Genomic DNA, 41,863 nt, shown 5'->3' with positions numbered 1-41,863 from the left:
GTCCCGCGTCCCCTATGGAGCGGCCCAGCCGCGGGCCAAAAGAAGCTTCCCGCCATTCCGCGATGAACCTTTTTTGTCTGGTGTTTGCTCGCTTGCACGCAACACGCAACACGCAGCACGCTTGGTCGGTCTGAAGGCGCACAATTCAGTTCAAACATAAAAAACATTGATATCAAAAATCATAAAATAATATTTTTCAATGGCTCTTGTCTTGCCCATCCTTTCGTTCTCTATCGAAGCCGCGCGCGGGTGTGTCCGCGATGTTCGGCGACCTTATTTTAAGAAAAGAGAGCGAGGAGAATGCAGTGAATCTTGGTCGTCTCGTGAGTCGCAGTGCCTGCTATTGGCCTGATGCGATCGCCGCCGCCGACGCTCGTCGGCGGGTCAGCTACCGCCAGCTTGATGAACGCTCCAACCGCCTGGCCAACGCTTTGCTCGGTCTGGGGCTGGATGCCGGTGATCGGGTTGCGATGTACTCGCTCAATCGCAGTGAACTGGTGGAAGTGGAAGTGGCGCTTTACAAGGCGGGCCTGGTGAAAGCGCCTCTGAATGCGCGGCTGTCTCTGGAGGAAGCGTTGCACGTGCTGGCGGACGCGCGTGCGCGCGTGCTGGTGGTGGGTCCGGAGCACGCCCCGGCGGTGCTGGATCAAAGCGTGGATCTGCCCGAAGTGGAGCACATCGTGGTGATCGGCGAGGACAGCGACCGCGGCTACGAGAATCTGCTGGCCAAGGGCGCGCTTCAAGGACCGGACGTGGCCGTGGCGGACGATGCCCCGGCGGTGCTGCATTACACCTCGGGCTCGTCTGGCCGTTTGAAGGCAGCTGTGCAGACGTTCGGTAACCGCATGGCGTTGGTGCGCAAATCCCTGATGCTGCCGGAAGGGCGTTTCAGCCGTAACGAATGCGTGGGCCATGTCGGGCCGGTCACCCATGCGAGCGGCATGCAGATCATGCCGACGCTGGCCACCGGCGGCTGCAACTACCTGATCGACCGCTTCGACATCGAATCCCTGTTCGCCACCGTGGAGCGCGAAAAGCTGACTCGCTTTTTCGCCGTGCCGACCATGCTCTATCGGTTGTTGGACAGCGGCCTGACCGACAAATACGACCTTTCCAGCCTCAGCCGCATCACCTATGGCGCCGCGCCGATGGCGCCGCCGCGCCTGCGTGAGGCGATGGATGTGTTCGGGCCGATTTTTACCCAGGGCTATGGTGCTGGCGAGACCACATCGACGATTTCCATTCTCACCCTCGAGGACCATTTGCGTGCTCTGAAGGGGGATAAGCCCGAGCTGCTCGCTTCCTGTGGGCGTCCCTACGGAGAGTCCGAAGTGATTGTCGCCGACGACGACGGCAACCCGGTGGCCACCGGCGAAGCCGGCGAGATCCTGGTGCGCGGTCCGGATGTGATGCAGGGCTATTGGGGCGCCCCCGATCTGACCGCCGAGGTGATCAGTAACGGCTGGTATCACACTGGCGACGTGGCGCGGCAGGACGAAGAAGGCTTCTTTTTCATCATTGATCGCAAGAAAGACATGATCATTTCCGGTGGTTTCAACATTTACCCCGCTGAGATCGAGAAGGTGCTTTACCAACACGAAAGCGTGGCTGAGTGCTGCGTGGTGGGCGCGCCGGATCAGGAATGGGGCGAAAAGATCATTGCGTTCGTGGTGTGCCGGCCGGATCAGTCAATCACCGAACCCGCATTGATCGACTACTGCGCTCAGCATCTCGCCGGCTTTAAGAAGCCGCGCCATATCCGCTTCGTCGAAGAGCTGCCCAAGAACCCCAACGGTAAGGTGGCCCGGCGGTTGGTGCGTGACACCTTTTGGAAAGGGCAGGACCGGCAAGTGGGCTGAATGGTCAGCCAGACGCTAGCGGAAACCGAACAAGAAAGGAGAAGCGACCATGTTCGAACACTTTAGCGCCAGCGAAAACGGCGAACGCGTGCGTGCCGAAGCCCGCGATTTCATCGAAAGCTATCTCAAGCCATTGGAAGCTGAGCACCAGATCGGCTTTGAGAGTGAGCCGTCCATGGATCTGCTCCGTCAGGTCTGGAAGGCGTCCCGGGAGGCCGGGTTGTACGGTGCTCAACTGCCTGAACAGTTGGGCGGCCGTGGCCTGAGCGTGTACGACCAGTGCCTGCTCAAGGAAGACGTCACCGCGTCCGGGGCGAAGCTGTCCGCGCATGTGCTTGGTGAGCTCGGCGGCCCGGGTCGGGTCGGGCATCTGTTTCATATCGCCACCGAAGGTCAGATGAAAAGTCATCTGATGCCGGTGGTGCGCGCCGAACGCACCGTCTGCTTCGCGCTCACCGAACCGGAGGCGGGGTCCGACGCCAGCCGCCTCACCACCCGCGCGGTGCGCGATGGCGATCACTATGTGCTCAATGGCCTCAAGCGGTTTATTTCCGGTGCGCCTTACGCGGATTTCGCGATTCTGATGGCGGTCACCGACCCCGACGCCGGGCCCCGTGGGGTGACCGCGTTTCTGGTCGATTTCGATCGGCCGGGCGTCACCGTAAGCGCGGATTACACACCGATTTCCGGAAAGAACGTGCACGCGGATATCCGCCTCGAGGACGTGCGCATTCCGGCCACCCAGGTGCTCGGCGAAGAAGGCCAGGGGTTCCGTTTGGGTATGTCGCGGATCACCGTCAATCGTTTGTTGCACTGCCCGACCATGACCGGCCTGGCGATGCAGTCACTGGACGCGGCCGCCCGTTACGCCACCCGGCGTCAACAATTCGGACAGCCGATCGCCGGCTTCCAGGCGATCCAGCACATGCTCGCCGACATGGCCACCGATCTGCACGCGGCGCGTTCAATGATGCTGGATGTGGCCAGGCGCATCGACGCCGGCCAGGACACCCGCGAAGCCTCGGCGATGAGCAAGCTGTTTTGCTCGGAAAAGGCGTTCAACATCGCCGATCGGGCAATCCAGGTGCACGGCGGCGTCGGTCTGATGCAGGGCGCCACCGTTGAGTGGGTGTTCCGCATGCTGCGCATGTACCGGATCGTCACCGGCACCAGTGAGATTCAGCGCAATACCATCGCCAAGGGCTATCTGAAGGGTTACACCGCTGAGGGTTCGCAGGCATGAACGCCCGCTGGCCCCGAGTCGGCGCACCGGGAATCTTCTCGCCGAACTGAATCTGTGAATCGGCCCGGCGGCGCCGTCAAGCCGCCCTTCGTCACCTCGAACCGCTTTCCGTGCGACGTCGTCAGACGCCGCCCCGGGCAAGTTGTGTTCATAAAACCAAGAACGTGAAAAATCTGGAGTTGCACATGAAAACAAAAATCGCCCCGGCGTTGCCGGTACTGCTTGTCGGCTTGATGCCCGCCCTGGCCGGGGCCATTCCGCTGGCTGACGAAAAGCTGGAGATCTACGGCGCCCTGCGTTTGTCCGTGGATTACGCCGATTCCGACCTGGGAAATACGCCTGAAGATCCTTCCCTGGGTCTGGTGGACGGCGGCCACGGCTTGTCCACCAACACTTCGGTGCTGGGCCTGCGCGGGCGCTACACGATGGATGACCGTTACGGCCTGGTGTGGCAGGTGGAACAGAACATCGACCCGGATTCCCCCCGCGATCGCGGCATCGGTAACCGGGACACCTTCGCCGGTTTTGATACCCCGGCGGGTCTGATCCGTTTCGGTATCATGGATACGCCTTATAAGCGCAACGGTATCCGCATGACGCGCTTTACCACCACGGTGGCCGATCCGCAGGCGATCATCGGGCGAGGCGGTGGCGGCAACCCGCGCCTCAGCCTGCGCGCGGAGAACTCGATTCGCTGGGACCGCAAGTTCCTCGACAAGCGGCTGCAGCTGGCCCTGCAGTACGGCGCCGGCCAGCAGGACACCGACGGCGTGACCGACGACAACGACAGCAAGATGTGGAGCGGCGCGGCGATCTGGCGTCAGAGCGGTCTGGTGGCCAGTGTGGCCTACGCCGATTGGTCGGAGTTGTATGCCGGCGGTGATGTGAGTGGCCTGAATGGAGGCCTGAATTATCGCTTTGGAGCGGTCACCGTGGGCGCCATCTTCGACCGCCTTGAGGCCGATGAGGTGGCCTATCTGAAGCGCGATGCCTGGGGCGGCTTCGTGACCTGGGATCTGCGCCGCGATTTCACACTCGGTGCTCAGTGGCTGCACGCCGATGAATCCGACGCTGGCGATGACGAGGCCGACCAATACAGCCTGGTCGGGACCTGGCACGCGGCGCCGGCGTTGGATCTGTACGCCGCCGCCACCACCACCGTGAACCAGGGGCAGGGGCAGTATCGCACCGCCGATTACGCCCATGGTGATCGCATCAACACCGTGGCCGGTGGTGACCCACGGGCGCTGTCGTTGGGGATGGCCTTTAAGTTCTGATCGGAGCGAGGCCGGGCGTTGTGGCGGTGCGTCAGTCGTCCGTCACAACGTCATCAACGCTTTCCCGGGGCGTCACCCGCAGCAATCGGATGGTACGGCCGTCGGCACTGAGCACGGTGAACTGGAAGCGGCCCAGGAGCACCGATTCGTCGCGGTCGGGCAGGCGCCCGAATTTTTGCATCACCAGCCCGCCAATGGTGTCGAACTCTTCGTCACTGAACCCGGTTTTAAAGTGTTCGTTGAACTCGTCGATGGGCGTCAGCGCTTTGACCGTGTAATCGCCGCTTTCCAGATCCTTGATCAGGTAGTCGTCGTCTTCGATGTCGTGCTCGTCTTCGATTTCGCCGACGATCTGTTCCAGCACGTCTTCAATGGTCACCAGGCCGGCGATGCCGCCGTACTCGTTGACCACCAGCGCCATGTGATTCTTGGTGATGCGGAATTCACGCAGCAGTGAATCCAGCCGTTTCGATTCCGGCACCACCATCGCCGAGCGCACATGGTCCTTGATCGCGAAGCGCTCCATGCGCGCCGGCTCCAGAATCAGTGGCAGCAGGTCCTTGGCGAGCAGAATGCCAATCACTTCGTCCGGGTCGTCGCCGAGCACCGGGAAGCGGCTGTGGGCGCATTCGATAATGGTGGGCAGAAAGTCACGCGGGTCGCTGCTGGCGCGGATGCTGACCATTTGCGAGCGGGGAATAAGAATTTCGCGAACCTGCATTTCGCTAACGCCAACAGCGCCTTCGATAATGCCCAGGGTGTCGCCGTCGATGACATCGCTATCGCGCATGGAGCGCATCAGTTCCAGCAGCTCTTCCCGGGTGGCGGGGGTGGAGGAGAAAAACTGGCCGACGCGCTCCAGCCAACTTCGGCTGGTACCGCTATCGGAAAAATCGTCCGACATTAGAGATCAAGCTCCGTGCTCGAGGGTGAAAGGTCATAGGGGTCGGCGTAGCCGTGTTCCGCGAGCGCGCGGATTTCCAGCGATTCCATCAACGCCGCGTCGTCGTCTTCGATGTGATCGTAGCCCAGCAGATGCAGGACACCATGGGTCACCATGTGCGCCCAGTGGGCGTTCAGACTCTTGTTCTGTTCGCTGGCCTCGCGGCGCACCACCGGCGCGCTGATGACGATGTCGCCCAGCAAGGGAGCGATGGCGTCCTGGGGCAGCCCTTCGGGCATATCGAAGGGGAACGAGAGCACGTTGGTGGGTTTGTCCTTGCCGCGATACTGGTGATTGAGCGCCTGGATTTCCTCGTCATCGACGATTCTCAGGGTAATTTCGCCGACCACGCCACCGGCCACTTCGGCGGCGGTGCGGGCCCAGTGGCACAAGTCGCTTTCGTCGGGGGCGTCCGGGGCGTCGGTGGCCCACTGAACGTCAACGTTGGGTGTCGGTATCCCGCTCATATCGGTCGTAGGCCTCTACTATGCGTTGTACCAGCGGGTGGCGGACCACGTCGCGGCTGTCGAACCGGGTGACGCCGATTTTTTCTTCGCCGGCCAGCACTTCCAGGGCGTGCACCAGCCCGGAGCCCTGATGGCGGGGCAGATCCACCTGGGTGACGTCGCCGGTGATCACCGCCTTGGAGCCAAAACCGATGCGGGTCAGGAACATCTTCATCTGCTCCGGCGTGGTGTTCTGCGCCTCATCGAGAATCACGAAGCTGTTGTTCAGGGTGCGGCCGCGCATATAGGCAAGCGGCGCCACCTCGATCACCACGCGCTCCATCAGTTTGGCGACGGTCTCGAAACCGAGCATTTCGTAAAGAGCGTCGTAGAGTGGGCGCAGGTAGGGGTCGATTTTTTCCGCCAGGTCGCCGGGCAGAAAACCCAGTTTCTCGCCGGCTTCCACCGCCGGGCGCACCAGCAGAATACGCTGCACTTCGGCTTTTTCCAGGGCGTCCACGGCGCACGCCACCGCCAGCCAGGTTTTGCCGGTGCCGGCCGGGCCGATGCCGAAGTTGATGTCGAAACGGCGAATGCTCTTTACGTATTCGCGCTGATGGCCGCCGCGCGGTTTTACGCGCGTGCGCTTGGTGCGGATCACCACTTCGTCGCTGGGGAACGCCACCGTGTTGTCGAGCTTGTCGGCGATATCGGATTGCTGCAGATGCAGGTGCACCATCTCCGGGGTGATCTCGTCGCCCTGGCCGGTCTGCTCGTAGAGTTCGCTGAGCACCGTGGACGCGGCTTCCACCGCGTCGGAGCGGCCGGAGAGATGGAACAGGTTGCCGCGATTGCGAATTTCCACGCTCAGGCGCTGGGCGATCTGCTTGATATGCTCATCCAGACGGCCACAAAGATTGGCCAGGCGCCTGGAATCATAGGGCTCGAGACTGACTTTCTGGGAAGCGGTAGGTGTGTCCAAACTGGGTAAGGGAGGCCCCGGGGGCGGTTGAGGAGGTTTTTGCAGCATACCCCGATGCCGGGCCCGGGGAAAGCCGCGATTGGCGGCACTGTAAAGCGTTGCCCCGGGGGCTGGCAAGGGGCGTCCGGCGGGCTTCAGGCCGGGCGCACCCGGGGGCCCAGCTCGCCATCACAGGTGACCGTCTGCAGCAGCCGGGGCAATATATAGAGAGTGTCGTCGCGTTGCGCGTCGAGCTGGCGCCAACTGTCGCGGTCCAGTTCCACTTCGAGCATCCCCTCGCCCCATTCCGCGGGCTCCAGTTCCACCGTCACGGTGCCGCCGAACACGCTGCGCCCGGCCAGGGTGACCGGCAGGCGGGCCACCTCGGAGGGGCTTTTCGACAGGGCTGCTTCGTGGGGACGCAGGTACAGGGTCAGGGCGCCGTCGGGGCAGGCGCCCTCGGTATCCAGACGCAAAAACGCCTCGCCGGCACGCCAGGTCTGGCCGTCGTAATGACCTTCCAGGGCGTTGATGTGGCCGAGAAAGTCGAACACGAAGCGGCTGGCGGGTTGCTCATAGACCTGCAGCGGGGTACCGATCTGCTCGATGTGGCCCTGGCTCATCACCACCACCTGGTCGGACACCTCCATCGCCTCTTCCTGATCGTGGGTCACGAAGATGCTGGTCACCGAGATCTGCTCGTGCAGGTGCCGCAACCAACGCCGCAGCTCCTTGCGCACTTTCGCGTCGAGGGCGCCGAACGGCTCGTCCAGCAGCAGCACTTCCGGCTCCAGGGCCAGCGCCCGGGCCAGCGCCACGCGCTGCTTCTGGCCGCCGGAAAGCTGGGCCGGGTAGCGCCCGGCCATGGTGTCCATTTGCACCAGCTCCAGCAGTTCCCTGACGCGCGCGCGAATGCGATCACGGCCGGGGCGCTCGCCGCGCGGCAGCATGCGCAGCCCGAACGCGACGTTGTCGGCCACGGTGAGGTGGCGAAACAGGGCGTACTGCTGGAACACGAAGCCGACCTTGCGGCGGCGCACATCCAGGGTGGTGACGTCGCGGTCCTGGAAGAACACTTGGCCGTGATCCGGTTTTTCCAGGCCGGCGATGATGCGCAGCAGCGTGGTCTTGCCGGAACCGGACGGACCCAACAGGCCGACCAGCTCGCCATGGGGCACGTTCAGGGAAATATCGTCCAGGGCGGTGAAGGCCCCGAAGGTCTTGCGAATGTCGTCGACGCGGATGCTCACGCTGTCTCCCCTTGGGCCACGTTCAGTTTGCCGCGCTGACGCCATTCCAGCACGGTCTTGAGAAGCAGGGTCAGCAGCGCCATGGCGGCCAGCAGGCCGGCGGCGGTGAAGGCGCCCACGGTGTTGTAGTCCTCGTTGAGCATTTGCACCAGCAGTGGCAGGGTCAGGGTATCGCCGCGGATCAGCCCGGACACCACGCTCACCGCGCCGAACTCACCCACCGCCCGGGCGTTGGTCAACACCACGCCGTAGAGCAGCGCCCAGCGGATTTTCGGCAGGGTCACGTACCAGAATGTCTGCCAGCCGGACGCCCCCAGCAGCACCGCCGCTTCCTCTTCGTCCTGGCCCTGGGATTCCATCAGCGGGATCAGCACCCGCGCCACGTACGGGCAGGTCACGAACACCGTCACCATGACGATGCCGGGCAGAGCGAACATCAACTGCACGCCCAGGCCGTCCAGCCATTGACCGACCACGCCCTGGGTGCCGTACACCACCAGATAGCACAGCCCCGCCACCACCGGCGACATGGCGAAGGGAATGTCGATCAGGGTGATCAGCAGCTTGCGACCGCGAAACTCGTAGCGGGTGACGCACCAGGCCAGCAGCACCCCGAACACCAGATTCACCGGCACCGTGATCAGGGCCACCAGCAGGGTCAGTTTGATGGCGCTGATCATGTCGGCACTGGTCAGATTCCGCAGCACCATGGTGGCGCCCTGGGAAAAGGCCTGGGCGAAGATCAGAACCAGCGGCAGCACCAGCATCAGGGTCACCGCGGCGAAGGCGGCGATAACCAGCGCCCATTGGTGCCAGTGTCGGGGCATGAAACGGCTCCCAGCGGGGGTTGCGGTAAGGAGCCCCGATTCTATATTCCGAGGCGCCAAAATAAAGCGCTTATTTGCCGGCCAGGGCCACGGCCGGGCTGATCCGGCAACAAAAGGTTACATTTTGATACATCCGTACCCGTCCGGGCCGCGTACTCCCCGTTGGGAGCGCGGCTTCCGATCCGCATCGGCGTTTGTCGGTGCCACCTAAAACGGTAAAGGAGTGACGGGATGAAACCCGAAAACAAAGGGATGTTCTGGCTGACACCGCTGGCCATCGCGATAACCCTGGCCGGCTGCGGTAGCAGCAGCGACAACAACCGCGGCGACGGCACGCCGAATGTGGGCACGGCCCTGCTGGTGATGCACAACGGCGGCGGCAGCGTCGGGCAGGTGGATCGCCTGGACGACAACCTCAATCTGGTGGGCAGCTTCGACAGCGACGCCAACGAAGGCATCGCGCTGGATCTGCTCGGCAACCTGTACGCTGCCAACGACGCCGGCGGCGCCCCCGGCAATCTGCAAGTGCTGGCCGGGCTGGCCGATCGCACCGGCGACGCCAGCGATCCGACGCTCGACCGCGACTTGCGCGCCACCGGCGCCATGACCTTGAAAGGCATCGCCATTGCCCATCGCGCCGGTCTGGTGATGGCCGCCAACGTCGGCGGCAGCAGCGTCGAGGTGTTCGGCTCCGCCGCCGGCGCCAACGCCGACCCGCTGGCTTCCACGGCGTTGCCCGGTGACACCTGGGATCTGACCTACGACGAAGACGAAGATCGCCTGTTCCTGGCGATGACCAACGGCACCGTGCTGGTGGTGGACGACTATGTGGCCGGCGGTTTCGATGCCACTGGCGCGCGCACCATTACCCCCCATGACGGCAGCACCGTGGCCAACCTGCACGGCATCGCCTATCAGGCCGACAGCGACACCCTGGTGGTCACCGACGTGGGTGACGCGGCCATCGCCGACGACGGCAAAGTCTATGTGATCAGCGACGCCAGCAGCGCCAGCGGCACGGTAACGCCGGCACGCCGTCTGGCCGGCCCGGCCACCGGCCTGGGTAATCCGGTGGATCTGATTCTGGATGACGACACCGCCTACATCGCCGAGAAATCCAACGACGCGGTGCTGGTTTACGCGAACATCTTTTCCGGCGACTCCGGTGACGTGGCCCCGGACAGAACCGTGGACAGCGTTAAGCCGGAATCCCTGGCGCTGATCGTGGATTACCAGCCGCGCCCCGACCTTTCCGACATCGTTGACGCCGACGACGTCGACTTCAGCGCGGTGGCGGTAACCAGCAATCCGCCGCTGCCCGGTGACCCGGACGTGGTGTTGTTGACGCCGGAGTTGAACGCGCAGATCGGCGGTTTCACCGTGGGGCAATCCCTGGAGAGCATCAGCTTCAATCAGGTCGGCGACGCCTATCTGAGCACCGACGACGGCAGCAACATGAACGGCGGTCTGACCGTGGTGAACCGGTTGGATCAGCGCGATGGCGAAAGCTTCGATCTGGCCCGGGATCGCACGCTCACCGGCGCCGGCACCGGCCTGGTCAGCCCGAAAGGCTTCGACATCGCCGATCAGCTCGGCTGGGTTCTGGTCACCGACAACGGCGATCCGGCGGTTCGCGTGTTCGGCACCCAGGCCGGTGGCGACGCCGCGCCGCTGTTCACCACCACCCTCACCGTGGCCCCCTGGGATCTGGACTACGACGCCGCCGGCGACCGCCTGTATGTGGCGCTCACCGACGGCACCGTGGCGGTGTTCGATGACTACAGCAGCGCCCACGGCGCGGCCGGTCCGGATCGCGTGATCGTGCCCGCCATCAGCGGCGCGGCGGTGAGCGCGCCCACCAACCTGCACGGTATCGTTCATGTCGCCGATGGCGACCGCTTGATCGTCTCCGACGTGGGCAGTGGCGCCATCGGCACCGACGGCAAACTGTATGTGCTCGACGATGCCAGCAGTGCCGACGGTCTCACCGAGATCGCCATCCGTATCGACAACGGCGACAACAACACAGTGGGCAATACGCTGCTGGGCAACCCGGTGGACATCGCCTTCGATGGCGAGGACCTGTACGTGGCCGAGAAGTCTCAGAATCGCGTGCTGCGTTTCGACGACATTCTTGAATCCACCGGTGGCGATGTGGCGCCGTCGGCGATGCGGGCGCAGAACGCGCCGGAATCGCTGGTGCTGATCGCCGACTACCTGGCCCGCTCTCCGCGGTGACCCCGCGCGGCCCGGCGTTGACACGGCCTTCTCACGCCGGGCGCTTTACTGGGGAGTCTCTGAGCCACGCCTCGGAGGCTCCCTTATCCTTAATGACGCGCGGGCCCGCCATGGAAGACGCCGACAACGATCTTGAACTCGGAAACGACCTGTTGCTTGCCTGCGCGCGGGGCGAACGGCAGGCTTTTCAGCGTCTTTATCAAAGAGAGGCGCCGCGAATGTTCGCTCTCGCCCGCCGGTTGACCGGCGAACACGGCCTTGCCGAAGAGGCGTTACAGGATACTTTCGTGCAGGTATGGACCCAGTCGCACCGCTTCAAGCCGCAACGTGGCAGCGCCCGCGCCTGGTTGTACAGCCTGTTACGCAACCGGATCATCAGTTTGCATCGCCAGGCCCATGGACATCGCTTCGAGCCTCTGCCGGACCAGGACTGGCCCGACCCGGGCCCGTCACCGGAGCAATGTTCCTACGCGGAAAGCCAGCGCCTGGCCATGATCGAGTGCTTGCGTCGTCTTCAGGGCGACCGCCGCAGCCCGATTCTGATGGCCTTCTATCACGGGCTCAGTTACGAGCAGATCGCCGACCGTCTGGCGGTGCCCCTGGGCACCATTAAAAGTCGGATTCGCGCTGGCCTGAGCCGGCTTCAGGAGTGTCTGCGGCTATGATTCCCGACGATCCCCATGATCAACAGCTGCTGATCGCCGAGTATGTGCTCGGGCTGTGCCGCGGCGAACAGAACGACGAAGTGGAACGCTGGCTGGAGCGCGACCCGGACGCGGCCGCCATGGCGCGGCAGTGGCGCGAGCATTGGGTGGCGGCGGTGGAGCTGCTCGACCCGGAGCGGGTGCCGGCGCGAATCTGGCGTGAGATACGCCGGCGTACCGGCAACGATGAGCCATGGTGGCGGCGTGGTTGGGGCAGCGCGCCGTTGTGGCGCTCGGTCAGTGCCGCGCTGGCGGTGACGGTGCTGGTGCTGGCGCTGGTGCCGGCCGGGCCGGCACCCGTGACGTACACGGTGGTGTTGCAGGCGCCCGGGGAAGCGGCCAAGCCCGGCTGGCGGATCACGGTCTCCGCGGACGGCGATCTCAATCTGACGCCGCTGGTGGAAAGCCGTTATCAGCCGGACCGCAGTGTGCAGTTCTGGACTCTCGCCGACCCGGCGCAGGGGCCGCGCTCACTGGGCCTGATTCAGCCGGGCCATTCGATTACGATTCCCGCCAGCCGCATCGGCGACGTGCAGCCCGGCCAACTGTTTGAGCTGACCCTGGAACCGCGCGGCGGCTCCCCGGCCAGCCGGCCCACCGGCCCGGTGTTGTTCATCGGCCGAGCGGTGGAGATTTAGAGCACGGTTTTCAGTTTTCAGTTTTCAGTGTTCAGTTTTCAGTGTTCAGTTCGTTGCCCGGATCTCCGACCGTAACTGAAAACTGAACTAACCCCCCTGCCAACGGCGGGTCAGCCGCGACTGGATGATCTGGATGCCGAACAGCAGAATCAGAGAGGCGATCAGGATGATCGAGGCCAGCGCACTGGCGGCAGGGAAGTCGTATTCCTCCAGGCGAATGTTCACCAACAGTGAAATGATCTCGGTCTCGAAGGGCATATTGCCGGCGATAAAGATCACCGCGCCGTATTCGCCCAGGCTTCGGGTGAACGCCAGGGCGGTGCCGGTGAGCAGGGCCGGGGTGAGCTGTGCCATCACCACTTTGAGAAAGCTCGCCATCGGCGTGGCACCCAGGGTGGCGGCGGCTTCTTCCACGTCCGGGGTGAGGTCTTCCAGCACCGGTTGCACCGCGCGCACCACGAACGGCAGGCTGGTGAAGCTCATCGCGATCATGATACCCAGCGGCGCGTAGGCCACCTTGATACCAAATACCTCGAAGCCCTGGCCGAGCCAGCCGTTGGCGGCGAACAGCGCTGACAAGGTCAGGCCGGCCACCGCGGTGGGTAAGGCGAAGGGCAGGTCGACCAGCGCATCCATGATGCGCCGGCCGGGAAACCGGTAGCGCGTCAGCACCCAGGCCAGCAGCAGGCCGACCACCGCGTTGATCACGCTGGCGCCGGCGGCGGACAGCACCGTCACCTTGAAACTGGCCAGGCTGCGCGGGTTGGTGATGACCGACCAGTAGCGCTCCCAGGTCATGTCCGAGACGTGCAACGCCAGCCCGGACAGCGGCACCAGGATCACCAGGCTGATAAACAGCACGCTCAGCGCGAAGCTGAGCGTGAAGCCGGGCAGCACCGAATGGCGGGTGCGCAGAATGGCCATCAGGGCTGGCCCTCGCCCGGGCGGCTGGTGGTGGTACCGCGCGGGTCGTTCAACGCAGGCTCCGCGCCTTGACCTGAAGCTGGTCCAACACGCCGCCGGAGGCGAACTGCTGCTCTTGGGCTTTCTCCCAGGAACCGAAGAAATCCTCGACCTTGAGCAGTTTCACCGGCGGAAACTGGTCTTTGGTTTCTTCCACCACCTTCTTATTGTGCACCCGGTAATTAAAGGTGGTCAGCAGGCGCTGGGTGTCTTCGGCGTAGAGGTAATCCAGATAGGCGGTGGCCACTTCGCGGGTGCCTTTTTTGTCCACCACTTTGTCGACCACGGTGACCGGGAACTCGGCCAGCACCGAGGTTTTCGGCACCACCACTTCGTAGTCGTCTTCACCGTACTGCTTACGAATGTTGTTGACCTCGGATTCGAAGCTGATCAACACATCGCCGATGTTGCGCTCCACGAAGGTCACGGTGGCGCCGCGCCCGCCGGAGTCGAACACGCTCACGTTGGAGAGCATTTTCGCCATGTAATCGCGGATTTTCCCCTGGTCGTCGCCAACGCGATCCTGGGTGGCCATCCAGGCGGCCAGATAGGTATAACGGCCGTTGCCCGAGGTTTTCGGGTTGGGGAACACGATGCTTACGTCATCGCCGGCCAGATCCTCCCAGCCCTGGATGTTCTTCGGGTTGCCCTTGCGCACCAGAAAGGCGGTGGTGGAATAGTACGGGCTGGAATTGTTGGGCAGCCGTTTGTTCCAGTCCGCCGGGATCAGATTGGCTTTGTCGTGCAGCACGTTCACGTCGGTGACCTGGTTAAAGGTCACCACGTCCGCATCCAGGCCCTGCATGATCGCGCGCGCCTGCTTGGATGAGCCGGAGTGGGACTGCTTGATGGTCACCTCTTCGCCGGTCTGTTCTTTCCAGTGCGCCTGGAATTTCGGATTGATCGCCTGAAACAACTCGCGGGCGATGTCATAGGAACTGTTCAGCAAGGTCTGCTGAGCGGTGGCAAGCGACGCTACGGAGAGCAGCGCAATGGTCAGCCAGACACGCATATCGGGCTCCTTCTTATAAGAGACAAATGGGAAAACGCCAGTTTATATAACCATTGGGCTAAATAAAGCGCTGGCTTAGAGCGTTTTGGACAAAGCAAACAAGTAAAAGCAGTAACCGCGGCGGCACCGTCGCGCACCATCATGCGCTCACCAGCAGGCCGCCGCGCAGCGAGTTGGGCAGAGCCTCGAGAATCTCCACATCGACGAACTCGCCGATCAGGTCGATGTCGTCACAGGCGAAATTCACCACCCGGTTGTTCTCGGTGCGGCCTTTGAGCTGACCCGGGTCTTTCTTGGAGAAGCCGTCCACCAGAATGCTCTGAGTGGAGCCGGCCATGCGCCGGGAAATCGCCATGGCGTTCTGGGTAATGCGGGTTTGCAGGATGCGCAGGCGTTCCTTTTTCACCGCCAGCGGCACATCGTCGGGCAGGCTGGCGGCGGGGGTGCCCGGGCGGGCGCTGTAAATAAAGCTGAACGAGGTGTCGAAACCGATATCGGCGATCAGCTTCATGGTGGCTTCGAAGTCGGCCTCGGTTTCGCCGGGAAAACCGATGATGAAATCCGAGCTGAACGAGATGTCCGGGCGGATACGCTGCAAGCGGCGCAATTTGGATTTGTACTCCAGCACCGTGTGGTTGCGCTTCATCATCGCCAGAATGCGGTCGGAACCGGACTGCACCGGCAAATGCAGATGGCTGACCAGCTCCGGCACTTCTTCATAGACCTGGATCAGCGCATCGGAAAACTCCACCGGATGGCTGGTGGTGTAGCGGATGCGGTCAATGCCCTCGATGTCGCGGATCAGCAGAATCAGATCGGCCAGATCCAGGGTCTCGCCGCTGGCGCCGGTGCCGCGGTAAGCGTTCACATTCTGGCCGAGCAGATTGACTTCGCGCACGCCCAATTCCGCCAGGTGGCGGATTTCATCGAGCACCGGCTGCACCGGGCGGCTGATTTCCTCGCCACGGGTGTAGGGCACCACGCAGAAGGTGCAGTATTTGGAGCAGCCTTCCATGATCGATACGAACGCGCTGGGGCCGTCCACGCTGGGTTCGGGCAGGCGGTCGAATTTCTCCACTTCCGGGAAACTCACATCGATGGCCAGGGCGCGGCTGCTGGCGGCCTGCTGGATCAAGCCGGGCAGGCGGTGCAGGGTCTGTGGGCCGAACACCACGTCCACGTAAGGGGCGCGATCGCGGATCGCCGAGCCCTCCTGGCTGGCCACGCAGCCGCCCACGCCGATGATCAGCTCCGGGTTGCGGTCCTTAAGGCGTTTCCAGCGGCCCAGCTGATGGAACACCTTTTCCTGCGCCTTTTCGCGAATCGAGCAGGTGTTGAGCAGCAGCACATCGGCCTCTTCCGGGTTGTCCGTGGGCTCCAGGTCGTGGCTGCTTTCGAGCAGATCCTGCATGCGCGCGGAGTCGTACTCGTTCATCTGGCAGCCGTGGGTCTGGATAAACAGCTTGCGTGACATCGGTGACTGACCTCCGGGCCCGCCGGCGGGCCCGTGTGCTTCGAAGAAATGGGGCGCGAATTATAGCGCCGGCCCGCCGCGACTGCGACCATCGGCGGCCGGCTGGCGCGACAAAACGCCGCAACCGGGTTCATGTTGCTGGCGCCGGCGAGCCGCTATCATACGCCGCCTCACGCCCCGACACGGAGATCCGATGCAGCTTCTGGCGCGTTTCCTGACCTTGTGCTGGTTTGTTGGCCTGGCCGCTTGCGAACCGGCGCCACCAGACCTGCCGGTGAATGACCGGCTGGGCGGCGATTTCACGCTGACCGACCAGGATGGGCGGCCCTGGGGGTTGGGCGACGCCCGTGGCCGGGTGGTGATCCTGTTTTTTGGCTACACCCACTGCCCCGATATCTGCCCGGCGACGCTGGCGCGGGTCGCTCAGGTGCAACGGCATCTGCGCGAACAGGGCGCCGCCGGGGCGGTGCAGCCGGTGTTCATTACCTTCGACCCGCAGCGTGATACCGCGCAGCATCTCAAGGCATATCTGCCCTGGTTCAAAGCCGATATCATCGGCCTGACCGGCAGCGACGCCGATATTCGCGCGGTGGCGCAACGCTACGGCGTGGTGTTCCTGAAAAGCGGGGCGGCGGATCGCTACGACTTCACCCACAGCGACTTTATTTATCTGCTCGACGCGCAGGGCCGGGTGCGCAAACTTTACCCGGCGGATTTCAACATCGACGAGGTGGTCAATGATGTTCAAACACTTCTCTGAATCGCTGAGCGCGCTGGCCTTGCTGGCGCTGGCAAGCACCGCCCACGCCGGCGAGGTGACCGTCAGTGGTGCCTGGCTGCGCGCGGTGCCGCCGGTGTCGCCGACCATGGCCGGCTATTTTGAGCTGAACAACGACTCCGACAGCGCCGTTACCCTGAACGGCGCCAGCGCCGATTTCGCCGGCATGGCGATGCTGCACGGCACCGAAACCAAAGCCGACGGGCAACGCTCGATGACCCATGTCGACGCAGTGACGCTCAAGCCCGGCGAGTCGGTCACTTTCGCGCCCGGTGGCAAGCACCTGATGCTGATGAAACTGTCCACGGTGCCGCCGTCCGGTGAGGTCCGTGATATCTGTCTCACCTTCACCGACCACGACGACCTGTGCGTGCCGTTTCAAGTCCGCCACAACGATCCCAATCGTTAATGAAAACCTGCCGCGCGCTGGCTCTGCTGGCGTTGCTGCTGGCGCCGCTGGCCGGCGCCGATTGCCATGGCCTGGCACCACCGCGGGCGGTGCCCGTGGCGGCTGGGGATCAGTGGTCGCTGGCGACCTTGAATCTCTGGCGGTTGCGGGATGCCAGCAAGGACGCCCGCTTCGATGAGCCGCTCAGTGAACCGGTTTACCGCCGCCGGCTTGACGCCCTGGCCGGCTATCTGTTGGACACCTTGCGCGCGCCGCCACTGCTGGCACTGCAGGAAATAGAAAACCGCGCGATTCTGGATGCGCTGATCGAGCGCGTGGTCGCCGCCGGCGGTCCCCGGTATCAGGGTGTACTGATCGAAGGGCACGATCCGTCGGGCATGGATGTGGCCCTGCTTTACCGACCGCCGGTGGCGGTGGGGGCGGTGCGCGCGCTGTTCTCCTCCAGCCGTTATCGCGGCCAACCCTTGTTCAGCCGCCCGCCGCTGGCAGTAAGCCTGAAGCAGCCAGTGGAGGCCACCGTGGTGGTGGTGCATCTGCGTAGCGCACGGGATCTGGGGCGCAAAGCCTGGGTGGCGGAGAAAAGACGTCGCCAGGCTTCCGCTCTTGGTGACTGGATCGCCGCGCGGCGCGGCGCCTTGATCGTGGCCGGCGATTTCAACAGCGCCCCCGAGCCGGGACTGTTCGGCGAGCCCTGGCGGCTGATCGGCGCCAGCGGCCTGTACGACAGCTGGCAGCGGCTGGATCGCGACGAACGTTACAGCTTTCGCCACCGTTGCCAGCCCCAGGCGCTGGATCACATTCTGATGTCCAAAACCCTGCTGCCGAAGTTGCGGGCGGTGGCGGTAAGCCGGGGCAACGCCGGGCGTTACGACCGCCTGTACGGCAGCAACGGCACCGAGGTGGTGTCCGATCACGATGCGCTGGTGGTGTATTTTCAGAAATAAGCGGGGCGGGCGCTGAAGGGTTGTCCGGCTGCGCCGGTTCGTGATTAAGGATCGCTCCCACAGCGGCGTTGTTAAAGGCGCTGGCACGCAACACGCTTTGCGCTGCGCGCAACACGCAAGGTCAAAACCCGAGGCCAACGGTTTTGATTTTAATGTGGGAGCGGTCCTTGACCGCGAAGAGGGCTCTGTCGGATCAGCCTCGTCTTCGGCTCGGTTTCCGCTATTTCGCGAACAACCATGGAAGGCGTTGCCGGGTGACGAGGGAAAGTTAAAAAGCACCGCGGAGCCTGCTTGCGTTTTCCAGCGAGGACCAGGGAGGGCCCCACGGTGCGAAAGGGTCGGGCGGAGCGGGCTCCGCCCTGAATCAGCGTATAGGGTGTTACAGGTTGAAGGTGTAGCTGACGACGAACTGCAGGTCGTCTTCGTAGGTGTCATCGGTGTCCTGATCGACGATCTTGGAGATGCCGAACGCGAACTGATCGGTGAGCGCGTAGCTGAGATCAACGTGGGTGTACTGCAGCGACGTATCGTCGAAGTCGTAGTAGCCCACTGCACCGGTGATCTTGTCGTAGGTGTAGCTCAGCGCGTAGTAGTTGTCCTTGTTGTCGGACTGCGCGGCGCCGTGGCCGTAGTCGCCCACGCCGATGTAGGCGTCGGCGCCGAAGCCGGCGTAGCCCGCGCCAAGGTGAACTTCACCGAAGTCGCAATCGTCTTCGTCGTTACCGCCACACGCGGCGTTGCCGGGGCCGGAGTAGTTGTAGTCGATGTAGCTGATGTCGTAGCTGAAACCGCCATCGGTCTCGCCACCGAAACCGGCGTACAGGTCGTATTCGGTTTTGTCGTTTTCGGAGCTGGTCCAGGCGCCGGCGTAAAGACCGCTGGCGTGGGCGTAGTCCAGGCTGCCGAAGATGGTGCCGCCCTGAAACAGGGACTGACCACGCCACAGGTATTGGCTGGACATCCCCAGGCTGCCACTGATTTCCGCGGAAGCCAGCGCGGGCGCCACGGAGGCGGCGACGGCGGCGGCGATAACGGCGTGTTTCAATCCCAGTACTTTTTTCATGTGCAACCCTCTTTGCAAATGGCAAGTTGTGCTTTGTTGTGCGCTCCTGGCGCACTGGCCGGGGAGGCTGTGACGGTATAAAGCAGGGAGCGTGCCAATTTCATAAAGCCCCGATATTTCGGGGCCTGAGGGAGGAGGGCGGGGAAGGGAAACGCAAAAGAAGGGTAAAATCGGGAGGGCCGGTGCGCCGATGTGGTGCGGCGCACCGAAATGGGGCTCGAATCAGTGGCAGTCCCAGTCCACCGGCACCGCGTCGGCGCGGGAGCCGTCTTCGCCGCGCACCTCCAGGCCACACTGATCATTGTTGCGGGTGAAGTTGACCCGGTAGTTGCCACCGGCTTCGGTGCTGAACTGAGCGGCGACCTTACAGCGGTCCCGACCCATGTTGCCCTGGCGTTTATTGAGCACCACGCCGACCCGGGTGTTGGGGCTGGCGGCCACCGTGGTGGTCACCTCACCCGCTTTATTCATGGTCTTGATCACCTCATCGAACGCTTTGCTGTCGAACGGTTTTTGCGACAGCGCGGTGTCGGTGGCGCGGAAACCGGCACCGGGCACACAGACCATTGGCTGGGCGGCAAGATTGTTACTGGTGAAGGTGACGGTGGCGGTGTCGCCCCCGGCGGGGGGCTGGTACTGCATAACACTGCAACCGCTCAGCAGAGCGAGAGAAATCAAAGCATATTTTTTCATGATGGCAGGTCCTCATATCCGTTACCGCAGTGTAGAGATGCAAGAGCGGGGCCACCAGTCTGGTGCACGGCGCCCAGGCTCAGGGCACGGCCGGGCCGGTCCCCTTGAACCAGTGCCGCACGGCGTCGCGCTGCAGCGCCTGTCGCCGTTCGCCCGTCGGCAGCCAGTTGCCGGCGTTGGCGGTGAGTGCCAGCAGAAACTCGAACAGTGGCAGATGCTGGCGCAGCACCCGTTGCTGGCGGTGGTCGATGATGGGATTGAAATAACCGAAGAAGTCGAACATCTGGCGGGGGTTTTTGCGCACCCACAGCCAGGAGCCCATTTCCAGGGTGAAGGGCAGGAACAGACGTTGCGGGTGTCGGGCGCGGGCCTCGTCGTAGAGGTAATCCCAGAGGTCGCCGTGGGTGGTGTAGTTCACCGATTGCGGCTCGATCAGATAGGGATGGTGGTGCGGGTAGGTCTGTTCGAACACCTGCTTAAGGCGAAACACCTCGGCGAGATGATCGATCGGCTGATGGCTGCGCGCGTAACAACACCAGAGCCGGTCACGGCGGCCAAAGCCACTGTGGCAGTCCACGCTGAGCGCCACCGGCGCGCTGAGCAGCTTGTCGCGCACTACCTCGACCAGGGCCTGGGCCTCCGCTTGCATCGGTTCACCGGCGCGCCCCCGGTACCAGGGCAGATGGCGGCTGATGCGGTGGCCGCCGACTAAAAACGAGACCTTGCCATCCGCCTGCACCGGCGCGTTGCGCATCAGGTCGACGCCATTGGGGTTGGCGCGGGTGCGCCGCCACAGGCCGGCCGGGTTGACCATCGGCATGAACACCAGCCGCACCCGTTCCAGCCGCCGGACCAGCTGGTCGTCCCATTGCAGCCGGTGAATCAGGCTGTGCAACCAGGACAGGATCACCTGGGTGCCGATCCGTTCGACGCCGTGCACGCCGGCGAAAAAGCCGATCACCGGGGCGCCCGGCGAGCGGCTGCCCATTTCGATCACGGTCACCGGCAACGACAGCGCGCCCTGCGCAACGTGCAATACCTGGCTGACGCGCAAATGCCGCGCGCCCTGGTGGAGCAGGGTGTCGAGCTGGATTTGTTCGGGCAGATGCCGGCGCAGAGCCGTGTCCGTGTCTTGCATTGAAAGCCTGTCCACGCTGGGTCGCAGGGCCGGGGCGGTGGCGCGGAAGTGTAGCGCGCGCCGGTAACGATTTTGTGACAGAAGGCACCGGGCGTGTCATTCAAGCGTGATCAAACGGTCAGCGTGTTGTCACGGGCCTGGACCACGCTGAGCCTGTGTGTAGGCCAGGACTGATCCGCCGTGACGCCACAATCCGCTTGCCCGTTTGCTTGCCTGGATACCGGTGATCTGCTGCTGTTCGCGGGCAGGGGCGTCACCAGTGCGGTGATCCGCCTGTTCACCGGCAGCCGCTGGAGCCACATCGGTATGGTGGTGCGTCTGCCGGGGGTGGTGGAACCGCTGGTGCTGGAATCCACCGGTTTGAGCGAATCCGCCGATCTTCACCTGGGCCGGCCGGTGGCCGGCGTCGCGCTGGTGCCACTAAGCCGCAAGCTGCAAGACTACCCCGGCGAAGTGGCGGTGCGTCGTTGGCAGGGGCCTCCCCTTCGGCCGGCGCAGCGGCGTTTGGTGGCGCGGCTGGTGACCCGGTTGCTGCACCGGCCGTACAAAAATTTTGTGTTGTGCAACGTCCGCGATTTATTGAGTGGTTTTACCCGCGCTCCGGATCGGCGCGGCTGGTTCTGTTCGGAGCTGGTCGCCGAATGCTACCGCCGGCTGGGCTGGTTGCCCCGCGATGCCCGGGTCAGCGGTTTCGTACCGGGTGACTTCGATTGCCCCGGGCTGCGCTTGCTCGGTGGCGGCCTGTCCGCCCCACAATTACTGAAGGCTAAATCCAGCGCCGCACTTTCTGACGGTAACGCTGCCAATCCGCCCCGAAGCGTTGCTGATGAAACTGCTCTTCCGCGGCGATCACGTGGGTTTGCATGACCCAGATCACCGCCACCAGCATGATCAGCATGCCCGGGCTGGCCAGCGTCAGCGCGCAGGCCAGGTTGAGCAGCGCGAAGGCCAGGTAGATGGGGTTGCGAGTGAGCCGGAACACACCGTGGGTAATCAGCGTGCGGGCGGCGCGGTGGGGCATCAGGGTGGTGCGGTGGCGGATGAACTCCAGCAGCGCGGCCGCCAGCAGCAACACCGCGAAGCCGGCCAGCACCAGCGCCAGAATCCGATCACCGGGAAAGCGGGGCAGTTGCCAATGCAGTGCCTGATCCACGCCATAGCCGACCAGGATGCCGCCCAGGTGCAACAGCGGCGGGGGAATACGGACGTCCGGATGCGGTGGTGGCACTTCTTCCTGGGCCATGCGCATGTCTCTCGTTGTCAGTGGAAAAAAGCTGGGTTATGGTAATTCACATCCCGCCCTTGCGGGAGTGATCGCGATCCTAAAGCTGAAAGCTGTACCAGCACACCGCCGGTAAGCAGTAAACAACGGCGGCGGATAAGCATCGCTCTCGCATTTCCGCCGCCCATGTGCCATCAACGCCAATAACGTTAGGGGACACGCATGGAAGATCGCGCGGCCAGCTTCAACACCGTAACCGCAGCCTCAACCTCCCACCAGGGCAAACCGGACTCCTCGCCGAAGACCTACGTTCTCGACACCAACGTGCTGATTCACGATCCCAATTCGCTGCTCAACTTTGAAGAGCATCGCATCACCATTCCGATGACCGTGCTGGAGGAACTGGATCGTCTCAAGACCGGAAAATCCCACACCGCCGCGGATTGCCGCGCCGCCATCCGCCAGATCGATGGCATTCTCGGGCAGGCCTCGCCGGCGGAGGTGGAAGCGGGCATTCCCATTCAACGGGGTGAAAATCATACCCAGGGTTCGCTCACGGTGATGATGCCGCGGACCAGCCGCCAGGCGGCGGCGCTGCCGGAGCATCTTAACGACAACCGCATCATCAACGATGTGGTGGCGATGAAGATGGCCGACCCCGATGGCTGTTACGTGCTGGTCACCAAGGACATCAACATGCGCCTTAAGGCGCGCGCTTGTGGCATTGACGCGGAGGATTACCACAACGATCAGCTGGTGTCGGACATCCGCCAACTGACGCGCGGTTATTTCGAGGTGCCGGGCTCGTTCTGGGACCGGGTTACCGAGGTGGAAACCGAACAGCACGGCGCCGAGACTCTGCACCGTCTCTCGCACGGACTGCTGGTCAGCGAAATACTCGGCGAGGAGGTCTACCCGAACCAGTTCATTATCGATGAGCACGGTTTCGTGGCGCGCATTGTCGAGGTCGGCGAAGGAGTGGTGACCCTGCGTCACCATAAGAGCGAGTCGTTGATGGAACAGCAGGCGTGGGGGCTCAAGCCGCTCAATCTGCAGCAGGCGATGGCGCTGCAATTGCTGCTTGATCCGGACATTCACCTGGTCACGCTGACCGGCGCGGCGGGTTCCGGCAAGACCATTCTGGCGCTGGCGGCGGCCATTGAGATGACCGTGGAACAAAAGCGTTTCAACAAGATCATCGCCACCCGCTCGACGCCGCCACTGGCCGAGGAACACGGCTTTTTGCCGGGCACCGAGGAAGAGAAGATGGACCCCTGGCTGGGAGCCATCAACGACAACATCGAAGCACTGCACCTGAACGACGAGAACCCGGCCGGCAGCATCCAGTATGTGAAAGAGCGCGCCAACATCCAGTTCAAGGCGCTCAATTACATGCGCGGACGCAGCTTCCAGAATGCGCTCATTCTGATCGACGAAAGCCAGAACCTGACGCCTCACCAGATGAAAGCGATCATCACCCGCGCGGGCGAGGGCTCCAAAGTGGTCTGCCTGGGCAACCTGGCGCAGATCGATACCCCTTACCTGTCACCCACCAGCTCGGGGCTCACCTACATGACCGAACGCTTCAAACAATTCGTGCACGGAGGTTCCCTGCAGCTTAACGGCGTGCCCCGTTCGTTGCTGGCGGAATACGCGGAGACGTGGTTGTAGGCGCGGCCTTCGGCCGCGGAACAGGGGCCAGGCAAAGCCTTGCCGGGTGAGAGACTTCTGCGAAGGGACGAGTTGCAAGCGACAAGCCGCAAGCCACAAGCCAGAAAAGCGCGAGGTCTGATGTTTTTTTGTAGCTTGTAGCTTGTAGCTTGTCGCGGCGCGGGGGCTTTGCCCGCGCCTGTTCCCTGTTCCTATCCTTCCAACGCCCCTTCCAACACCCCCATGCACGCGTCGCTGTCGTAGAAATCACCCAGCGCCTGCTCCACCAGCGGGGCGAGGATGTTTTGCTGGTGGAGTTGCGCGGCGCCGCTGGCCAGGGCCGGGGCGAGCACCTTGATGCGCGCTTTGCTGGTGGTGCCCATGGCTTTGAGCAGCGCCGGCAATGTCCATTGTGTCAGCGATTGCACGGCGGCGTGGATGCCGGCGGCCACCAGCTGGCGGCTGTATTGCAAATGCGTGGCTTCGTCGGCGATGGCGCAGGCGTGCGGCGTGATGTCCTTGGCCAGGCCCGCTGGCGCCAGTTTGATGGCGTCCGCCGGACGCATTGTGGCCAGGCGCCGATAGCCATCGCGGGACAATTCAGCGATGCGTTCATTGGTCAACTGCCGGTTAAGCCATTGTTCGCCGGTCTTCAGCGTGGCGCGGATATTGTGGCGCAGATAGACGCGGATGCTTTCCTCCAGCCCACCCATCGCCTTGCCGACGCTCTTGCGGCCCAGTTTCATCATGCTGCTGACGCCGGGCAGTTTGGCCAGCGCGTTTTCTTCAAGCAGAAAATTCTTGATGCCGGTGTAGAGCATCTCGCTGACCATTTCGCTGACCAGGGGATGATTCAGGCACGCATGAATGACGCGCTCGCGGAGCTTTTGCAGGCGCAAACCCTGCTCAAGAAGCGCCTCGAAATGCGCTTCACTGAGCAACTCGCCCACGCGGGTGTCGTCGTCTTCGGCGCAGCGCAGCACCGCCTCGCTGACGTCGATGATCACCGGCTCCAGCGCCGTGGTGGTGTTCAGATTGGCCAGCCACTCATCCACCACCCCGGCAATGACCTCGGCGTTCACCAGGCCGCCCAGCGGTTGTTTACCCAGGATGTGGACGCCGTCGGTCAGTTGCGTTTGCCAATAGCTTTTTTCCTGCAGCCGTTGGCAGGCGTGGGAGACATGGGCCTGTTTCAGGGCTTGAGCCAGCTCCGATGCATTCATGGAAAGTGGTGCCTCGTGTCGGGTCAGGGGGATGCGCGGAACGACGCGGGGAACAAAGAGTGCCCAGTTTATGGATCCAGGGCAAAAGCGCTGGAACGTCGCCGCGTTGAAAAGGTTATCTCGGGCGCGCTTATCTTGGATGAAAAAAGGAGCGGATCATGACGCAGTGGCGACGCGGAGCGGCGGCGCTGGCGCTAATCGGTCCGGGCATGAGGGCGGGCGCATCAGGGTAGTGGAGGGAGGGTTGATGCGCCCCATCGGCGTTACAGCGGTGTGCTGTCGACCTGGTCGGGATAGGCCTGGCGCCAGTGCTCGAAGCCGCCATCCAGGCTGACCACGGCGGTGAAACCCTGGGCGGCCAGATAGTCGCTGGCGGATTGGCTGGAGTGGCCGTGGTAGCAATACACCACCAACGGCTGATCGCGACGAGTGCTGGCGAGGAAATCATCCAGGTTGTCCTGGGTCAGCGGCCGGGCGCCGGCAACCCTGGCCTCGTCGTGGCTGGCGGGGTCGCGTACGTCAACGAACAGGGCCTCGCCCCGTTGCAGTATTTCCAGCCCCTGTGGCGGGGAAATGCATTCTGCCATGGTCTGTTCTCAGATCGGCCGGCTGTCGGCGACCAGCGCCTGGTCCGGGTATTCGCAGGTCAGTTTCATGCCGATCGCTTCTTCCAACTGCGGCAGCAGGAAGGCATCGTCCTCGCAGGCGAAGCTGATCGAAACACCGCTGGCCCCGGCCCGGCCGGTACGGCCGATCCGGTGCACGTAATCTTCCGGGTCCTCCGGCAGATTGTAGTTAATCACGTGCGACACCCCTTCGATATGGATGCCCCGGCCGGCGACGTCGGTGGCGATCAGTATCTGCAGATCGCCGGCGCGGAACCGCTCCAGGGTCTTGAGGCGTTGGTTCTGCGGCACGTCGCCGGAAATCAGGGAGACCCGCAGCCCCTTCTTCGCCAGCCGGTCGTTAAGGCGCCGGGTGATGTCGCGGCGGTTGGCGAACACGATCACCTTTTCCATGCTCTCGCCCTGAATCAGGTTGTAGAGCAGGTTGAACTTTTCATCGGTGGCGGTGATATAGACTTTCTGATCCACGGTTTCGGTGGTCACCCGGGTGGGTTCGATCTCCACCACGGCGGCTTCTTCGGTCCAGCGGTGCGACAGCGTCATCACGTCGTCGTTAAAGGTGGCCGAGAACAGCTGGGTCTGGCGGTAGCGGTTGTGCGGCGTCATCCGCACGATGCGCTTCACGTCCGGAATAAAGCCCATGTCGAGCATCCGGTCCGCTTCGTCGAGCACCAGGGATTCCACCCGGTCCAGCCACAGGTCGCGGCGCTTGGCGAAATCCAGCAGGCGGCCCGGAGTGGCTACCAGGATGTCGATCAGCCGGGTCTGAAGGCGCTCCTGCTGCCTATTGAAGTTCATGCCGCCGACCACGCTCATTACCTGCAGATCGGTGTGGCCGGCCAATTGCCGTGCGTCTTTCTCGATCTGCATGGCCAGCTCCCGCGTCGGCGCGACGATCAACGCCCGCGGCTCACCGGCGTAACGGGGCACCTGAATCGGATTGCGCAGCAGGTCGTTGATCATGGTGATCAGAAAGGCGGCGGTCTTGCCGGTGCCGGTCTGGGCCCGACCGATGGCGTCGGCCCCGGCCAGGGTTTTTTCCAGAACCTGGGCCTGGATCGGCGTGCAGTACTGGAAGCCGGCGTCGGCAATGCCGCGCATCAGGGCGGGCTCCAGATCGAAATCGTGAAAGCGGGTCTCGCCCTCTTTCTCGGGCACCTGAAACTGCTCCAGGGTCCATTCGCTGTTGGTGTCGTTGGGCATCGATTCGCTCAGTCTGGGGTCGGCTGCAAAAGCGTGGCGCACGGTGTCGGGCACCCAGTGTATAAAAAGCGGCCAGCGGTGTCAGAGGATAATGCCGTCGTGGTGGCCGGTCGCGGGCTATTGTAGCGCAAGCGCGCCGGCGGGTCGGAGACCGCTCAACGCTTTGCTGTTTATGCCGCGCGCGGAACCCGGGTCACGGTGGCGTTCCGGGGCTTCAGTCTGCGCGTCCGTCGCGCCGGACGCCAGTCCTGTTCAGCCGAACACCAGCAGACGGTTATTGGCGGGCATCTCGTGGGTGGCCAGTAAGCCCAGGCGATGGCCGGTGAATTCAGCCACCACCCACTCCTGATCGCGCAGCCCCATGGCCAGATCCCGCTGTTTAAGATGCAAATCAAAACGGCGGTTGCTGTCGCTGGTGTAGTTGCCGGCCTGGTTGAACGGGCCGTAGACGAACACCCGGCCATCGGGGCGCAGATGCGCGGCCATTTGCCGGATACAGCGGCGCACCAGGGGCTTGGCCATAATATGGAAAGTGTTGGCGGTGTAGATGTAGTCGTACTGCTGCTCGGGCCAATGCCCCTCGGCGCGCAGGATGATCGCGGCCTGCAGATTGTCCGCCGGGCTGCTGTCCAGACGATGCTGCAGCCCGGGCAGATTTTCCGGTTGTTCGCCGGGTCGCCAGCGCACCGAGGGGAAACGTTGCGCCAGCCATACCGCGTGCTGGCCGGTGCCGGCGCCGAACTCCAGCAGATCGCCGGCGCGCAGGTAGTGGGCCAGCACTTCGGCGATCGGCCCCTTGTTGCTTTCGGCGGCCTGGGAAAAGGATGCGGTCATGGGGTCAGCCTTTGCCACTGCTTCACGGAAATAAACCCGTGGACGCTCTCGCGCCCCGGGGCGGACGCGCCGATGGAGCCACGTCTCGCTTCTGGGCTGAGACCGCGGCGATCGGAAAGGGTGCCCGAGACAGGGGCGTTTGGCCGCTTCAGCGGCGCATCCGTCTCTGTCCGGCGACCATCAGGCGTTGGTAGACGGTGGGCAATAGCCGCTGCATGCCATCGATGGCCATGGCGTCGGAGCCTATCAGCACCCGGCGCTTGTTACCACGAACCCCTTTGAGAATGGTGCGCGCGGCTTCTTCCGGCGTGGTGCGGAACATTTTCTCGAAGTCGCGGCGGGCTTTGTCCGGGTCACTGCCGGTGATTTTCTCCGTGCCGCTGCCCATCCGCGCGTTGCGGGCGATGTTGGTCTTGATGCCACCGGGGTGGACACTGGTGCAAGAGACGTTGCCGCCGTCCAGTTCCAGCTCCTGGCGGAACGACTCGGTGAAGCCGCGCACCGCGAATTTGGCGGCATTGTAGGCCGACTGGGTGGGCACGCCGATCAGGCCGAACACGCTGGAAACGTTGACGATATGGCCTTCCCCGGCGGCCCGCAGGTGGGGCAGGAACGCCTTGGTGCCGTACACCACGCCCCAGAAGTTGATGCCCATCAGCCACTCAAAGTCCTCGTAGCTCATGTCTTCAACGCTGGCGCCGAGCGCCACCCCGGCGTTGTTGAACACCAGATGCACGGCACCGAAGTGCCGCGCCACCTGTTCGGCGAACTGATACACCGCGTCGCGGCTGGCGACGTCGAAAACCCGGGTGATCAGCCGGTCTTCATCCAGACCAAGCAGGCTGGCGGTCTCGTTAAGCCCCGTTTCGTTGATGTCGCTGAGCGCCAGGCGGGCACCCTGCGCGGCCAGTTGCTGGGCCAGGGCCCGGCCGATGCCGGAACCAGCGCCGGTGATCACCGCGACTTTATCATTGAAGTTTTTCATGGCTGCCGTCCTGTTTAATGCGTCGCGGCAGTGTAGCGGCTATGACAATTCCAAAGGGGCCAATTGCAGGGGGCTGGGGGGACGGAGTGTTCAGTTTTCAGTTTTCAGTTTTCAGTGTTCGGGGGGCGGGGTTCAATCTCTTCTGGGCGGCCGGGGCCGTTGAGGTCCAGGTAGGGATAATAGTGGCCCTGGTATTCCGGGCGATGCACCACGCGGCGCAGGCGTTCCAGGGTGAAATAGGGGGCGTCGCGCAGCAGCACGTTGACCAGCCAGGCGGGAATGTATCCGCCGGCGTCCAGGGTCAGCTGATAGGTTACCTCCACCTGATCACCGGGGACGCGCACAAACAGCAAGGTGCCGTCGAGAGCCGGAAAGCGGATGTAATCCTGGTTGGGCGGCAGCCGGTCCGGTCGGTTGCTCAGCGTTACCGTGACGGTGCTGCCGCCAGCGTCGGTGACGCTCTGGGAGACACGGCTTTCCAGCACCGCTTCGCGGTCCGCCAGTGGCCAGGGCAACAGGGTGGTAAAGCGCATGTTTCGCAATCGTGGGCCGGCCCGGCTTAACTCCCGGGCGCTGTCGACGAAATGCAGCCAATCCGGATAGCTATCATAGTCATTGAGCAACGCGACCATGGCGTACTCATCGGCCAGTTTGAAGCGGGTCACGCCGCGGAAGGTTTTCAACCGGGAGTCGGCGTTGGCGTGCACGTAGACACGGATGTCGTTGCGTTCACTGATGAGCTCCCAGCCTGGCCGCGAGGCCGCCTCGGCGCTGCCGGCCAGCAGCATCACCAGCAGAGCGAATGCGCCATATATTGTTATTTGCATATTGATGTTGTCGGAGCCAGAACCATCAAGGAATTGTTCAGAGGTTCCTTAGTATGCCACGGGTGACGGGCCGCGGCGCCGATGTGGGGCGCCGCTGATCCGCTAATCGCGTCCGCTGGGCGGAGGACGCGTGTCGAACGGCCCGAATGACGGAATGATGCGGCTTGGGGGTGCACCTCGCCGCATGGTGTATGGCCGAACGCAATGCTAGACTTCGGTACCAATTCTTCTTCTCAATAACAATTCGCCAGGTTCTGATGGCACGTAAAGCATTTCATTGGGCGGTAGCAGCGTTGCTGGTGGTCGGCTATTTCGTCGCCGTTCCGGCGTCTGATCGCAATCATAATCCCGCTTTCCAACCGGACTATGTGCCGGCCCACGATGCTATTGGCGACCAGTGGCAAATGCGTTTTGCCTCCGACGGCAGTACCGCGCTGGTGCATGCCGCCTCCATGGTCGAGCTGCCGGATGGGCGTATTCGCGCATTCTGGTTCGCCGGCTCCCGGGAAGGGGCGCCGGATGTGGACATTCATTCGGCCCTGTTCGACCCGGCCAGCGGCCAGTGGAGCGAAGAAGCCAGCGTGCTCAGCCGTGAGCAGCTCAGCCGCCAGTGGGGCCGCTACGTGCGCAAGCTTGGCAACGCGGTACCAGTGCTGGACGCGGACGGGCGCATGCGATTGTTCGTGGTGGCGGTGAGTTTCGGTGGCTGGGCGGCGAGCCGCCTGGTGGTGCTGGAGTCCGACGACCTGGGGCGCAGTTGGGACTTTGACGAGGCGCTCACCACTTCGCCCTTTATGAACATCAGCACCCTGGTGAAAACACCGCCGATCCGTTACGCGGACGGCACCGTGGGGTTGCCGGTCTACCATGAGATGGTTGGCAAGTTCGGTGAGCTGCTGCGTCTCGACAAGCACAACCATATTATCGACAAGGAACGCATCGGCCATGGCCGCAAGGCGATCCAGCCGCTGATCCTGGTTGATTCGCCACGCCGGGCCACTGCCTATCTGCGCAATGAAAGCGAAGACCACCCGGGCATGATCTACCGCAGCGATACCCGCAATGGCGGTGAGGACTGGACGCCGCTGGCCGGCGGCAATCTGGTCAACCCGAGCGCGGCGGTGGGGGGCGTGGCGCTGGCGCCGGATCATTGGCTATTGGTGGCCAACTGCAACAGCAAAGAACGCGATGACCTGTGCCTTAAAGAAACGCTGGACAGCGGCGCCACCTGGACCACCCGTTACTCTTTTCATGATCGCCACCGCTGGCGCGCCGGCAACGTGGATGAGCGTTTGTTCATGACCATGATCAAGCAGGAACTGGAGCAGACTCGCGGCGATCAGCACACCGCTGTGTTTCAGCGCCGGGTGGAGCACAATAAATGCCACCCGGCCGGTTGTGAGTTCCAGTACGATTACCCTTACGTGATCCAGGCGCGAAACGGGGACATCCACATACTCTATACCTGGAACAAAAGCGCCATTCGCCATGCATGGTTGCCAGCGACCGCGCCTGAAGAGGGGGAGAGGGGATGATCTCGGAACTGATTTGCGCCCTGGTGCTGACGGCGATGGCGCTGCGCATTACCACCTGGCTGGCCGCGCCCTGGCGGGCGCTGGTCGCGGGCGTCACCCTGTTGGTGTCGCTGCTGCCGTTCCCCTGGGGCTTATCCGGCTGGGTGCTCAGTTACCTCAGTGATTTCAGTATCACCACCGGGTTGCTGGCGCTGGTGGCGATCCAGCACCGGCTGACCGGCCATTACTCCCTGCCGGTGCGCGAGTTGCGCGCCGCCTGTCTGACCCTGGTGGTGCTGGCGCTGTGGTTCTACCCGATGAGCCTGGGTTCCAGCTACGCCGATCCTTACGCCCTTGGCTTCGGTGACACTCTGCTCAGCGGCATTCTGCTGCTGGTGGGTCTGTTCGCCTGGCTGAGCCGGGCGTACGCCAGTTGTCTGCTGCTGGTCGCGGCGCAGGTGGCGTTCCGTTTCAATCTGCTGCAATCGGACAACCTCTGGGACTACCTGATCGACCCCTGGCTGGTCAGTTGGGCGTCCGGCTGGCTGATCCGCGACCGCTTGCTGCGGGTGCGTGAGAATCGCGCTGAACGGCTGGCCGGGCAAGCGGTGCCGGCAGTCAACGGTGCCAAACCGGTACCGGTCGCCACCGCCTCGGAAGGGTAGTTCGGAAGGGTCGCGACCCTTTCGATCAGCTCGCCGGCGCCGTCCGGCGGGCGCTCTGCCATAGCCGCGCGGCGCCATAGCCCACCAACAGCATAATCAGGTTGCCGATCAAACCGGTGTAGTAGAGATCGAAGGGTGCGCTCAGCGCCGTGGGCAGCAGGCCGTTGCTGCCCAGCACCGTCCAGCCGGTGAACACCAGCGTGGCGAGAATGCCGCACCAGGCGGCGCGGGCGTTGCCCTGGTGGCTGAAGAAACCGAGCAGGTACAACCCCAGCATGCCACCGCCCAACAGCGACACCAGAATGGTGGAGGTATCCTGCAGCGTGCTGGTGCTGGCGCCGTTGAGCCACAGGGCGCCCAGAATCATCGCCACCGTCACGCCGCTGGCGATGCTCTTCGCCACCCGCAGGTAATGTTGATCGCTGGCGCCAGGGCGCAGATGGCGCCGGTACAGATCCACCACCGATACGGTGCTCACCGAATTGATGCTGGAATCCAGCGAGCTCATCGCCGCCGCCAGCGCCGCGGCGACCACCAGGCCGGCGATGCCAGAGGGCAGGTAGCGGGTAATGAACCACGGCATGATGGTTTCCGCGCGCGCCTCGCCGGCCAGCACCGCCTGGGCCATCTGGTCCTGGTGATGCTGGAAGAACACCCACAGGGCCGTGCCGAGCAGCATATAAAAGGCCCAGGTCGGCAGGGCGGTGAACAGGTACACCCACAGCCCGCGTCGTGCTTCCCGGGTGGAGCGCGAGGCGCAGTAGCGCTGCACCGTGTTTTGATTGCTGGAGTATTCGGTGAGCCAGTTGGTCAGGCCGATCAGCAGCATCATGGTGGCGGTCTTTTCCGACAGCGAGAACCCCCAATTGACCGGTCGCGGCTGCCCGTCTTGCCACTCCGCCAGGGCGAACTTGCCCGCCGCGCCCGCTTCCTGGAACACCTGCGTGAGGCCACCGGGCAGGGCATCCACCACCACCCACACACACAGTATGCCGCCCATCAGCAGCACCACCGTTTGCAGCACGTCGGTCCAGATCACCGCGTCGATGCCGCCGATCACGGTGTACACGCCGACGAACAGGCCGGCGGCGACAATCGCCACGGTGGGCGATACCGGCAGCAGCTGTTGCACCAGCAACGACAACAGCCAAAGAATCATCGCCAGCCGCACCAACTGCGCGATGATGAACGCCAGCGCGCCGTACACGCGCACGCTGGGTCCGAAGCGCAGCTCCAGAAATTCATAGGCGCTGGTCATGTTGCCGCGTCGGAAAAACGGCAAAAACACGAACGCCGCCAAAACCAGCGCCACCGGCAGGGCCAGATTGGGCAAATAGCGCAGCCAGGCGGTCTTGAAGGCGTCCGCCGGGTAGGCGAGAAAGGTGATCGAGCTGATTGAGGTGCCGACCAGGGAAAGACCGATTACCCAGCCTTTGAAACGGCGCCCGCCAACGAAGTACTCCTCGGTACTGGTGTTGCGGCGCGCGAAATAAACGCCGATCAGCAACACCGCCAGCAGGTAGGCCAGCAGCACCGCCCAATCGAGCACCGAGAGCGTCATGGCCGGCCCGCCCGGGCCGCGCCAGTATAACAGCCGGCATAACAATGGCGGTGGATCATCACTGTTCGATGTACACCTGGTCCGCCTGCTCGCCACGTTCGGACATGCGCGTGGTAAAGCGCACCCGGCTGCCGGTGCGCAGGCTGCGGCGGCCGCCATTGCGCACCGCCTTGAAGTGCACGAAGATTTCCTCGCCGTTGTCGGCGAGGATAAACCCGAAGCCCTTATTGGGGTTGAACCACTTCACCTCGCCCTGGCGGCGTTGATCGCGGCCCAGGCGCCGCCACGGCAACAGCGGCAGAAGATACAGTGCCACTGGAATCCACAGCCAGGCGCCGCCGCCAAAAGCCGGGGCGCCGTGGCTGGCCACCAGGCCAGCCAGGTAAATCAGCACCGCCGCATGCAGGGGCAGGCGGCTCGGGCCACCCACCAGGCAGACCAGGTTCACCGCCGCCGCCAGCAGCAGGCCCAGGGCGGTTTGCTGGCTGAGCAGAGGGGAGATCACCAGGTGGTCGCCGCCGTGCAGCAGCACGATGAAGGACTGCGGCGCGAACAGCAGCCAGGCGCCGGTAACGGCCAGGAAAAAGGTGGCCAGACAGTAAAATACCGTCAGTGTCGTGGAAACTTTCATGGATCAATCCGTACCTTTTTTATTGGATCAGCCCGCCCGGCCGATCGTCTTGGTGGCCCCGAAACGTCACACCAGGAGCGGGCGCGCTGAGAAGTTGAAGAGGGTCGTCGCCGGGCCATTGTAACCAAGGCCCGCCACAATCTCATGTGCGCGGCGCCCAGGCCGGCGCTCGCCACGGCCATGGCTCGCCGGGGCCGAGCCGGAACGCTATGCTGGGGGCCTTTCAAAAGCGCCCTGGCAGGCTGCCAGAGACGTTGGAGCACCGATGCAGTATCCCTTTCTTAGTACGGCTTTTCTCGACACCCTCGAAGAAACCGGCGCGGTTGATCCGCGCCGTGGCTGGGCGCCGTGCCATCTGGGCGGCGGCGATCATTTCCTGCCGTTGTACCAGCGCGCCGATTCGCGCGGCGAATATGTGTTTGATTTTGCCTGGGCGGACGCTTACCAGCGGCACGGCCTGCCCTACTACCCCAAGCTGGTCACCGCCATTCCGTTTACCCCGGTAGTGGGGCCGCGCTGGCGTGGCGACTGGAGTGCCAACGCACTCTGGGAAGGCGTGCAGGAACGGGCCCGTGAACACGGTGCCAGCGGCTGGCATCTGTTGTTTCCTGATCAGCTCGCCCGCGAGGTGCTCGCTGAGCTGCCGTTGATCGGGCGCCAGGCCTGTCATTTTCGCTGGTTCAACCGGGATTACGCGGACTTCGAAGATTTTCTCGGCGCCTTCAATTCGCGCAAACGCAAGAGCGTGCGCCGCGAACGGCGCCGTATTGGCGAGCAGGGGCTGAGCGCGACCCGGCACAGCGGCGCGCGGATCGAAGCGCACCACTGGCGCTTTTTCTACCACTGCTATGCCAACACCTACCGGGTGCGCGGCCAGCGCCCCTACCTCAGTGAGCGCTTCTTCCTGCGGCTGGCGGAGACCCTGGGTGAACAGCTTCTCATGGTCCTCGCCTGGCACCAGGGCGAGCCGGTGGCCGCCGGGCTGTACTTGTTCGATGACCACACCCTGTACGGCCGCTACTGGGGGTGCGTGCGTGAATACGACGCGCTGCATTTCGAAGTCTGCTATTACCAGGGCATTGAGTTCGCCATTGAGCGTGGTCTGCGCGAATTCGACCCCGGCGTGCAGGGCGAGCACAAAATTCTGCGCGGCTTCGAGCCGGTGATCACCCATTCCCTGCACTGGCTCGCCGAGCCCGCCTTTCACGACGCGGTGGCGGATTTCTGCCAACGCGAAGCCCGCCACGTGATCGGTTACCGGGACGAGGCGCGTACGTTGCTGCCGTATCGGCGGGAGGAATAAACGGGTGGAACAGGGGACAGGTTAAGGGGACGGGGAGCGGCCGTGCCATGGGCGAGGCCGTGCTTCGTGGAGAATGGCTTCAAGCTTCAAGCTTCAAGTGGCACGCGGCCGATGCGGAGCGGCTTATTAGCTTGTGGCTTGCGGCTTGTCGCTTGCGGGCCGTCCACGAAGCCCAGCGGGTCCGGTCACCACGAACCTGAACTGTTCCCTGTTCCCTCCGCCCGGCTGAACAACGGCGGCATCGGGCATTCCAACAGCGCGCACAGCACGCGCATCAATTCCGCTTCGGCGACCTGGATCTGCCCGTCCCAGAGCACCAGATCCGCGGCGCAGTCGATCAGTGGCGCTTTCAGCACCGGCAGCAGGCGGTTGAGGCGGCGCAGGGCGGCGTCCAGTCGCGGTGCCCGGCAGCGATCCGGGGTGAGCAGCAGCCGCCCGGGGGGCAGCAGGCCCCGGGTGGTATTGAGAAAGGTGGCCAGCGCGCCGCCGCGGGCGGAGGTGCTGGCCCAGGCCAGCGCCGAGAACAGCACCTGTATTTCCCCGGCCACGGCGCCGAGGCGGCGAATCGTCGGCAGCGGCAACGGCGGTCTCGGCGAGGGGGCCAGGTCTCTCTCCGCCAGTGCCGCCAGCGCCCAACACAGCAGGTCCTTGTCCGCCTGGCGACCGGTCAACGCACGCAGCTGCTCAACGATCACCCGGCGGCGGCTTTCCTCCAGCGCGCGCAGGGTGGGCAGGGCCATATCCAGCAGCGGCAGCCGCAGTCGGGTGCCGAGCGCGCGCACCTCGCTGACCAGGGTCGCCCGGCGGCCGGCGCGCAACGCCGGCGGTGGCTCCAGTGACCCCAACGCCAGGGTATACAGTACACATTCGGCGCCCTCCACGGTGGTCAGCGCGTGGCGCAGACCGGCGGGGATGCTCTCGACCAGGGTATGGGCGTATCCCAGGTTGACGCCGTTGAGCGCGCCTACCCGCGTGGAGGGCGCGGCGGTGGGCTTACGGGCTGGCGCGGTGCGCGCGCGAGACCGCGCCGGCCAGTCCGGCCCGAGCGCGGCGAGTCGTTGTTGTGGGGTGGGATGGGTCGCCAGCCAGCCGCGCCAGCGTAATGACAGGGTCTCGGCGAAGCCCATATGGCTGACGTCTTCCGCATAGGGACCGCGCAGGTAGGAGCCGCCATGGTGCTGGATTTTGATCAGGGCGCCGGCGAGCCCGCCCGGATTACGGGTGAACTGGACCGCCGAGGCGTCGGCGAGCCGTTCCCTCTGACGCGCGATGCCGGCGCGGATCAGGCGGCCGCAGAACAGCCCGCCGTAACCGGCCAGCACCAACGGCAGGCCCAGCAATACGGTGGCCCCAAGACGACGCTGGCGGTGGTCGGTGTCGCACAGATAAAGCCCCAGCCGGGCGACGGCGAGCAAGCCGGCGAGCAGAGCGATGAGGCGCAAATTCAGCCGCATGTCGCCATTGAGAATATGGCTGAACTCGTGGGCCACCACGCCTTGCAGCTCGTCCCGGGTGAGCGCATTCAGCGCGCCGGCGGTGACCACCAGCGACGCCCGCGCCGGGCCGAGGCCGGTGACAAAGGCGTTGATGGCGTGTTCTTCACTGAGCACGTACAGGCGAGGAACACCGGTGCCGGCGGCGATGCTGATTTCTTCCACTACCTGCCGCAGGCGCCGCTGGCCGGGGTGCGCCGGGCGTGGGCCGACGGGCTCGGCGCCCAACAGGCCGGGCAGGCCGCCGGCCTGTTCACGCAGTTGCCAGGCTTTGTGCAGGGAGCCGCAGGCAATCACCAGCACGATCGCCAGTGTCAGCCAGCGCGCGCCCGGGCTGCGCCACCACAGAGGCAGAGGCTCGGCGCTGCTGATCAGCCAGGCCACCAGATTGAGCGAGGCGATCACCGCCAGCGTGGCGAGGAGGAAATAAAGCACCAGTAGCGCGGTGCGGCGCCGGGCGCTCTTTTGCTGGTCGAAAAAATTCATCGGCGCTCGGGATCAGAACGAAACCTGGATCGCCTCGCGGGCCTGGGGCAGGTCGATTTCCAGTGGTTGGGCGGCCCGAAACGGGCCAAACAAGCCGCTGATGAAGTTGTTGGGAAACTGCTCGCGGCAGGTGTTGTAGTCCATCACCGTGTCATTGAACGCCTGGCGGGCGAAACCGATGCGGTTTTCGGTGCTGGTCAGTTCTTCCATCAACTGTGAAAGGGTGAGGTCGGCTTTCAGGTCCGGGTAGTTCTCGAGCACCGCGTTAAAGCGGGCCAGCCCACCGGAGAGCAGGGATTCGGCCTGGCCGAGACGGCCCATGGCGGCGTTGTCGTCGGGGTGCGCGGCGGCATCGCGGCGGGCGCTGGCGGCTTGATCGCGGGCGGCGATCACCTGGGTGAGGGTATCGCGCTCATGGCTCAGATAAGCCCGGGCGGTTTCCACCAGATTGGGGATCAGGTCGTGACGGCGGCGCAGTTGAACATCGATCTGGGCGAACGCGTTCTTGAAGCGGTTTCTCAGCGTGACCAGACGGTTATAGACCATTACCAGATAGACCAGCGCGGCGACAATGACCGCGAAAAACAGCCAGCTCCCCATCTTTTTCCCCTGACAGTCGAGCATTCCGGCGCGGCCGATAAACCCGTCGCGCACTCTTGCTTCAGGTGGGTGGGTTCAGCAGCCAGTGGATATCATTGTTGTGTTGTTATCAGCGCCGCGTGGAGTCCGTCGGACGGGGCGACGCAAGCGCTGCCCACGCCGGGCGACGGACCTTCTTTATCCGCACGGATTGGATACCGGCGTGGCCCTGCCGTCAAGCGACCGGGCCACACCCTGAGGGATCAGCCGTTAAGCGGGTGCAGGGGCAGGTAATGGTCCACCAGCAAACCGGTGAACAACACGAACAGATAGACGATCGAATAGCCGAACGTTTTCATCGGCAGCTTCGGGTCGCTGGAGAAGCGCAGGCGCACGGCGTGGACCAGGAAAATCACCCCGAGAACCACCGCGGTGACCAGATAAATCAGGCCGCTCATGCCGGTCAGGTAAGGCAGCAGGGAGCAGATGAACAGCAAAATGGTGTAGTAGAGCACCGATTCCCGGGTAAACGGGATGCCATGGGTAACCGGCAGCATCGGCACGTCCGCTTTCGCGTACTCGTCGGCGCGGTGAATCGCCAGGGCCCAGAAGTGGGGGGGCGTCCAGACGAAGATGATCAGCACCAGCAGCCACGCGTAAGGGTCCAGGGAGTTGGTCACCGAGGCCCAGCCCAACAGGGGCGGAATGGCGCCGGCCAGACCACCGATCACGATGTTCTGCGGCGTCGCCCGTTTCAGATAAAGGGTATAAACGAACGCATAGCCGACAAAACCGAACAGGGTCAGCCAGGCGGTCAGCGGATTGACCAGAAAATACAGCATCACCATCGAAGCGACCGCCAGCGCCACGGCGAAGATCACCGCCGCGCGGGGCGACAGGCGGCCGGCCACCAGCGGACGCTTTTCGGTGCGCTTCATGATCGCGTCGATTTTCTGGTCCATGATCTGGTTGATCGCCGCCGAGGCCATCATTGCCAGAGACAGGCCCACGAAAGCGGGAATAAAGGTGCTCATGGGCACCATGCCCGGCGGGTCGGTGGCGAGAAACATCCCGGCCACCGCGGTGACCATCAGCAGCACCACCACGTTGGGCTTGGTCAGCGCCAGGTAGTCACGCCATTGGGCGGTCTCGGTTGTCATGGCTTGGGGTCCTCCTCAAGCTTGGGGTGGCGGCAACCGCACTTTACGTTGATCGAGCGGATGAACAGCACCAGCGAGACCAGCAGCAGTACGGCGCCAAAATTATGGGCCACGGCCACTGGCAGTGGCACCGAGAACCACACGTTACTGATTCCCAGGCCTACCTGCATCACCAGCAACAACAGAATCACCACCGCGAAGCGGCGGAAGAAGGTGCTGCGCGCGCGGCGCAGAATGCGCGCCACCAGCAACAGCACCAGGACACTGGCGAGCAGGGCGCCGAACCGATGCATCACATGGATGGTGGTGCGGGCATCGTTCTCCAGCACGCCGAACTCGTAGTCCGGTTTGTCGTGAACGTGGCCCCAGAACATAAAGGCCTCATCGAAATCCAGGTGCTCGGTCCAGCCCTGTTCGCAAATCGGGAATTCGGTGCAAACCACCGCCGCGTAGTTGGCGGTGGTCCAGCCGCCCAGCGCGATCTGCAGCACCACCGCGGCCAGCGCCAGCCCGGCCAGGGACTTCATACTGAGCACGTCGCAGTCATTAAGAAAATGCGGCCAGCGGTACAGCCGCGCCACCAGCAGCACCAGCAGCGTGAAGGTGGTGAAGCCGCCGAGCAGATGCAGCATCACGATGGTCGGTTGCAGCCCCATGGTCACGGTCCACATGCCCAGCATGCCCTGGAAAATCACCAGCGCCACCAGAAACACGGGCAGCTTTAAGGGCTGTTTGTGCCGTTTTCGGTTGATCAGGCTGAGCACGGCGATGATCAGGATCACCAGCCCCAGGGTGGAGGCGACGTAGCGGTGCACCATTTCCGGTACTGCCTTGTGCGCTTCGCGCAGCACGCCGGGCTCGTTGGTGTTGATCTCGTTCACGTGCGCCATGGCCTTGCGAACGTCCAGATGGCCGTAGCAACCGGGCCAGTCGGGGCAGCCCAGGCCGGCGTCGCTGAGCCGGGTCCAGGCGCCGAGAAGAATCACTCCCGCCGCCAGGAAAAGAGCCAGAACGGCGAAGCGACGCAGCCAGATTTGCGAAGACGTCAGGGTGTGCATGGTGTCAAAGCCTGTCCGATTTCATCCGATACATGAATGGCGACGGGTGCCGCCATGCGCGGTTGGGGCGAGCGACCTCAGATCAGTGAACCCTTCAGGGTGCGCTCCAGATCCAGACGGATGTTCTCCGCCTCTACCAGGGTGGCGTCCATGCTCTCGTGGGTGGGATAGCGCAGAAATATCTGCCCGTCAGGGCTGACCACGAAGATATCCCCAAGCGGCGCGCTGGCTTGCGCCGGGTAAACCGGCTCCAGGGCATCGCGGAGTGAGTCCAATTCACCGGTGGCCTGTTCCATGCCGGCCACGTTCTCGTTAAGAAACTGTTTGAAATCCGCATCCGGCGTGCCGGTCAGAATCACCAGCCGGCGCAGCCGGTGGGCGTTCTCGTTAAGGGTCAGGCGAACCTGACGCATCTGATAGTACAGGCCGTTTTTGCAGGCTTTATCGCACTGTTCGCCGGCCACGTACAGCAGCGTCCACATGCCGTCGGTGTCCTCGGCGTTGTACGCGCCGCCGCCGGGCTCCTTGAGGCCCAGGTCGGCGATCGGAATGTGCGGAATGATCAGTTGTCCCTTATTGACCCGTGGCAATTCCCAAGGGTTGAAGAAGTAACGGCCAACGATAAAGAACAGCACGAAAGGGCTGATGATGGCCAACAGGGTCAGGGTGCTTTTGCTACGTGGGGACATGGCGCTCAAGGGTTGCGTTGATCTCGGCGACGGCCGCCGCGGCGGCTGGCCAGGATGAAAACCACCACCGAGGCCAGGCCCAGCGCCAGCCACTGAATGGCATAGGCAATATGCCGTTGCGGACTGATGGTGGCGTCCGTTTCATGCCAGGGCCGTGGCAAGGGCGCGCCATCACCCAGGGGGTGATCGGGGCTGACCCGGATCTCGAAGGGCGCCAATTCTACCCCAAGTCGGGCGCCGATGGCTGCAAAATCGACCTTTTGCACCCTTAACGGCCACTGATTTTCCGGCAGTGGAATGTTTTTCAGTACCAGAGCGTTAGCCGGCGGTACGTAAACGGTGCCGGACACCGTGACTGGACCGCTCACCGCCGGCACTGGCGGCAGCGTGTCACGGGACGCGGCGGCGGGCAGCCAGCCCCGATTCACCAGTACCCAGCGGCCGCCGGGGGTGCGCAGCGGCGAGAGCAGGTAGTAGCCGGCACGGCCCTGGTAGGTGCGATTGTCCAGCAACACCGGATGGGCGTTATCCAACTCGCCGCCCACGCGCACCGGCTGATGTTGCGGTTGGTCCATGGCGGCGGCGCGTTCCAGGGCGACCGGCGCCGACGCCGCCTTGGCCCGTTGGTCAGCCAGCCAGGCGCGCTTTTCGCCGGCGCGCTGCCATTGCCACCAGGAAAGGCTCAGGCAAACGCCCAGCACCAGCAAGCTCATCAACAGGCCGATCAGCGAGAAACGGGCGGGGCGAGGGGGCATGGAACACCTCGGACAGAGCGCGGCGGGCCGCTTAATCACGGACATCTCGCCGGGCGGCGGCTACAATGGGCGCACATTGTAGCAAAGGTGCCGGGAAATGCTTGTTGGATTGCGAGACCGGCGGAAATACGACGCTCGACGGTAGGAAAAGAATCTATGTGGTGGGTGAAACTGATCGTCATCGTTCTGTTGATCGCGGCGGTGGTCGCGTTGGCCAGGGCGCTGTTTTCCCTGGTGCGTAACCAGGGTGGTGAAGGCAAGACCATGCGTGCGCTGGCCTGGCGGGTCGGTTTCTCGGCGGCGGTGTTCCTGTTTATTCTGCTGAGTATGTACATGGGCTGGATCAAGCCCCACGACGTCAACCCGGGCACCCGCGATGGTCAGATTATTGAACAGGGAGACGCCAGAGGCTAGACGCCGGACGCTGGACGCTAAACCCCTAACCTGAAAGGAGCGGTGTGTTTACTGACTGGCCGAAAATACACCGTTCCCTTCCGGGCCGGGTTTAGCGTCCGGCGTCCAGCGTCCAGCGTCCAGCG

Annotated in this window: 41 protein-coding genes; 15 read left to right on the top strand and 26 right to left on the bottom strand. The window is 63.7% G+C overall.

Annotated elements, in window-relative coordinates; genetic code table 11:
• Nucleotides 1-305 precede the first annotated feature (305 nt).
• From CGS25_RS14890 to CGS25_RS14880, 3 genes are all read left to right on the top strand, one after another.
• Complete coding sequence (locus CGS25_RS14890) at nt 306-1,859, top strand: AMP-binding protein (RefSeq protein WP_089031213.1); 1,554 nt, start codon at nt 306-308, stop codon at nt 1,857-1,859.
• A 49-nt stretch (nt 1,860-1,908) separates the two neighbouring features.
• Nucleotides 1,909-3,102, top strand: a complete 1,194-nt coding sequence (locus tag CGS25_RS14885) for an acyl-CoA dehydrogenase family protein (RefSeq protein WP_089031214.1) — start codon at nt 1,909-1,911, stop codon at nt 3,100-3,102.
• A 185-nt stretch (nt 3,103-3,287) separates the two neighbouring features.
• The gene (locus CGS25_RS14880) at nt 3,288-4,379 is read left to right on the top strand and encodes a porin (protein ID WP_101675946.1); all 1,092 of its coding nucleotides are present in this window, start codon (nt 3,288-3,290) and stop codon (nt 4,377-4,379) included.
• 31 nt (nt 4,380-4,410) lie between these two features.
• Here the strand turns inward: CGS25_RS14880 and CGS25_RS14875 are convergent, their stop codons facing one another.
• From CGS25_RS14875 to cysW, 5 genes are all read right to left on the bottom strand, one after another.
• Nucleotides 4,411-5,283, bottom strand: a complete 873-nt coding sequence (locus CGS25_RS14875) for an HlyC/CorC family transporter (protein WP_101675945.1) — start codon at nt 5,281-5,283, stop codon at nt 4,411-4,413.
• Entirely contained in the window at nt 5,283-5,789 is a 507-nt protein-coding gene (ybeY, locus tag CGS25_RS14870) for an rRNA maturation RNase YbeY (protein ID WP_101675944.1), read from the bottom strand. Before ybeY ends, CGS25_RS14875 begins: the two co-directional genes overlap by 1 nt.
• A complete protein-coding gene (locus CGS25_RS14865; protein ID WP_089031218.1) occupies nt 5,761-6,750 on the bottom strand; it encodes a PhoH family protein in 990 nt (329 codons plus the stop codon). The genes ybeY and CGS25_RS14865 overlap by 29 nt, the downstream gene beginning before the upstream one ends.
• Before the next feature lie 134 nt (nt 6,751-6,884).
• Entirely contained in the window at nt 6,885-7,979 is a 1,095-nt protein-coding gene (locus tag CGS25_RS14860; protein ID WP_101675943.1) for a sulfate/molybdate ABC transporter ATP-binding protein, read from the bottom strand.
• Nucleotides 7,976-8,806: a sulfate ABC transporter permease subunit CysW gene (gene cysW, locus CGS25_RS14855; protein ID WP_101675942.1), complete on the bottom strand. Its 831-nt coding sequence runs from the start codon at nt 8,804-8,806 to the stop codon at nt 7,976-7,978. Before cysW ends, CGS25_RS14860 begins: the two co-directional genes overlap by 4 nt.
• A gap of 231 nt (nt 8,807-9,037) precedes the next feature.
• Here cysW and CGS25_RS14850 point away from each other — a divergent pair, with 231 nt between their 5' ends.
• From CGS25_RS14850 to CGS25_RS14840, 3 genes are all read left to right on the top strand, one after another.
• Nucleotides 9,038-11,044 carry an NHL repeat-containing protein gene (locus tag CGS25_RS14850; protein ID WP_101675941.1) on the top strand — a complete coding sequence of 669 codons (2,007 nt, stop codon included), beginning with the start codon at nt 9,038-9,040 and terminating at the stop codon, nt 11,042-11,044.
• 92 nt (nt 11,045-11,136) lie between these two features.
• Nucleotides 11,137-11,709, top strand: coding sequence for an RNA polymerase sigma factor (locus CGS25_RS14845; RefSeq protein ID WP_089031222.1), 573 nt, complete (start codon nt 11,137-11,139; stop codon nt 11,707-11,709).
• Nucleotides 11,706-12,386 carry an anti-sigma factor gene (locus CGS25_RS14840; RefSeq protein WP_101675940.1) on the top strand — a complete coding sequence of 227 codons (681 nt, stop codon included), beginning with the start codon at nt 11,706-11,708 and terminating at the stop codon, nt 12,384-12,386. Before CGS25_RS14845 ends, CGS25_RS14840 begins: the two co-directional genes overlap by 4 nt.
• A gap of 87 nt (nt 12,387-12,473) precedes the next feature.
• Here the strand turns inward: CGS25_RS14840 and cysT are convergent, their stop codons facing one another.
• The 3 genes from cysT to miaB all read right to left on the bottom strand — a co-directional run bounded on the left by cysT (nt 12,474) and on the right by miaB (nt 15,835).
• Complete coding sequence (gene cysT, locus CGS25_RS14835) at nt 12,474-13,310, bottom strand: sulfate ABC transporter permease subunit CysT (protein WP_101675939.1); 837 nt, start codon at nt 13,308-13,310, stop codon at nt 12,474-12,476.
• Nucleotides 13,311-13,359: 49 nt separating this feature from the next.
• Nucleotides 13,360-14,361, bottom strand: a complete 1,002-nt coding sequence (gene cysP, locus CGS25_RS14830) for a thiosulfate ABC transporter substrate-binding protein CysP (protein WP_089031225.1) — start codon at nt 14,359-14,361, stop codon at nt 13,360-13,362.
• A gap of 139 nt (nt 14,362-14,500) precedes the next feature.
• Nucleotides 14,501-15,835: a tRNA (N6-isopentenyl adenosine(37)-C2)-methylthiotransferase MiaB gene (gene miaB / locus CGS25_RS14825; RefSeq protein WP_101675938.1), complete on the bottom strand. Its 1,335-nt coding sequence runs from the start codon at nt 15,833-15,835 to the stop codon at nt 14,501-14,503.
• Nucleotides 15,836-16,028: 193 nt separating this feature from the next.
• On the opposite strand from miaB, the gene CGS25_RS14820 reads away from it, so the two are divergent.
• Genes CGS25_RS14820 through CGS25_RS14810 form a run of 3 tightly spaced genes read left to right on the top strand, consistent with a single transcriptional unit; the run spans nt 16,029 to nt 17,966 of the window.
• A complete protein-coding gene (locus CGS25_RS14820; RefSeq protein WP_101675937.1) occupies nt 16,029-16,595 on the top strand; it encodes an SCO family protein in 567 nt (188 codons plus the stop codon).
• A complete protein-coding gene (locus CGS25_RS14815) occupies nt 16,573-17,022 on the top strand; it encodes a copper chaperone PCu(A)C (protein WP_101675936.1) in 450 nt (149 codons plus the stop codon). Before CGS25_RS14820 ends, CGS25_RS14815 begins: the two co-directional genes overlap by 23 nt.
• A complete protein-coding gene (locus CGS25_RS14810) occupies nt 17,022-17,966 on the top strand; it encodes an endonuclease/exonuclease/phosphatase family protein (RefSeq protein ID WP_101675935.1) in 945 nt (314 codons plus the stop codon). Before CGS25_RS14815 ends, CGS25_RS14810 begins: the two co-directional genes overlap by 1 nt.
• Nucleotides 17,967-18,345: 379 nt before the next feature.
• On the opposite strand, the gene CGS25_RS14805 is transcribed toward CGS25_RS14810, so the two are convergent.
• From CGS25_RS14805 to CGS25_RS14795, 3 genes are all read right to left on the bottom strand, one after another.
• Nucleotides 18,346-19,029 (bottom strand): TorF family putative porin, encoded by a 684-nt coding sequence (locus CGS25_RS14805; RefSeq protein WP_089031230.1) that lies wholly within the window; start codon nt 19,027-19,029, stop codon nt 18,346-18,348.
• 222 nt (nt 19,030-19,251) lie between these two features.
• Nucleotides 19,252-19,722 carry a hypothetical protein gene (locus CGS25_RS14800; RefSeq protein WP_089031231.1) on the bottom strand — a complete coding sequence of 157 codons (471 nt, stop codon included), beginning with the start codon at nt 19,720-19,722 and terminating at the stop codon, nt 19,252-19,254.
• Nucleotides 19,723-19,801: 79 nt separating this feature from the next.
• Nucleotides 19,802-20,860 carry a M14 family zinc carboxypeptidase gene (locus CGS25_RS14795; RefSeq protein WP_101675934.1) on the bottom strand — a complete coding sequence of 353 codons (1,059 nt, stop codon included), beginning with the start codon at nt 20,858-20,860 and terminating at the stop codon, nt 19,802-19,804.
• A 180-nt stretch (nt 20,861-21,040) separates the two neighbouring features.
• On the opposite strand from CGS25_RS14795, the gene CGS25_RS14790 reads away from it, so the two are divergent.
• Complete coding sequence (locus tag CGS25_RS14790) at nt 21,041-21,727, top strand: C40 family peptidase (RefSeq protein WP_089031233.1); 687 nt, start codon at nt 21,041-21,043, stop codon at nt 21,725-21,727.
• Here CGS25_RS14790 and CGS25_RS14785 read toward each other — a convergent pair.
• The gene (locus tag CGS25_RS14785) at nt 21,627-22,109 is read right to left on the bottom strand and encodes a methyltransferase family protein (RefSeq protein WP_232802429.1); all 483 of its coding nucleotides are present in this window, start codon (nt 22,107-22,109) and stop codon (nt 21,627-21,629) included. The two genes, CGS25_RS14790 and CGS25_RS14785, sit on opposite strands and share 101 nt — an antisense overlap.
• Nucleotides 22,110-22,304: 195 nt before the next feature.
• On the opposite strand from CGS25_RS14785, the gene CGS25_RS14780 reads away from it, so the two are divergent.
• The gene (locus CGS25_RS14780) at nt 22,305-23,753 is read left to right on the top strand and encodes a PhoH family protein (RefSeq protein ID WP_089031234.1); all 1,449 of its coding nucleotides are present in this window, start codon (nt 22,305-22,307) and stop codon (nt 23,751-23,753) included.
• Nucleotides 23,754-23,944: 191 nt separating this feature from the next.
• On the opposite strand, the gene CGS25_RS14775 is transcribed toward CGS25_RS14780, so the two are convergent.
• The 6 genes from CGS25_RS14775 to CGS25_RS14750 form a co-directional block, all read right to left on the bottom strand.
• A complete protein-coding gene (locus tag CGS25_RS14775; protein ID WP_101675933.1) occupies nt 23,945-24,955 on the bottom strand; it encodes a hypothetical protein in 1,011 nt (336 codons plus the stop codon).
• Nucleotides 24,956-25,218: 263 nt separating this feature from the next.
• Nucleotides 25,219-25,542: a thiosulfate sulfurtransferase GlpE gene (gene glpE, locus CGS25_RS14770; RefSeq protein WP_101675932.1), complete on the bottom strand. Its 324-nt coding sequence runs from the start codon at nt 25,540-25,542 to the stop codon at nt 25,219-25,221.
• A 9-nt stretch (nt 25,543-25,551) separates the two neighbouring features.
• Nucleotides 25,552-26,784: an ATP-dependent RNA helicase RhlB gene (rhlB, locus tag CGS25_RS14765; RefSeq protein WP_089031238.1), complete on the bottom strand. Its 1,233-nt coding sequence runs from the start codon at nt 26,782-26,784 to the stop codon at nt 25,552-25,554.
• A 252-nt stretch (nt 26,785-27,036) separates the two neighbouring features.
• Nucleotides 27,037-27,618 carry a DUF938 domain-containing protein gene (locus CGS25_RS14760; RefSeq protein ID WP_101675931.1) on the bottom strand — a complete coding sequence of 194 codons (582 nt, stop codon included), beginning with the start codon at nt 27,616-27,618 and terminating at the stop codon, nt 27,037-27,039.
• Nucleotides 27,619-27,766: 148 nt separating this feature from the next.
• Nucleotides 27,767-28,603: an SDR family NAD(P)-dependent oxidoreductase gene (locus CGS25_RS14755; protein ID WP_101675930.1), complete on the bottom strand. Its 837-nt coding sequence runs from the start codon at nt 28,601-28,603 to the stop codon at nt 27,767-27,769.
• 104 nt (nt 28,604-28,707) lie between these two features.
• Complete coding sequence (locus CGS25_RS14750; protein ID WP_101675929.1) at nt 28,708-29,430, bottom strand: START domain-containing protein; 723 nt, start codon at nt 29,428-29,430, stop codon at nt 28,708-28,710.
• A 257-nt stretch (nt 29,431-29,687) separates the two neighbouring features.
• Between CGS25_RS14750 and CGS25_RS14745 the strand changes: the two genes are divergently transcribed.
• Nucleotides 29,688-30,965: a sialidase family protein gene (locus tag CGS25_RS14745; RefSeq protein ID WP_089031242.1), complete on the top strand. Its 1,278-nt coding sequence runs from the start codon at nt 29,688-29,690 to the stop codon at nt 30,963-30,965.
• Nucleotides 30,962-31,609, top strand: a complete 648-nt coding sequence (locus CGS25_RS14740; RefSeq protein ID WP_198588814.1) for a hypothetical protein — start codon at nt 30,962-30,964, stop codon at nt 31,607-31,609. Before CGS25_RS14745 ends, CGS25_RS14740 begins: the two co-directional genes overlap by 4 nt.
• A 25-nt stretch (nt 31,610-31,634) precedes the next feature.
• Here the strand turns inward: CGS25_RS14740 and CGS25_RS14735 are convergent, their stop codons facing one another.
• The gene (locus CGS25_RS14735) at nt 31,635-33,170 is read right to left on the bottom strand and encodes a sodium:solute symporter (RefSeq protein ID WP_089031243.1); all 1,536 of its coding nucleotides are present in this window, start codon (nt 33,168-33,170) and stop codon (nt 31,635-31,637) included.
• A 58-nt stretch (nt 33,171-33,228) separates the two neighbouring features.
• A complete protein-coding gene (locus tag CGS25_RS19305; protein ID WP_089031244.1) occupies nt 33,229-33,801 on the bottom strand; it encodes a cold-shock protein in 573 nt (190 codons plus the stop codon).
• 139 nt (nt 33,802-33,940) lie between these two features.
• Here CGS25_RS19305 and CGS25_RS14725 point away from each other — a divergent pair, with 139 nt between their 5' ends.
• Nucleotides 33,941-35,104 (top strand): GNAT family N-acetyltransferase, encoded by a 1,164-nt coding sequence (locus tag CGS25_RS14725; RefSeq protein WP_269800694.1) that lies wholly within the window; start codon nt 33,941-33,943, stop codon nt 35,102-35,104.
• A 185-nt stretch (nt 35,105-35,289) separates the two neighbouring features.
• On the opposite strand, the gene CGS25_RS14720 is transcribed toward CGS25_RS14725, so the two are convergent.
• The 6 genes from CGS25_RS14720 to CGS25_RS14695 form a co-directional block, all read right to left on the bottom strand.
• Nucleotides 35,290-37,083: a M48 family metalloprotease gene (locus tag CGS25_RS14720; RefSeq protein WP_101675927.1), complete on the bottom strand. Its 1,794-nt coding sequence runs from the start codon at nt 37,081-37,083 to the stop codon at nt 35,290-35,292.
• A 12-nt stretch (nt 37,084-37,095) separates the two neighbouring features.
• Nucleotides 37,096-37,683 carry a LemA family protein gene (locus tag CGS25_RS14715; RefSeq protein ID WP_101675926.1) on the bottom strand — a complete coding sequence of 196 codons (588 nt, stop codon included), beginning with the start codon at nt 37,681-37,683 and terminating at the stop codon, nt 37,096-37,098.
• Nucleotides 37,684-37,925: 242 nt separating this feature from the next.
• Nucleotides 37,926-38,822, bottom strand: a complete 897-nt coding sequence (cyoE, locus tag CGS25_RS14710) for a heme o synthase (RefSeq protein WP_089031248.1) — start codon at nt 38,820-38,822, stop codon at nt 37,926-37,928.
• The gene (locus CGS25_RS14705) at nt 38,819-39,880 is read right to left on the bottom strand and encodes a COX15/CtaA family protein (protein WP_089031249.1); all 1,062 of its coding nucleotides are present in this window, start codon (nt 39,878-39,880) and stop codon (nt 38,819-38,821) included. The genes cyoE and CGS25_RS14705 overlap by 4 nt, the downstream gene beginning before the upstream one ends.
• A 77-nt stretch (nt 39,881-39,957) precedes the next feature.
• Nucleotides 39,958-40,569 (bottom strand): hypothetical protein, encoded by a 612-nt coding sequence (locus CGS25_RS14700; protein ID WP_089031250.1) that lies wholly within the window; start codon nt 40,567-40,569, stop codon nt 39,958-39,960.
• 5 nt (nt 40,570-40,574) lie between these two features.
• Nucleotides 40,575-41,324, bottom strand: a complete 750-nt coding sequence (locus CGS25_RS14695; RefSeq protein ID WP_101675925.1) for an SURF1 family protein — start codon at nt 41,322-41,324, stop codon at nt 40,575-40,577.
• A 156-nt stretch (nt 41,325-41,480) separates the two neighbouring features.
• Here CGS25_RS14695 and CGS25_RS14690 point away from each other — a divergent pair, with 156 nt between their 5' ends.
• Nucleotides 41,481-41,738 (top strand): twin transmembrane helix small protein, encoded by a 258-nt coding sequence (locus CGS25_RS14690; protein ID WP_089031252.1) that lies wholly within the window; start codon nt 41,481-41,483, stop codon nt 41,736-41,738.
• Nucleotides 41,739-41,863: the final 125 nt, after the last annotated feature.

It is taken from the genome of Alloalcanivorax mobilis (assembly GCF_002864685.1).
GTDB classification, from domain to species: Bacteria; Pseudomonadota; Gammaproteobacteria; order Pseudomonadales; family Alcanivoracaceae; genus Alloalcanivorax; species Alloalcanivorax mobilis.
This window is presented reverse-complemented; position numbering and strand designations above follow the sequence as displayed.

What these genes read in the sequence shown, in the direction of transcription:
- CGS25_RS14885 (WP_089031214.1), top strand. Translation starts at nt 1,909, where the DNA reads ATGTTCGAACACTTTAGCGCCAGCGAAAACGGCGAACGCGTGCGTGCC.
- CGS25_RS14880 (WP_101675946.1), top strand. Translation starts at nt 3,288, where the DNA reads ATGAAAACAAAAATCGCCCCGGCGTTGCCGGTACTGCTTGTCGGCTTG.
- CGS25_RS14875 (WP_101675945.1), bottom strand. Translation starts at nt 5,283, where the DNA reads ATGTCGGACGATTTTTCCGATAGCGGTACCAGCCGAAGTTGGCTGGAG.
- ybeY (WP_101675944.1), bottom strand. Translation starts at nt 5,789, where the DNA reads ATGAGCGGGATACCGACACCCAACGTTGACGTTCAGTGGGCCACCGAC.
- cysW (WP_101675942.1), bottom strand. Translation starts at nt 8,806, where the DNA reads ATGCCCCGACACTGGCACCAATGGGCGCTGGTTATCGCCGCCTTCGCC.
- CGS25_RS14850 (WP_101675941.1), top strand. Translation starts at nt 9,038, where the DNA reads ATGAAACCCGAAAACAAAGGGATGTTCTGGCTGACACCGCTGGCCATC.
- CGS25_RS14845 (WP_089031222.1), top strand. Translation starts at nt 11,137, where the DNA reads ATGACGCGCGGGCCCGCCATGGAAGACGCCGACAACGATCTTGAACTC.
- CGS25_RS14840 (WP_101675940.1), top strand. Translation starts at nt 11,706, where the DNA reads ATGATTCCCGACGATCCCCATGATCAACAGCTGCTGATCGCCGAGTAT.
- cysT (WP_101675939.1), bottom strand. Translation starts at nt 13,310, where the DNA reads ATGGCCATTCTGCGCACCCGCCATTCGGTGCTGCCCGGCTTCACGCTC.
- cysP (WP_089031225.1), bottom strand. Translation starts at nt 14,361, where the DNA reads ATGCGTGTCTGGCTGACCATTGCGCTGCTCTCCGTAGCGTCGCTTGCC.
- miaB (WP_101675938.1), bottom strand. Translation starts at nt 15,835, where the DNA reads ATGTCACGCAAGCTGTTTATCCAGACCCACGGCTGCCAGATGAACGAG.
- CGS25_RS14820 (WP_101675937.1), top strand. Translation starts at nt 16,029, where the DNA reads ATGCAGCTTCTGGCGCGTTTCCTGACCTTGTGCTGGTTTGTTGGCCTG.
- CGS25_RS14815 (WP_101675936.1), top strand. Translation starts at nt 16,573, where the DNA reads ATGATGTTCAAACACTTCTCTGAATCGCTGAGCGCGCTGGCCTTGCTG.
- CGS25_RS14810 (WP_101675935.1), top strand. Translation starts at nt 17,022, where the DNA reads ATGAAAACCTGCCGCGCGCTGGCTCTGCTGGCGTTGCTGCTGGCGCCG.
- CGS25_RS14805 (WP_089031230.1), bottom strand. Translation starts at nt 19,029, where the DNA reads ATGAAAAAAGTACTGGGATTGAAACACGCCGTTATCGCCGCCGCCGTC.
- CGS25_RS14800 (WP_089031231.1), bottom strand. Translation starts at nt 19,722, where the DNA reads ATGAAAAAATATGCTTTGATTTCTCTCGCTCTGCTGAGCGGTTGCAGT.
- CGS25_RS14795 (WP_101675934.1), bottom strand. Translation starts at nt 20,860, where the DNA reads ATGCAAGACACGGACACGGCTCTGCGCCGGCATCTGCCCGAACAAATC.
- CGS25_RS14785 (WP_232802429.1), bottom strand. Translation starts at nt 22,109, where the DNA reads ATGCGCATGGCCCAGGAAGAAGTGCCACCACCGCATCCGGACGTCCGT.
- CGS25_RS14780 (WP_089031234.1), top strand. Translation starts at nt 22,305, where the DNA reads ATGGAAGATCGCGCGGCCAGCTTCAACACCGTAACCGCAGCCTCAACC.
- CGS25_RS14775 (WP_101675933.1), bottom strand. Translation starts at nt 24,955, where the DNA reads ATGAATGCATCGGAGCTGGCTCAAGCCCTGAAACAGGCCCATGTCTCC.
- glpE (WP_101675932.1), bottom strand. Translation starts at nt 25,542, where the DNA reads ATGGCAGAATGCATTTCCCCGCCACAGGGGCTGGAAATACTGCAACGG.
- rhlB (WP_089031238.1), bottom strand. Translation starts at nt 26,784, where the DNA reads ATGCCCAACGACACCAACAGCGAATGGACCCTGGAGCAGTTTCAGGTG.
- CGS25_RS14760 (WP_101675931.1), bottom strand. Translation starts at nt 27,618, where the DNA reads ATGACCGCATCCTTTTCCCAGGCCGCCGAAAGCAACAAGGGGCCGATC.
- CGS25_RS14755 (WP_101675930.1), bottom strand. Translation starts at nt 28,603, where the DNA reads ATGAAAAACTTCAATGATAAAGTCGCGGTGATCACCGGCGCTGGTTCC.
- CGS25_RS14750 (WP_101675929.1), bottom strand. Translation starts at nt 29,430, where the DNA reads ATGCAAATAACAATATATGGCGCATTCGCTCTGCTGGTGATGCTGCTG.
- CGS25_RS14745 (WP_089031242.1), top strand. Translation starts at nt 29,688, where the DNA reads ATGGCACGTAAAGCATTTCATTGGGCGGTAGCAGCGTTGCTGGTGGTC.
- CGS25_RS14740 (WP_198588814.1), top strand. Translation starts at nt 30,962, where the DNA reads ATGATCTCGGAACTGATTTGCGCCCTGGTGCTGACGGCGATGGCGCTG.
- CGS25_RS14735 (WP_089031243.1), bottom strand. Translation starts at nt 33,170, where the DNA reads ATGACGCTCTCGGTGCTCGATTGGGCGGTGCTGCTGGCCTACCTGCTG.
- CGS25_RS19305 (WP_089031244.1), bottom strand. Translation starts at nt 33,801, where the DNA reads ATGAAAGTTTCCACGACACTGACGGTATTTTACTGTCTGGCCACCTTT.
- CGS25_RS14720 (WP_101675927.1), bottom strand. Translation starts at nt 37,083, where the DNA reads ATGAATTTTTTCGACCAGCAAAAGAGCGCCCGGCGCCGCACCGCGCTA.
- CGS25_RS14715 (WP_101675926.1), bottom strand. Translation starts at nt 37,683, where the DNA reads ATGGGGAGCTGGCTGTTTTTCGCGGTCATTGTCGCCGCGCTGGTCTAT.
- cyoE (WP_089031248.1), bottom strand. Translation starts at nt 38,822, where the DNA reads ATGACAACCGAGACCGCCCAATGGCGTGACTACCTGGCGCTGACCAAG.
- CGS25_RS14705 (WP_089031249.1), bottom strand. Translation starts at nt 39,880, where the DNA reads ATGCACACCCTGACGTCTTCGCAAATCTGGCTGCGTCGCTTCGCCGTT.
- CGS25_RS14700 (WP_089031250.1), bottom strand. Translation starts at nt 40,569, where the DNA reads ATGTCCCCACGTAGCAAAAGCACCCTGACCCTGTTGGCCATCATCAGC.
- CGS25_RS14695 (WP_101675925.1), bottom strand. Translation starts at nt 41,324, where the DNA reads ATGCCCCCTCGCCCCGCCCGTTTCTCGCTGATCGGCCTGTTGATGAGC.
- CGS25_RS14690 (WP_089031252.1), top strand. Translation starts at nt 41,481, where the DNA reads ATGTGGTGGGTGAAACTGATCGTCATCGTTCTGTTGATCGCGGCGGTG.